34 protein-coding genes, 4 pseudogenes and 1 other annotated feature are annotated in these 42,432 nt (G+C 65.2%); of the genes and pseudogenes, 20 read left to right on the forward strand and 18 right to left on the reverse strand.

Annotation, left to right across the window (positions count from 1 at the left end; translation table 11 throughout):
- Positions 1-602 precede the first annotated feature (602 nt).
- The 6 genes from EV668_RS24420 (at position 603) to EV668_RS24445 (ending at position 5,422) form a co-directional block, all read left to right on the forward strand.
- Positions 603-1,226 carry a hypothetical protein gene (locus tag EV668_RS24420; protein ID WP_133775198.1) on the forward strand — a complete coding sequence of 208 codons (624 nt, stop codon included), beginning with the start codon at positions 603-605 and terminating at the stop codon, positions 1,224-1,226.
- Positions 1,227-1,328: 102 nt separating this feature from the next.
- On the forward strand, positions 1,329-1,772 hold the full coding sequence (locus EV668_RS24425) for a DUF5681 domain-containing protein (protein WP_133775199.1): 444 nt from the start codon (positions 1,329-1,331) through the stop codon (positions 1,770-1,772).
- Entirely contained in the window at positions 1,769-3,181 is a 1,413-nt protein-coding gene (gene terL / locus EV668_RS24430; protein ID WP_133775200.1) for a phage terminase large subunit, read from the forward strand. The genes EV668_RS24425 and terL overlap by 4 nt, the downstream gene beginning before the upstream one ends.
- A 124-nt stretch (positions 3,182-3,305) precedes the next feature.
- Complete coding sequence (locus tag EV668_RS24435) at positions 3,306-4,583, forward strand: site-specific DNA-methyltransferase (protein ID WP_245513444.1); 1,278 nt, start codon at positions 3,306-3,308, stop codon at positions 4,581-4,583.
- Between the two features lie 237 nt (positions 4,584-4,820).
- The gene (locus tag EV668_RS24440; protein WP_133775203.1) at positions 4,821-5,123 is read left to right on the forward strand and encodes a hypothetical protein; all 303 of its coding nucleotides are present in this window, start codon (positions 4,821-4,823) and stop codon (positions 5,121-5,123) included.
- Positions 5,120-5,422 (forward strand): DMT family transporter, encoded by a 303-nt coding sequence (locus EV668_RS24445; protein WP_133775205.1) that lies wholly within the window; start codon positions 5,120-5,122, stop codon positions 5,420-5,422. Before EV668_RS24440 ends, EV668_RS24445 begins: the two co-directional genes overlap by 4 nt.
- Before the next feature lie 69 nt (positions 5,423-5,491).
- Here the strand turns inward: EV668_RS24445 and EV668_RS24450 are convergent, their stop codons facing one another.
- Genes EV668_RS24450 through dsbD form a run of 3 tightly spaced genes read right to left on the reverse strand, consistent with a single transcriptional unit; the run spans position 5,492 to position 8,618 of the window.
- Positions 5,492-6,166, reverse strand: a complete 675-nt coding sequence (locus tag EV668_RS24450; RefSeq protein ID WP_133775207.1) for a L,D-transpeptidase — start codon at positions 6,164-6,166, stop codon at positions 5,492-5,494.
- Positions 6,163-6,789 carry a DsbA family protein gene (locus tag EV668_RS24455; protein WP_133775209.1) on the reverse strand — a complete coding sequence of 209 codons (627 nt, stop codon included), beginning with the start codon at positions 6,787-6,789 and terminating at the stop codon, positions 6,163-6,165. The genes EV668_RS24450 and EV668_RS24455 overlap by 4 nt, the downstream gene beginning before the upstream one ends.
- A 17-nt stretch (positions 6,790-6,806) precedes the next feature.
- Positions 6,807-8,618: a protein-disulfide reductase DsbD gene (gene dsbD, locus EV668_RS24460; RefSeq protein WP_245513446.1), complete on the reverse strand. Its 1,812-nt coding sequence runs from the start codon at positions 8,616-8,618 to the stop codon at positions 6,807-6,809.
- Between the two features lie 75 nt (positions 8,619-8,693).
- Here dsbD and EV668_RS24465 point away from each other — a divergent pair, with 75 nt between their 5' ends.
- The 3 genes and pseudogenes from EV668_RS24465 to EV668_RS25490 form a co-directional block, all read left to right on the forward strand.
- Positions 8,694-9,356 (forward strand): response regulator, encoded by a 663-nt coding sequence (locus EV668_RS24465; protein ID WP_133775211.1) that lies wholly within the window; start codon positions 8,694-8,696, stop codon positions 9,354-9,356.
- Positions 9,353-10,666, forward strand: a complete 1,314-nt coding sequence (locus EV668_RS24470) for an ATP-binding protein (RefSeq protein WP_133775212.1) — start codon at positions 9,353-9,355, stop codon at positions 10,664-10,666. Before EV668_RS24465 ends, EV668_RS24470 begins: the two co-directional genes overlap by 4 nt.
- 19 nt (positions 10,667-10,685) lie before the next feature.
- A pseudogene (locus tag EV668_RS25490) lies at positions 10,686-10,944 on the forward strand (ISL3 family transposase); the annotation flags it as partial.
- Here the strand turns inward: EV668_RS25490 and EV668_RS25790 are convergent.
- Positions 10,864-11,439 (reverse strand): molybdopterin-binding domain-containing protein, encoded by a 576-nt coding sequence (locus EV668_RS25790; protein WP_425359656.1) that lies wholly within the window; start codon positions 11,437-11,439, stop codon positions 10,864-10,866. The pseudogene EV668_RS25490 and the gene EV668_RS25790 overlap by 81 nt on opposite strands.
- Positions 11,440-11,981: 542 nt before the next feature.
- Here EV668_RS25790 and EV668_RS24480 point away from each other — a divergent pair.
- The gene (locus EV668_RS24480; RefSeq protein WP_133775214.1) at positions 11,982-14,339 is read left to right on the forward strand and encodes a phosphoketolase family protein; all 2,358 of its coding nucleotides are present in this window, start codon (positions 11,982-11,984) and stop codon (positions 14,337-14,339) included.
- 102 nt (positions 14,340-14,441) lie between these two features.
- Here EV668_RS24480 and EV668_RS24485 read toward each other — a convergent pair whose 3' ends face one another.
- Positions 14,442-15,386: a GIY-YIG nuclease family protein gene (locus EV668_RS24485; RefSeq protein ID WP_133775216.1), complete on the reverse strand. Its 945-nt coding sequence runs from the start codon at positions 15,384-15,386 to the stop codon at positions 14,442-14,444.
- 163 nt (positions 15,387-15,549) lie between these two features.
- Here EV668_RS24485 and EV668_RS24490 point away from each other — a divergent pair, with 163 nt between their 5' ends.
- Both EV668_RS24490 and EV668_RS24495 read left to right on the forward strand, forming a co-directional pair.
- Entirely contained in the window at positions 15,550-15,807 is a 258-nt protein-coding gene (locus EV668_RS24490; protein WP_133775218.1) for a helix-turn-helix domain-containing protein, read from the forward strand.
- Between the two features lie 57 nt (positions 15,808-15,864).
- Positions 15,865-16,785, forward strand: a complete 921-nt coding sequence (locus EV668_RS24495) for an ADP-ribosylglycohydrolase family protein (protein ID WP_133775220.1) — start codon at positions 15,865-15,867, stop codon at positions 16,783-16,785.
- A gap of 53 nt (positions 16,786-16,838) precedes the next feature.
- Here EV668_RS24495 and EV668_RS24500 read toward each other — a convergent pair whose 3' ends face one another.
- The 4 genes from EV668_RS24500 to EV668_RS24515 all read right to left on the reverse strand — a co-directional run bounded on the left by EV668_RS24500 (position 16,839) and on the right by EV668_RS24515 (position 22,584).
- A complete protein-coding gene (locus EV668_RS24500; RefSeq protein WP_133775222.1) occupies positions 16,839-18,530 on the reverse strand; it encodes a hydantoinase B/oxoprolinase family protein in 1,692 nt (563 codons plus the stop codon).
- Positions 18,527-20,647 (reverse strand): hydantoinase/oxoprolinase family protein, encoded by a 2,121-nt coding sequence (locus EV668_RS24505; protein WP_133775224.1) that lies wholly within the window; start codon positions 20,645-20,647, stop codon positions 18,527-18,529. Before EV668_RS24505 ends, EV668_RS24500 begins: the two co-directional genes overlap by 4 nt.
- Before the next feature lie 29 nt (positions 20,648-20,676).
- Positions 20,677-21,549, reverse strand: coding sequence for a fumarylacetoacetate hydrolase family protein (locus EV668_RS24510; protein WP_133775226.1), 873 nt, complete (start codon positions 21,547-21,549; stop codon positions 20,677-20,679).
- A 159-nt stretch (positions 21,550-21,708) separates the two neighbouring features.
- Complete coding sequence (locus tag EV668_RS24515) at positions 21,709-22,584, reverse strand: tripartite tricarboxylate transporter substrate binding protein (protein ID WP_166652629.1); 876 nt, start codon at positions 22,582-22,584, stop codon at positions 21,709-21,711.
- A gap of 326 nt (positions 22,585-22,910) precedes the next feature.
- Between EV668_RS24515 and EV668_RS24520 the strand changes: the two genes are divergently transcribed.
- On the forward strand, positions 22,911-23,795 hold the full coding sequence (locus tag EV668_RS24520) for a LysR family transcriptional regulator (protein ID WP_133775230.1): 885 nt from the start codon (positions 22,911-22,913) through the stop codon (positions 23,793-23,795).
- Between the two features lie 404 nt (positions 23,796-24,199).
- On the opposite strand, the gene EV668_RS24525 is transcribed toward EV668_RS24520, so the two are convergent.
- The 5 genes from EV668_RS24525 to EV668_RS24545 form a co-directional block, all read right to left on the reverse strand.
- A complete protein-coding gene (locus EV668_RS24525) occupies positions 24,200-27,310 on the reverse strand; it encodes a multidrug efflux RND transporter permease subunit (protein WP_133775232.1) in 3,111 nt (1,036 codons plus the stop codon).
- A 4-nt stretch (positions 27,311-27,314) separates the two neighbouring features.
- The gene (locus EV668_RS24530) at positions 27,315-28,469 is read right to left on the reverse strand and encodes an efflux RND transporter periplasmic adaptor subunit (RefSeq protein WP_133775233.1); all 1,155 of its coding nucleotides are present in this window, start codon (positions 28,467-28,469) and stop codon (positions 27,315-27,317) included.
- 22 nt (positions 28,470-28,491) lie between these two features.
- A complete protein-coding gene (locus tag EV668_RS24535) occupies positions 28,492-29,133 on the reverse strand; it encodes a TetR/AcrR family transcriptional regulator (RefSeq protein ID WP_342636851.1) in 642 nt (213 codons plus the stop codon).
- Positions 29,134-29,787: 654 nt separating this feature from the next.
- On the reverse strand, positions 29,788-30,693 hold the full coding sequence (locus EV668_RS24540) for a LysR family transcriptional regulator (RefSeq protein WP_133775237.1): 906 nt from the start codon (positions 30,691-30,693) through the stop codon (positions 29,788-29,790).
- 148 nt (positions 30,694-30,841) lie between these two features.
- Complete coding sequence (locus EV668_RS24545) at positions 30,842-32,653, reverse strand: flavin-containing monooxygenase (RefSeq protein WP_133775239.1); 1,812 nt, start codon at positions 32,651-32,653, stop codon at positions 30,842-30,844.
- 233 nt (positions 32,654-32,886) lie between these two features.
- Here EV668_RS24545 and EV668_RS24550 point away from each other — a divergent pair, with 233 nt between their 5' ends.
- From EV668_RS24550 to EV668_RS24565, 4 genes and pseudogenes are all read left to right on the forward strand, one after another.
- Positions 32,887-33,288: a carboxymuconolactone decarboxylase family protein gene (locus EV668_RS24550; RefSeq protein ID WP_133775241.1), complete on the forward strand. Its 402-nt coding sequence runs from the start codon at positions 32,887-32,889 to the stop codon at positions 33,286-33,288.
- A 77-nt stretch (positions 33,289-33,365) separates the two neighbouring features.
- Positions 33,366-34,586 (forward strand): ABC transporter substrate-binding protein, encoded by a 1,221-nt coding sequence (locus EV668_RS24555; protein WP_425359657.1) that lies wholly within the window; start codon positions 33,366-33,368, stop codon positions 34,584-34,586.
- A 65-nt stretch (positions 34,587-34,651) separates the two neighbouring features.
- Positions 34,652-35,539 carry an NAD(P)-dependent oxidoreductase gene (locus EV668_RS24560; protein WP_133775255.1) on the forward strand — a complete coding sequence of 296 codons (888 nt, stop codon included), beginning with the start codon at positions 34,652-34,654 and terminating at the stop codon, positions 35,537-35,539.
- Positions 35,506-35,964, forward strand: a pseudogene (locus EV668_RS24565) (transposase); the annotation flags it as partial. The gene EV668_RS24560 and the pseudogene EV668_RS24565, both read left to right, overlap by 34 nt.
- Before the next feature lie 198 nt (positions 35,965-36,162).
- Here EV668_RS24565 and EV668_RS24570 read toward each other — a convergent pair.
- The 3 genes from EV668_RS24570 to EV668_RS24580 are packed head-to-tail and all read right to left on the reverse strand — an operon-like array spanning position 36,163 to position 38,984.
- On the reverse strand, positions 36,163-37,437 hold the full coding sequence (locus EV668_RS24570; RefSeq protein ID WP_133775243.1) for a TRAP transporter large permease: 1,275 nt from the start codon (positions 37,435-37,437) through the stop codon (positions 36,163-36,165).
- The gene (locus tag EV668_RS24575; RefSeq protein ID WP_133775244.1) at positions 37,434-37,943 is read right to left on the reverse strand and encodes a TRAP transporter small permease; all 510 of its coding nucleotides are present in this window, start codon (positions 37,941-37,943) and stop codon (positions 37,434-37,436) included. Before EV668_RS24575 ends, EV668_RS24570 begins: the two co-directional genes overlap by 4 nt.
- Before the next feature lie 39 nt (positions 37,944-37,982).
- On the reverse strand, positions 37,983-38,984 hold the full coding sequence (locus tag EV668_RS24580; protein WP_133775246.1) for a TRAP transporter substrate-binding protein: 1,002 nt from the start codon (positions 38,982-38,984) through the stop codon (positions 37,983-37,985).
- A 420-nt stretch (positions 38,985-39,404) separates the two neighbouring features.
- On the opposite strand from EV668_RS24580, the gene EV668_RS24585 reads away from it, so the two are divergent.
- Positions 39,405-40,199: a polysaccharide deacetylase family protein gene (locus EV668_RS24585; RefSeq protein ID WP_208111625.1), complete on the forward strand. Its 795-nt coding sequence runs from the start codon at positions 39,405-39,407 to the stop codon at positions 40,197-40,199.
- Positions 40,200-40,372: 173 nt separating this feature from the next.
- Positions 40,373-41,311: a LysR family transcriptional regulator gene (locus EV668_RS24590; RefSeq protein WP_133775247.1), complete on the forward strand. Its 939-nt coding sequence runs from the start codon at positions 40,373-40,375 to the stop codon at positions 41,309-41,311.
- A gap of 72 nt (positions 41,312-41,383) precedes the next feature.
- Here EV668_RS24590 and EV668_RS24595 read toward each other — a convergent pair.
- Positions 41,384-41,636: pseudogene (locus tag EV668_RS24595) on the reverse strand (IS3 family transposase); the annotation flags it as partial.
- Positions 41,566-41,680 (reverse strand) — a sequence feature (AL1L pseudoknot). Its footprint overlaps the pseudogene before it by 71 nt.
- A 373-nt stretch (positions 41,681-42,053) precedes the next feature.
- Between EV668_RS24595 and EV668_RS25500 the strand changes: the two are divergent.
- A pseudogene (locus EV668_RS25500) lies at positions 42,054-42,432 on the forward strand (hypothetical protein); the annotation flags it as partial.

Genomic DNA, 42,432 nt, shown 5'->3' on the forward strand with positions numbered 1-42,432 from the left:
CGCCCTCTCCTGGGACGAGCAGCGCCGCCGGTTTGCATCCGCCTGAACCTCCGGCGGCATCCACCAACATCAGCCTTCACAAGATCGGCCATCGGTAGTGCCCGCCGTCCGGGCACGTCGTCCTGTGCAGAGACGAAATCCGGCGCATCCGGACTGCTTGCCCGGCTGGACCGACGGAGACGTCCGTCCTGGCCAAACGGGCCATCAGAGACGGACGGCGAGGAATCTCGGATAGTCGGCCGCAGCGGGTCTCTGCCAGGACGGGCCCAGCAACCGCCTCGGCAAAGCCCCGGAAATCCCGAGGAATTTCTACCGCTAAAAAGACGAAAAGCGCAGCGTCTAAAATAGCTTAAGTCTTGGCGGTGGACGCAGTCCCGGCGAACCGGTCTCCGCTGTCGAAATTCCCTGCTTTGCCGGGAATCTGCAGGGATTTCGGGCTGACTTCGAGCCTGCCCGAGCGTCACCCGGGCCATAACCATCCGAAAATCAATGACTTGGAAAGTGCAGCTTCCGCAATCGAAGCAGGGAATTTTTCGCAGCGAGCAGGGATTGAGCGCGCGGAGCAGCGAATGCATGGTCCCAGTCCGGAATGCGAGATCCCCATGGCCGAAACCCCATCTCCCGATCAAGCTGCCTTGCTCGCTTTGGCCGAACTGAGAGAGCGTTTGCGGACGGTAGAGGATGAGCGGGAAGCCCGAATAGCGGCCGGCATGACCGACGCGGACGCGAGCCTGGAGTCCGCGGTCATCACCCTCGACGCGGTCTCAAGATTCTGCCGCGGCCAGTCAATGGTGACGCGGTCAATCGATGGGGTGCTGTTCGATCTTGCTGCCGTTTCGCAGGGTTGGCGCCATTCCGGGATGCTCAGCTCACGTAGGGCTCGCCAACGGCCTTCCGATCATCCGTTGATCGAAATATTGAAGGGCTATCTTGCCGCTATAATGGAGCACCTCCAAAGAAAAGGCTTTCCGCGTCCGGAAGCTAGCGCGTGGACTCAGAGGAACATTCCTCAGCCCATTGCGAAGGTGCTCAGAAACCCCGCCGCCAAAACGATTGACTCCTGGCTCGGAGCCTGGAGCGATGAGTATGCCTCGCCGAGTGCCGGGCGCTACGGTTACCTTTTCATGAGAGAAACGTTGCTCGCGAACGACCCCTCAGTCTCAGATCTCCCGGCAAGGATGAAGGCCCTCGTTAGCTACCTGCCGCCATCGCAGGAATCTGGTTAACTCCTGTTTTATCCGCCACTGCCGCTGTCACGCTGCTCTCCGCCGAAACGAGAGACCGAGGGGCAATCGCCGCCGGCCGTTCTCGAGGCGGGCGGAGAGGTCATGTCACAGGACGATCAAGAGGAAGGCGCGCACGAGCTTCCGGTCTCGCTGGATCAGGAGACGGCTCTCGCGCAGCGCGCGGATTATGTCGGCTTCAAGCACCCGCCGAAGGCGACGCAGTTCAAGCCGAAGCAGTCGGGAAATCCGAAAGGCCGGAGGCCCGGCTCGAAGAACCATGAGACGATCCTGCGCGAGATCCTCGCGGAGAGGGTGGTGGTCACCGAAGGCAACCGGCGCCGGAAGATCAGCCGGCTCGAGCTTTCGATCCGTCGGCTCGTCGAGAAGGCGATGAAGGGCGACGTCAAGGCGCTCCAGATGATTCTCGCTCTGAGGCAGGCCGGTGAGGCGACGGGGCGCGCGCTCGGCTACCAGCTGACGGAGGTGGACAAGCACATCCTCGAGAGCCTCGCACTCCGGATTGAAGACAAGGAGGGCGGGTCATGAGCCGCGCTGCGACGGTCCTCACCGAATATCTGCAATGGGACTTCCTGACGTTCACGCAGCGCTGCTTTGCGGAGCTGCACGGCGGGGAGCCGCTGCCGGTCTCCTATCATCTCGAGCTGATGGCGGAGCGGTTGCACAACGTTCTGGAGGGCAAAATCCGTCGATCGGTCATCAACGTGCCGCCGCGCCATCTCAAGTCCATCATGGCTTCCGTCGCGTTTCCCGCCTTCTGTTTCGGGTGGCGGCCGACGATCCAGATCATCTGTGTGAGCTACGGCCAGGACATCGCCGACAAGCATGCTCGCGATTGCCGGACCATCATGAACACGAAGTGGTATCGGGATCTGTTCGGCATCACGCTCACGGGTCAAAGAGCCCAGGAGCTGGTCGCTTCGACGGGCGGGGTGAGGTACGCGACGTCGATTGGAGGCACGCTCACGGGGCGCGGCGCCGACATCATCATTATCGACGATCCACACAAGTCGGACGAGGTGCTCTCGGAGCCTTCGCGTCGGTCGGTGATCGATTGGCTTCAGAACACGGCCTATAGCCGCCTCAACGATAAGAAGACGGGCCGGATCGTTCTGGTCATGCAACGCCTTCACGAGGAGGATCTCGCCGGCGCAGCCCTGGCTCAAGGGGGGTGGGATCTGCTGCGCCTACCGGCCATCGCCGAGCAAGACGAAGAGTTCAAGTTGAGCACGTACGTGAACTCAAGGTGCCTCAGGCGCCGCAAGGGCGAAGCGCTCGACCCGATCCGCCAACCCCTCGAAACGCTCGCCAAGCTTCGGGCCGAGACCGGGGAGTACAACTTCGCGAGCCAGTATCAGCAGGCTCCGGTCCCCGCCTCGGGCGGAATGGTCAAGAGGGCATGGTTCCGCACCTACCGGCCGGCCGAGCTGCCCCCACATCTCGAGATCGTCCAGAGCTGGGATACGGCGAGCAAGGCGGGCGAGTTCAACGATTACAGCGTCTGCACGACCTGGGGGATCGCGGGGAACAAGGCCTACCTGATCCATGTCCACCGCGATCGGCACGAGTACCCTTCCTTGAAGCGGGCCGTCCGCGAGCAGCAGCAGATCCATCGCGCGAGCGTCGTCCTGATCGAAGACAAATCCTCGGGCATCCAGCTTGCCCAGGAACTCTTCCACGAGGGTCTCCGTGCCGTGCAGCGATACTCCTCGCAGATCGGCAAGTTCGAACGGATGCATGCCCAGACTGGGGTGATCGAGAACGGCCTCGTTCTCGTGCCGGAATCGGAGCCCTGGCTCGACGCCTACCTCCATGAGCTCACCCTCTTCCCGCGCGGAAAGCATGACGATCAGGTCGATTCGACGTCGCAGTTCCTAGAATGGCTCAAGCAGCGCTCCATGTCGCCGAGGGCGATGTTCGGCTCCTATGGCCGCTGAGCGACCGAGGAAGATTTGCATGTCATCCATCGATCCGAATGCTGATCCTCTGCGCGGTGCGCTTCGATCGAAGAGCCGCGGGCGTCGCGATGCTCTCGCCCGGTCGGCTTCGGCCGAGCGCACGGTGCGGCGGCGCAATGACCTTCTTCCGAAGCTTGACCTCGTCGAGCGTGAGATCGGGACTTTGCGTCCACCGGCGCGCAACGTGCGCACGGTCGATCCGGACCATGTGCGCGAGGTCGCGAACTCGATCGCAACGCTCGGCTTCTGTGCGCCGATCCTGATCGACGCGGACGGCATCGTGATCGACGGCCTCGTCCGGCTAGAAGGCGCGAAGATTGCCGGTCTCACCCGCGTCCCCTGCGTGCTCGTCGGTCACCTCACGAAGAGCGAACTCCGGACGCTCCGCCTCGCCTTGAATCGCCTGCAGGAGAAGGGCGCCTGGGATCTCGGCGAACTGAAGATCGAGCTCGAGGAACTGATCCTCGACGATGCGCCCATCGAGATCGCGGGCTTCAGCGCGATCGAGATCGACCAGATCAGGCTCGACGAGGGCGAGGAGAGCGTCGAACAGGGACCGGTCGAGCCGGAGCCTGCGGCCGAGCCGATCGCAAGGCCGGGCGATGTGTTCGATCTCGGCCCGCATCGGATCGCTTGCGGCGACGCGCGGGACGAGACGCTCCTCGCCCGCCTCCTCGGCGGTGATGAGGTTCGGCTCGTCCTGACGGACGTCCCCTACAACGTGCCGATCAAGGGGCATGTGACGGGAGGCGATCACCGCGAGTTCCCGATGGCAAGCGGGGAGATGACGCCGGAAGCGTTCGAGGCCTTCAACGCGGCCTGGATACGGGCCGCCCTGGCTTATCTCGCCAAGGGCGGGGTGGTCGGGACCTTCATCGACTGGCGCGGCTATCCGACGGTTGATCGCGCGGCGACGGGCTCGGGCCTCGATCCCCTCAACCTGGTCGTCTGGTCGAAGACCAATGCCGGGATGGGAAGCCTCTACCGGAGCGGGCATGAACTCCTCCCGCTCTACAAGAAGGGCACGGCCTCGCATGTGAACAATGTCGAGCTCGGCCGGCATGGACGCTGGCGCTCGAACGTGTGGACTTATCCGGGCGCCTCCTCGATCGGCTCGGATGCCCGCAAGGGCCTGACCTCGCATCCGACCGTCAAGCCGACGGCGATGCTGGAGGATGCGCTTCTCGATCTGACCCACCGCGGCGAGATCGTGCTCGATCCCTTCCTCGGCTCGGGCTCGACGCTGATCGCGGCTGAGAAGGCAGGCCGGATCTGCCGCGGCATCGAGCTCGATCCGCTCTATGTCGATGTCGTCCTCCGCCGCTACGAAGCGATGACGGGGACGCGGGCGGTCCGGATCGAGGCGCCGCCCGAGCCCTGAGGTTCGGTCTCATCCGTCGGTGGTGGTGACGGCCTGAGCGCTGCCTGTCGCGCGGTCCGGCGTTGCCATGAGGAGGATGCAGTTCGCATCGAGGATGCGGGCCTCGACGCTCTTGCCTTTGCGGAATTGCGCCTGGAACCAGTGCGCGATGGTGCTGTTGCGGCCGACGACCCTGACGGCCCCGGTCCGGTTCGTCGATCAGCCAGCCTGCTTTGGCTGACGGTCGGCGAGGCGATCTTGCTCGTGTTCACGATGCCGATCTGGTCGACACTGATCGCGTGGGCCGTGCGCGGCGAGCGCCCGAGCCTGCGGGGGTCTCTCGCCCTGGCTTTCGGAATCGCGGGGATCGTCGTCCTCGTCGGATCGGATGTCGTCTCCCTCGATATGGGAAAGCTGCCGGGCGTAGCCTTCGCCTTCAGCGCCGCGATCTTGTTCGCGACGGGCGCGCTCCTGAACGCCAAGCCGCTCGGCCTGACGCAGCTCGCCGCGATCGCCTGGCAGGTTGGACTGGGTTGTGTGCCGCTTCTGATCCTCGGATGACCCTGGAGCGCCCCGACATCCTCGCCCTCGACCGCTCGGGGTTTTGGGCCATGGTCTACATGGTGCTGGTGCCGATGGGGCTCTGCTTCATCCTCTGGTTCGAGGCGCTTCGGCATCTCCCGCCGGTGGTCGCGTCGACGGGCACGCTTCTCGTGCCAATCGTTGGCGCTCTTCTCGCGGCCATCGTCCTCGGCGAGCCGTTTGGCGCTCGGCAACTCGCCGCGATGGTCCTCACCTTGACGGGCGTAGTGCTCGCCCTGTCGTCGCCGCGGCGCCAGCCGGCCGCCGGTCGGCCCTGACGACCAGGCGGGGTTCGAGAATCGTCGGCAGCGGGTGCGCGGGGCCCCCGATACCCGGCTGTCGCCCTGTTACAGCACGACGACTCGCGAGCCCGCCGGGACGCGTCGATACAAATCGATGACGTCCTGGTTCATCATCCGGATGCAGCCCGACGACACGGCTTGGCCGATCGTGTGAGGCTCGTTCGTGCCGTGGATTCGATAGAGCGTGTCCTTGCCGTTCTTGTGCAGATAGAGGGCTCGCGCTCCGAGCGGGTTGTCCTCGCCACCGCTGACGCCGCCGGCCCATCTCCCATAGCGATCAGGCTCGCGGCGGATCATGTTCGGGGTCGGTGTCCAGCGAGGCCACTGCGCCTTGCGGGCGATGTTCGCCGTGCCTGTAAACGCGAGTCCTTCCTTGCCAACGCCGACGCCGTAACGCATCGCCTGACCGCCCTCCATCACGAGGTAGAGAAACTTGCCATGCGGATCGACCACGATCGTGCCGGGCTTCTCGTTCGTCCTATAGTCGACAAGCTGACGCACATAATCGGGCTTCAGGGTCGTCGGGTCGACGGCCGGCACCGGATGAGGCTCGCCGCCGATCTCACCATACCGGACGACGTCCGCCGCCGATACGTTGACGACCGGAGCGGCGGCGTTGACGCTCGCGGTGCCGGGAGCGGCACTCGCGAGACAGCCGCCGACAGAGAGGCTCGCGCACAAGACGAACGGCAGGCGGGCCGCGCCCCAAACCTGGATCATGACGGTTTACCTGCCCGCGCCGTCGCGATCGCCTTCCGGAAGCCGCCCTCGTCGAGAGCGGACGCGTAGGCATAAGGGCCGATCAGATAGACCGGCGTTCCCCGAAGCCCCATGGAATCGGCCTGATTCATGGTTCGCTGCAGCAGGGCGGAGATCGCGGGACTGTTCTTGTCGAGATCGGCCTGCAGACGCGTCATGTCGACACCGGCGGCGGCGACGGCATCGCGCATCGCCTCGTTGGCGATGCGTCGCCCCGGAATACCCATCAGAGCCTGATAGGCCGTTGTGTAGCGCCCCTGATATTTCGAGCCGAGGGCGATCTGCGCGCCATAGACCGAGGCCGGGGTCAGGATCGGCCAGTCCTTGTAGATCAGCCGGACCCTGCCATCCTGGCGCATCGCCTTGTCCAGATGGGACGCCGATGTTTTGCAGAACGGGCAGTTGTAGTCGAAGAAGGACACGATCGTGACGTCGCCCTTCGCGTTGCCGGATTCCGGCGCGTCGGGATCGTGCAGGATGCCCTTCACGTCCGGGCTCGACCATGCCGGAACGGGTTTGAGGTAGTTGTAGAGGGGCCATGCGCCCAAGGCGGCAGCCCCCAGCAGGATGTCTCTGCGGTTCATCGGTGTCTCCAGTAGGTTCAGGTAGCGGCGCGATCGAGCAGGCGCCGAAATGCATCGACCGAGATTTCGCCGACCGATCGGAGGGCAGCGATCTCGCGCCTGTCGCGCGGATCGACGAAGACGAGCGTCGGGGGGCCGATCACCTCGAAGTGGCGCATGAGAGCGCTCGTCGCTTCTTCGGTCCTGGTGACGTCGGCCAGCACCAGCCGAACCGACCGCAGGCCTTCGCGCACCGTCGGTTCGGCGAAGACCTCGCGCTCCATCGTCTTGCAGGCCGAACACCAGTCTGCGGAGAAGGCGAGGAGGACGGGCCTCGTGTCCCCGGGCGCGGCGTTCAGCGCCGCGTCGAGTTCGGGCAAGCTGCGGATCGTGGTCGCCGGCATCGCAGTGCCGCCGAAAGGTTCGGTGCGACCGACCAAGGCGAGCGGCCTGAGCGGGTCATCCGCACCACCTGCGGCGCCGATGAGGAGGGCCGCCCCATAGAGCGCGGCGAGAAGACCCGCGGTTTTTCTCAGCCGCGGCCCCGATCCGTCCGACGAAGTGAGTGGATCGAACGCGCCCGTGAAGACAGCCGCGCCGATCAGCAGGGCGGCCCAGAGTGCCATCGTCACGGCGGCCGGCACGACCCGACCGAGCAGGACGACGGCGATGGCCAGGAAGACGACGCCGAACAGGCGGTTGGCCATGAGCAGCCAGATGCCGGAGCGTGGCAGGACACGAGTGCCGAACGTGCCCACGGCCACGAGCGGCAAGCCCATCCCAAGGCCGAGGAAGAACAGGGCGAAGGCTCCGCGAAAGAGGTCGCCAGTCTGCGCCACGTAAAGAAGGGCAGCCGCCAAGGGTGGCGTGACGCAGGGGCCGACGATCAGAGCGGACGTGAACCCGAGAGCAGCCGCGCCCGCGAACGCGCCGGATCGTCGCCCGGGTCCGCTCGACAATGCGTCCGTCAGAGCCGACGGCAGGCGGAGATCGAACAGGCCGAAGCTCGCAAGGGCGAGCGCGACGAAGACGGCGGCCATCGCCCCGATCGCGGCGGGAGCCTGAAGCACCATCTGCAGGTTCTGGCCCGACCAGGCAGCGGCGACGCCCAATGTTCCGTATGCTACCGCCATGGCCAGGACGTAGGTCGAAGACAGCGCGAAGCCGCGCCCCGCGCTCAGCCGGCCCGACGAGCGGGATAGAAGGCCCACGAGGATCGGGACCATCGGTAGGACGCAGGGTGTGAAGGCCAGGAGAAGTCCGAAGCCGAAGAAGGCCATCGCGACCGCGAGCATGTTTCCCGACAGGCCGAAAGCCACCTTCGGCTCCGACGCCGCAACCGCTGTATTAGGGTTCCATGACGTGATCGCCGAGCCGCTTCGGCCGCCGGGCGTCGCGCCATGGGTGACGGCAAGGCTGGCGAGATCGACGGTCGCGATACGCGGCGGGTAGCAGATGCCCCGCTCCGAGCAGCCCTGGAACCTCACCGTCAGGGTCGCAGCGCCTGCCAGATCCGCCGCGCCGATCGTTGCGACGACGTCGCGGTGATAGACCTCGGTCGGGCCGAAATTCGGATCGTCCTTGGTCTGTCCCTCCGGAAGAGCGGCGGCGATCGGTCCTCCGGCGCCGCTGATCGCGATCTGCTCCCGGTAGAGATAGTTCCCGGGCGTGATCGACCATGTGAGCCGCAAGGTGCCGTCCGCGTCCCGTTGCGCCGACAGCGTGAACTCGGGCTTCGCGGGACCGACCTCGGCAGACATCGCGCAGTCGAGCGCGAGGCCCAGGGCCGTGATCGAGCTGAAGACCAGGATGGTCAGGTAGCGGAGGAAGGACATCGCAATCGTCGCCATGGCGATCGCCACCCTCGCGCTCCACCTTAAGCCAGGCTTAAGGCAGTGATCCGAGCGGTGTCGCCGGAGGTTTCGATGCGCATCCTTGTGGTGGAGGACGACCCCATTCTCGCCGACGGCTTGCGGGCTGGGCTTGCCCTGAAGGGGAGCGCGACCGACGTCGTCGCGACCTGCGAGGATGCCGAAGCGGCGCTGTCGACCACGCGTTACGCGGCCGTCGTGCTGGATATCATGCTTCCGGACGGCAGCGGGGTGGATCTCCTGCGCCGTCTGCGGCGAAAGCGCGACACGACCCCCGTCCTGCTCCTGACCGCCCGTGATGCGATCGAAGACAAGGTCGGGGGGCTCGACGCAGGTGCGGACGATTACCTGGCCAAACCCTTTGACCTGGACGAGCTTGCGGCCCGTCTCCGCGCCATCACCCGACGCGAGAGCGGGCGAGCCGAGTCCCAGTTCGAGCACGGCAACATCACGCTCCACCCGGTCGATCTCAGCGTCACCGTCGAGGGCCATGCCGTGACCCTGTCCCGACGGGAGTTCGCACTCCTCTCCGCCTTGATGGAACGGCCGAGCCAAGTCCGTTCGCGGGCCGAGCTGGAGGACGTACTCTATGGCTGGCAGGAAGAGGTGGAGAGCAATGCGCTAGAGGTCCACATCCACCACCTCCGCAACAAGATCGGCAGAGACGCCATCGAGACCTTGCGCGGCCTCGGCTACCGGATGAGGGCCGTGCGATGAGATCGCTCAAGCTCAGGCTGTTCGCGGCTCTTCTTCTGGCCACAAGCTTCGTCTGGCTGGCGGCCGTCGCCTGGATTTACGTCAGCAGCCGCCGCGAACTCGAACATGTCCTCGACACCCGGCTCCAGGAGGCTGCCCGAATGGTTGCGTCGCTGGCTTCGGGACTGGATCGCACGGCGGCGGCAGGAAGCGAGGGAACGCTGCCACCGCTCGGCAGCTACGAGCGGCAGCTGTCGTGTCAGATCTGGTCGCTCGACGGGCGGATGATCGCGCGTTCGAGCGGAGCGCCTGCCGCTCAGCTCTCCCAGGACGCGCCCGGCTTTTCCGATCGCCAGATCGATGGCGAGCGGTGGCGCGTGTTCACGGTCGAGGACGGCAGCCGAGGCGTCCGCGTCATGGTCGGCGACCGGGTCGGATTGCGTGAACGTCTGGTGAGCGACCTCATCAAGGGCCTGATGTGGCCCGCCCTCCTGATCGCCCCGCTGCTGGGGGGCGCCATCTGGGCCTGTCTGGGACAGGGGCTGCGGCCGTTGAGACGCATGGCCCGCGATCTCGCGTCGCGGAATGCGGAGGACATGAGCCCCGTGTCGCTCGCGCGCGCCCCGGCCGAGGTTCGGCCGTTGGCCGATGCCCTCAATACGCTGTTCCGCAGGGTCGAGGCCGCACGCCGGCACGAGCGCGAGGTCACGGCTTTCGCAGCGCACGAATTGCGAACGCCTCTGTCGGGCCTCAAGACGCAGGCGCAAGTTGCGCTCGCAACGGAGGACCCTCAGGTGGTTCGGGGGGCTCTTCAGCAGATCGTGGCGGCGGTCGATCGGACCGCGCGTCTCGTACGACAATTGCTGACGATCGCGCGGCTCGATGCCGACCCGGAGCAGGCACCTCGCACCCCCGTGGCGGTCGGACCGCTTCTTGCCGAGATCGTCGCAGACATTCCGAAATCCGATCACGTCCGGGTGACGATCGAGCCGAGTGCGCGGGACCTCGTCCTCGATACCAATGCCGAGTGCCTGCAACTCGCACTCCGCAATCTGCATGAAAATGCGGCCCAGCACACAATCGGGGGGAATATCGTATGGCGGGCCACTGCGGATGGCCTGCTCGTGGAGGACGAGGGTCGAGGAATTCCGCCGGACGAGATCGATAAGGTGGGTACCCGATTCTTTCGGGGACGCCACAGAAGCCACGCGGGAAGCGGGCTCGGATTGGCGATCGTCAAAATCGCCCTGTCCAAGGTCGGAGCGCAACTCCTGATAGGAAATCGACTGGATCGGACAGGGGTTCGATCATATGTCATGTTTCGAAAATGATCGATAGTCGGGGTCGCTGGTTGCAGCCTTCGAGAAGGTTCGTCACCGTCACCTTGCCGGCGAGACGCTCCTGGGCATTGCGCGTGCAACCGGCGTGGCCCGGGGAACAGTGCGCAAATGCGCTCACGCCGAGACGTTCCCGAACGTGCCGTCCGCGGATCGGAGATGAGCCGACTCGATCCGTGCCTGCCTCATGTCTAGAGGCGCATGGCAGATGTGATAACGCGACGGCGCTCTGGCGCGAGGTGCGCGAGCATGGTTTTGAGGACAGCCACCGGTAGGTCCATTCGCGTCCGCGATCCGGGTCGCCTGGGCGAGCCATGCCCGGGCGGGATTGTGCCCACACAAGACGATCGCCTGGGCCTGGTCGTAATCCGGGACGCTGATGCCGTGCCCGAAGGTGTAGGCGTGCGCGTAGTCCTTGTGCCAGCCGCAGACCTCGACGGCATAGATGATGTTGGGCTGCCGAAGCAGCGCACGAAGCGCTCGACCCATTCCGAACTGTCGACCATCGGCGTGCCGCTCGGGGTCGTGACCGCGAAGGCGACGGCCCCGGATTCCCGGCGAACGCCGCCCAGGCGAGAGGCGACCTCGCCGAAGGCTTCGTCCCAGGGGATCTCGACCCAGCCCGGATCGCCCTCCCCCTTGGGCTTGGTCCGGCGCAGCGGAACCGTGTGGGGGCGCGGACTGTGGACGAGTTCCGGCGCGGCCCGCCCCTTGGCGCAGAGCGCGCCGCCGATCGGATGGCCGGGCAGCGGCTCAACGCTGGTCATGCGGCCGTTCTCGACGACCGAGACCGAGCCGCAGCGTGACCGGCAAAGGGTGCAGTAGATCCGACGCGCCGTCGAGGCGGACGACGTGCGGCTCTATCCTGGAGGCGGACCGAGCCTACCACCGCGTCCTCCTGGCGGCGGCCGGGAACACGGTTCTGACGGACACCGTAATGGGGTGCGCGATACGATGCGTCGACACGGCATCCGCTCGCGCGCGGGCCAGCTGCGCCAGATCGAATCGATTCCGGAGCATTACGAGATCGTCGATCTAGCCGAAGCGGGTCAGGCGGACAGGCTCGAGGCCTGCTGCGATGGCATATCCAATCCTGGGAACCCATCTTCGTCGACGCGCTGACCCAGACCGGGACCCAGCTCCCCCGAGCTTGAGCAGGCGGAGCGGGCTCGCACCGATCGCCGTACAAACTTGCAAGCCCCCGACTCAGGCAGGCAAATTCCGCGCGCGCCCATCGGGTCTGGCCGTGAGCGCCTGTTTCTGCGATCCGACGGATTCTGAGAGTCAGCCTATTCGGAGCGATCATGCGATGAGCGACATCGATACGACGCAAATCGACCTCATGCACCGCTACTGGCGCGCGGCGAATTACGTGTCCGTCGGTCAGATCTATTTGATGGACAATCCGCTTCTGCGCGAGCCGCTCGAGCCGGAACACGTCAAGCCGCGGCTGCTCGGGCATTGGGGGACGACGCCGGGCCTGAATTTCGTCTACGTCCACCTCAACCGCATCATCAGGGACCGCGACTGCGCCGTCCTCTATGTCTGCGGGCCCGGGCATGGCGGCCCGGCCATGGTCGCCAACACCTATCTGGAGGGGACCTATTCTGAGATCTATCCGGCGATCCCGCAGAACGAGGACGGGCTGCGCCGGCTCTTCAAGCAATTCTCCTTCCCGGGCGGGGTCCCGAGCCATGTCGCGCCGGAGACGCCCGGCTCGATCCATGAAGGCGGAGAGCTCGGCTACGCGCTCGCCCACGCCTACGGCGCCGCCTTCGACAATCCCGACCTCGTGGTGACCTGCGTCGTCGGCGACGGCGAGGCCGAGACGGGGCCACTGGCGGCGGCCTGGCACTCGAACAAGTTCCTGAACCCGGCCGTCGACGGCGCGGTGCTGCCGATCCTTCACCTCAACGGCTACAAGATCGCCAACCCGACCCTGCTCGCCCGGATGGGTGACGGGGAGTTGCGCAGCCTCTTCGTCGGCTACGGCTACGAGCCGTTCTTCGTCGAAGGCCACGAGCCCGCCACCATGCACCGGGCGATGGCGGACACGCTCGATGCGGTCTTCGACCGGATCCGGGCGATCCAGGCCGAGGCGCGGGCCGGCGCCACGCCAAGCGGCCGCCCGCGCTGGCCGATGATCGTTCTACGGAGCCCCAAGGGCTGGACCGGCCCGAAGGAGGTCGACGGCAAGAAGGTCGAGGATTTCTGGCGCTCCCACCAGGTGCCGGTTTCGAACGCGCGGGGCGACGCGGCGCACCGCAAGATCCTCGAGCACTGGATGCGGAGCTACGGCCCGGAGGAGCTGTTCGACGCCGAGGGCCGGCTCCTACCCGAGATCGCTGCGCTGGCCCCGTCGGGCGAGCGGCGCATGGGCGCCCTCCCCCAGGCCAATGGCGGCCTGCTGAAGCAAGACCTCATCCTGCCGGATTGGCGGAGCCTCGCCGTCGAGGTGGCGCGTCCGGGCGAGACCGTGGCGGAATCCACTCGCGTCATGGGCGCCTATCTGCGGGACGTCCTCCGCCTCAACGCCGAGGCCCGCAACTTCCGCCTGATGGGGCCGGACGAGACCGCCTCCAACCGCCTCGATGCCGTCTTCGAGACGACGGACCGTGTGTGGATGGAACGGATCGAACCCTATGACGTGCATCTCGCGCGCGAGGGGCGGGTGATGGAGGTGCTCTCCGAGCATCTCTGCCAGGGCTGGCTTGAAGGCTATCTTCTTACCGGCCGGCACGGGCTGTTCTCCTGCTACGAGGCCTTCATCCACATCGTCGATTCGATGGTGAACCAGCACGCGAAATGGCTGAAGGTCTCGGCGGAACTGCCCTGGCGAAAGCCCGTCGCCTCGCTGAACTACCTCCTCACCTCCCATGTCTGGCGGCAGGACCATAACGGCTTCAGTCATCAGGATCCCGGCTTCGCCGATTTCGTCGCCAACAAGAAGGCGGAGACCGTCAGGCTCTATTTCCCGCCGGACGCGAACACGCTCCTCTGGGTGACGGAGCATTGCCTCGGCACCTTCAACCGCATCAACGTGATCACGGCCGGCAAGCAGCCCCAGGCGCAATGGCTCAGCGCCGCGGAAGCCGAGGCGCATTGCCGGGCGGGAGCGGGCATCTGGCGCTGGGCCTCATCGGACGAGGGTGAGCCCGACGTGGTGATGGCCTGCGCGGGCGACGTGCCGACCCTGGAGACGCTCGCGGCCGTCGACATCCTGCGGACGGCGCTGCCGGATCTCGCCATCCGCGTCGTGAACGTCGTCGACCTGATGACGCTGCAATCGCGCAGCGAGCATCCCCATGGCTTCACGGACGAGGAATTCGACGCGCTGTTCACGCGGGACCGGCCCGTGATCTTCGCCTATCACGGCTATCCCTATCTCATTCACCGCCTGACCTACCGGCGCGCCAATCACGCAAACCTCCACGTCCACGGCTTCCGGGAAGAGGGCACCACCACGACGCCCTTCGACATGACGGTGATGAACGGGATCGACCGCTACCATCTCGCGCAGGCTGCGCTTCGGCGCCTGCCGGAGCTGGGCGAGCGCGGAGCTCGCCTCATCGGCGAGCTCGACGCCAGGCTCGCCGCGCATGCGGACTATATCCGCGAGCACGGCGAGGACATGCCGGAGATCCGGGACTGGCGCTGGCCGGCCTGATGCGGCCCGAGGGCAGCTTCGCCGGCGGGCGGCCGCAATCAGGCCGTGAAAGGCACACAGGTGGTCCGGATCGAGGCGCCGCCCAAGCCCTGAGGTTCGGTCTCATCCGTCGGTGGTGGTGACGGCCTGAGCGCTGCCTGTCGCGCTGTCCGGCCTTGCCATGAGGAGGATGCGGTTCGCATCGACGATGCGGGCCTCGACGCTCTCGCCTTTGCGGAATTGCGCCTGGAACCAGTGCGCGATGGTGCTGTTGCGGCCGACGACCCTGACGGCCCCGGTCCGGTTCGCCGTCCGGTCGATCCGCGAGACGACCGGTGCTGTCCCGTCCGAGAAGGCGATCTCGATCGGCTCGCCGTCCTGACCCAAGAGCCGACTCGCTTCGACCCCGGGATTGATCAGGCCCTGGCGGTAATAGGCCTCTCCGAGGAGGATCGAGAAGCTCGGCGCATTCGCCGTCTGGGCATTGCGGATCTGATGATGGCTCATCGGACGGCCGTCCGCATCGCGGAACACCACGTCGCCATCCTCCCACGCGAAGCGGTTCGCGGGGCCGAGCGCTTCTTCCGCCTCCTCGCGTTCGACCTCCTCCGAGACCGGCTGCCCCTTCTCGCGCCCGTTCCAGGCGGGATCGAAGGCGGCGATGAGCGCATCCTCGAGCCCGGCTGCGAGGTTGAGGTCGAACAGGCCGTAGCGCAGATGCGAGATCGGATTGAAGACGAAGATCCGGATCTCCTGCCTCGCCGCGAGCGCAGCCTTGATCTTGCCATTGCAGCGCCAGTTCGTGCGCTGTTGGCGGCCGGGATGGCAATAACCGGTGAAGCGCTGGCGGATCGTGCGGGCGGTCTTGCCGATATAGAGCACCTCCTCGTCCCGCACGAAGGCGTAGAGGGCATTTCTCTCGTCGAGACGCAGGTCGTTCGTCTCGGCATGGGCGCCGTCGAGGCTGTAGGTGAGGCTGTTCGTCTCAGAAGCCCAGCCTGCCACATCGACGAATCCGAGGGCGAGAAGGGTCTCGGCGGTCGGTCGATCCGCCTTGGTGTCGGTCATGGTTGTGAGTGCTCCGTGTTCGGGAGGGGCACACAGCCATGGTTCGCGACATTAATCCAGTATCAGGATACCAGTCTGTCGACGATCGACCCCACCGCTCCTCATCCCGTTATGGGATTATCCGAAAAGCGGCTCATGTCCCGCAGCGCTCCGGTCAGGGCGCATGCGCAAGACACTCCGTACCCAAGGTCATTCGAGGCTGATCGCGCTCCTGAAGGAGCAGCGCCTGCGCATGAGGCTGACCCAGCAGCAGGTCGCCGACCAACTCGGGGTGCCGCAATCCTTCGTGGCCAAGTACGAGGGCGGCGAGCGACGGCTCGACGTGCTCGAGTTCATCGAGGCGGCCGAAGCCCTCGGCGCTGATCCGCACGAGCTGTTTGCCGCCGTCGTCGCGCAGGTGAAGATCGAAGGCACAGGGTAAGGTCGCCTCACTATCCCGAAACTGGATACTTGTCCGAAGCGGAGCTATGTCGGGGGTATGAGTTCGACCCCGCCGCCCGACCCCCGCGACCGTGCCCTCGGCGCTCTTCTCGGTCTTGCCGTGGGTGATGCCCTTGGCACGACGCTCGAGTTCTCGGCCCGCGACACGAAGCCTCCCGTCACGGATATGGTGGGGGGCGGCGTCTTCGGGCTCGCACCGGGGCAATGGACCGACGATACCAGCATGGCGCTGTGCCTCGCCGAAGCGCTGATCGCGGGAGGAGGCAAGCTCGACGAGGCCGACCTGATGCGACGCTTCGCCCGCTGGTACCGGGCGGGCGAGAACAGCGTCACCGGCCGCTGCTTCGATATCGGCAACACGGTGCGGGCGGCGATCGAGCGCTTCGAGCGCACGGGGCAAGCCATCCAGGAGAAGCCCGATCCGTCCCAGGCCGGGAATGGCAGCCTGATGCGGCTGGCGCCGGTCGCGATCCTGGCCTCTCCCGATATCGCCCGCGCGGAGGATCTCGCTCATGCTCAGAGCCGCACCACCCACGCCGCCCCGGTCGCCCACGAGGCCTGCCGCCTCTTTGCGACGCTTCTGGTCGAGGCGATCTCGGGACTGAGCCGCGATCAGGTTCTTCGGCCACGCCCCTTCTGCGCAGAGCTCGCCGACATCGCGGCCGGATCCTGGCGCTCCAAGGGGCGTGCGGCCATCTCGTCCTCAGGCTACGTCGTCGCGACGCTGGAAGCGAGCCTGTGGTGCGTCGGCCATAGCCGAAGCTTCCCCGAAGCCGTCCTGCTCGCCGCCAATCTTGGCGACGATGCCGATACCGTCGCCGCGATCACCGGCCAACTCGCCGGCGCCATCTACGGAGCATCAGCCATCCCAGCGAAGTGGCGAGAAACAATCGCGTGGCAGGACCGCATCGAGCGCATCGTCGAGCTCCTCCTTCAAATCACAGCCAGACCAATCTGAACAAGTGTAGTTTAATACAAATCAAACGTCCGTTTCGAGCGCCTCTTGACGCGTTACTTTTCTGCCCCGACGAAGGGCGTGCCGGCCGATACGTATCCGAGACGGATATCCTCCGCGATAGCCTTTCCGTCCCGCTCGCGCGGATCGCCGTAGCCTCCTCCCCCGGCGGTCCGAAAGACCACGCGCGTCCCGGCCGCAAGGCCCAGCTTCGTGACCTTCGTAATCGTCTGGGGCTCACTTCCCGGTCGCTCGACCGTGACGGAGCCCACCGCGCCCGCCTCGCCCCCGGCAAGGCCCCAGGGAGGGCAGGTCGTCCTCTCCCAGGCCGTCGTCAGATGCGCGTCCGCCAGGGTCGTATAGCGCCGCGTTACGCCCATGCCTCCACGATGCCGCCCGGCCCCGGCCGAATCCGTCCTCAGTGACACCTCCTCGACGCGAAGCGGATAGAGCGCTTCGACAATCTCGACCGGGATATCTTTGCAGTCGCCATGCGACATCGTCTTGAACGGCCCGGCTCCATCGCCGGCGGCCGTGGCGCCCCAACCGCCATGGGCGGTGTCGTTGTAGTTCCACAGGCGCCCGTCGCCGCGCGGCCCCGTAAACTGGATCGAGTTCTGGGCAGCGTGATGGGCAGCGGCCACGCTTTGGGGCACGGCTTCGCCGAAGGCCCGAATGAGCCCGTCGATCACCGTCGCCATGATGACGTTGAACCGCGCCATCGGCGCGCCATGCCGGGCCGACAGGATCTTGCCGGGAGGCAGAACGACCTTGAGCGGCCGGAAACAGCCTTCGTCCGAATGCAGGTCCGGGATGACCACGTATTTGTAGGCGACCTTCGCGGCCGTCATGCCGCCGCCGGCGAAACCGGCGTTGTAGGGACCTTTGACCTGGTCCGCGATGTCGGAGAGATCGATCGTGACCTCCTCGCCCTCGACCCGAACCTGGAAATGGAAGGGCAGCCGCCGGTCCATCTCGATGCCGTCATTGTCGAGCCAGCACGACGCATCGTAGGTCCCGTCCGGAATGGCTGAGATGCGGCGGCGCGCAAGCTGCTCGGAGCGGAGCCAGCGCTCGTCGATGGTCGCCCGGATGGTCGGCCATGAATAGCGCTGCATCATGTCCTTCAGGCGCTGCTCGCCGAGACGGCAGGCCGCAAGCTGGGCCTGGAGATCACCGACTGTGATCTCCGGGATCCGACTGTTCCGGGCGATGAGGCGCAGGATCTGCTCGTCGTCCTGCCCGCCATGGCAGAACTTGAGAGCCGGGAACTGCACGCCCTCCTGATAGATGTCAGTCGTCGAAGAGGTCATCATCGAGCCGAACACGATGCCGCCGATATCGGTCCAGTGCGCCCGCACGGTGATGAAGGCGATCAGGTCCCGGTCCCCTTCATCGAAAACGGGTGTGTACATCGTCACGTTGTTCAGATGCTGCCCGCTCGCCTCCGGATCGTTGGTGATGAAGGCGTCCCCCGGCCGGATCGTCTCGATCGGATGCGCCTCCAGCACCGATTTCAGCGGCGCGCCGATATCGGCGAGAAAGATCGGCAGCCCGCCCGTCCCCTGGCAGATGAGTTGCCCGTCCGCCGCCACGATGCCGACCGCGAAATCCTTGTACTCGTAGATCATCAGGCTGAAGGACGTCCGGGTCAGGTTCGTCTCCAGTTCGCTGGCGATGGCGCGGAGGAGGAAATCGACCACCTCGAAGGTGATGGGGTCGACCTTGTGCGGTTCGGTGTTCATCATGCGAGCTCCTCCAGACGCCGTTCAGGACGCGCGGCTTGGACATGCCGGGACGAGACCCTGATCACGATATTGCCGAGGGAATCGACCTCGCCGGCATCGCCGGGCGCAATGACCGTGGTCGAGCCGGTCTCCGTCACGATCACGGGCCCCGTGAGCGCCTGTCCGGCCGCGAGTGCGTCGCGGTGGTAGACTGGACAATCGACCCAGCCAGTCTCCTCGAAGTAGGCTTCGCGCCGCGTGAAGGGTTCGGCCGGACCGGAGACCCGCGACCGGAAGCTCGACAGCCGTGGCTTCTCGACCCTCCCGTCGGCGACGACGCGGAGCGTGACGGCCTGCAGCTTGCCGCGCGGATCGGCGTGGCCGTAGCGCTGCGCGTAGATGTCGAGGAAGGCGCGCTGCAACGTCGCCTTCCAGCCCTCGCCCGTCGCCTCGCCGTCGGCAGGCGTCCGAACCGTGTGCTCCTGGCCGACGTAGCGAAGGTCGGCGAAGCGGGAGAACGACATTTCGCGCAAGCCGGGCGCGGCAGCGAGGAGGCGCCCTTTGGCCTCCTCCTCCATCACACGGAACTGCCGCTCGACCGCTGCGGGATCCGCATCGTCGAGTTCGACCACGAGGGTCTGCGCCGTGTCGAAGCGGATGTCGGCGAGCAGCATGCCCCAGGCCGAGAAGTGGCCGGGAAGCGGTGGGATGAGAACCGTCGGGATCGACAATTCACGGGCGATGGCGCTCGCATGGAGCGGGCCCGCGCCGCCGCTGACGACGAGCACGAAGTCCCGCGGGTCATGGCCGCGCTCGATGCTGATTCGACGGACCGCCGCCGACATCGTCACGACGGCGAGCCGCAGGATGCCGCTCGCGGCCTCCACCTCGGACAGCCCCAGAGGCTCGGCGATCTTCTCGCGGATCGCGTGGCGCGCGCCTTCGACATCGAGCGCCATGTCTCCGCCGAGAAGGCCGCTCGGCGAGAGGCGGCCGAGCGCGACATTGGCGTCGGTGACGGTCGGCTCGGTGCCGCCGCGTCCATAGCTGACGGGGCCGGGCTCCGATCCGGCACTCCTCGGCCCGACCTTGAGCGAGCCGGCCTCGTCGAGATGCGCGATGCTGCCGCCTCCCGCCCCGACCTCGACGATGTCGACGACGGGCACCTGAACGGGATAACCCCGCTCATAGCCGGCGACGTAGTAGATGTCGGCGACCTCGATCTCGCCCTTGTTGACGAGCGTGCACTTCGCCGTCGTCCCGCCCATATCGAAGGAGATCGCCTTGTCGTAGCCGAGTTCGAGCGACAGTGCTGCGGCACCGACCGCTCCCGCCACGGGTCCGGATTCCAGCAGGTAGACCGGGTGCTGAGCGGCGAGTTCGCCGGTCATGACCCCGCCGTTCGATTCCATCAGGAGTAGGTTGCCCTCGAGGCCCTTCTCTCCGAGCCGGGCGCCGAGCGTTTCGAGATAGCGCTCCATGCGCGGGCCGACATAGGCGTTGACGACGGCAGTGGAGGTCCGTTCGTATTCGCGCCATTCGCGCGAGAGGTGATGCGAGAGCGAGACGAAGCGCTTGCCGCACCGTCGAAGGTGCTCACCCACCTGCCGCTCGTGCTCGGGATTGCGGTAGGCGTGGAGCAGGCAGACGGCGACAGCCTCGACGCCAAGCCGGTCGAGCTCGGCCGCGACGGCGTCGAGCTCGACCGGATCGACCGGCGCGATCTCCCGGCCCTGGCCGTTCATGCGTGCACCGATTTCGAAACGGAGATCCCGCGGAACGAGAGGCGGCAGGCGCTTGTAGAAGAGGTCGAAGGCGTCCGGCCGGTTGCCGCGGCCGAGCTCGAGCACGTCCCGGAAGCCGCGAGTCGTGATCAGCGCCGTGCGTGCGCCCGTGCGCTCGAGCGCGGTGTTGATGGCGGTCGTCGTGCCGTGCTTGACGTAGCGCGTCCGCGCGAGCTCGCCCTGAGCCTGGTCGATGGATTTGAAGATCGCCTCGGGGATATCGCGCGGGGTCGTCAGGACCTTTGCCGTGCGGATTTCGTCCCGTATCGCGTCGTAGACGACGAGGTCGGTGAACGTCCCCCCGACATCGACGCCGATCGACAACGGCTGCGCGGACCTGTCGTCGTGAGCCATGGCTCGCCCTTCCTATCGGGACGCGCGGCTCAGAGCCGCTCATCCTCCACCCGGTTGCGGAGCGTGCCGATCCCTTCGATCGCCACTTCGGCGACATCGCCGGGCTTCATGAAAACCTGAGGGTCGCGCGCAAAGCCGACCCCGCCCATCGTTCCCGTCGCGATCACGTCGCCGGGACGGAACGGCGTCCACATGGTGACGTAGGAGATGATCTGCCGAACGGAATGGATCATGAGGCTGGTATTGGCCTTCTGCATGACCTCGCCGTTGAGCCGCATCTCGACCTCGAGACGGTCGGGATCGGGAATTTCGTCGGCTGTCACGAGCCAGGGCCCGGAGGGGCCTGTCTTCTCGAAATTCTTGCCGGGATTGATCTGGCGACTGTGGCGCTGGAAATCGCGCAGCGAGCCGTCGTTGAAGCAAGAATATCCGAAGACATAGTCAAGAGCCGTCTCCTCGGACACGTAGCGGCCCGTATCCTTGCCGATCACGACCAGAAGCTCGGCCTCGAAATCGAACTGGTGCGAGGCCTTCGGGCGAAAAATCGGCTGTTCGTGCCCGGTCATCGATTCCGGCCAGCGGGCGAAGATCATCGGATATTCGAAGCCCGTATCCGTCCGGTTGAGCTGCCGGTTCGCCTCGTGGATGTGGTCGTGATAGTTGAGCCCGACGCAGATGATCTTGCTAGGATTTGGCACGACCGGCAGGAGCTTGAGATCGGAATAGGAGAAGTCTCCGTCCTCCCGAGCGAGGATCTGCTCGGCGATCGGCCTGGCGTCGCCGGCGATGAAGTCGACGATGGTCGGATAGGGGGCGAGGCGGCTGGTCAGGTCGATGACGCGGTCGCTCTTCACGATGCCGTAATGCGTGGCGCCGCGCCGGTCGTAGCAGACGAGCTTCATGGGATCCGTTCCTGACTTTCGCAGATGAAGAGGCGCTCGGGCGCCATTGGGACGATGCAGATCAGAGCGTTCCGCCGTTTCGCGGACACGAAATCATGCGTTAGCTTCACGGTCGAATGCAGTTATCCAAGACCGGATGCCGCGACTCGGCAACGCACCCTAGTCGTTCTTGATGCCGGCGCGCGCGATCACGTCCGCGTATTTTCGGGCCTCGGATATGATCTTGGCCTGCATCTCTTCGGGTCGGTTCGGCGCGACTTCGAAACCTTGGATGTCGTAGGCCCGTCTGACCTCGGGAACGACCAACGCGTCAGCCATGGACTTGTTGATGAACGAGACGATCTCGGCCGGCGTCGCAGCCGGTGCGAGGATCGAACTCCAATTCGTCACCTCGAAGCCGGGCGCGACGCTCTCCGCCAACGTTGGAACGTCGGGAAGACGCGCGCTGCGGTGCAGGCCGGTCACGGCCAAGGCCTTCAGAGAGCCGTCCTCGACCAGTGGCAGGGCCGAGACGTCTCCCAGCACGAAATCCACATGCTGGCCGAGCAGGGCGGTGACCGCGGGGGCCGAACCCTTGAAGGGCACATGGCGCACGTTGATCTTGGTGTCGAAGGCGAGAATCTCTGCCGACAGATGCGGCCCCGCACCCACGCCGGACGTGCCGTAGTTGAGTTCGCCGGGCTTGCGCTTGGCGAGCGCGATCAAGTCCTCGATCGTTTTGACGCCGAGCTTCGGATTGACGAGGACGATGAACGGAGAGGTCGAGATCTGCGACACAGCCGCGAAGCTCTTGGCGGCATCGTAGGAAAGATTCCGGTAGAGGCTGGGCGAGACAGTGTGCGAGGTTCCCGCGAGATATAAGGTGTAGCCATCCGCCGGCGCGGAGGCGACGGTGGCCGCGCCGATGGTCGTCCCGGCGCCGGGCCGGTTCTCGATGATGACCGGCTGCTTCCAGATCTTCGACAGTTGTTCTCCAACCGCACGGGCCTGCAGTTCGGCCGATCCGCCGGGGGCGTAGGGGACAACGATCCGCACCGTCCTCCTCGGGAAATCGAGCGCCGATGCCGGGCCTGCGACGACCGTTGCCGCAGCGGCCGCGAGCACGGCCAAGACCCCCCGTCTGGCATGGGGAACGAACGTCATCGCCATCCTTATTTTCCTCCCGGCAAGATGCGGACGAACGACGCCCGCGTCTTCGATGCCGCAACGGCACCCGCGCGCTGGTTCTGGCCCGGCCGCGCCCTTAGGGCTCTGACCGTCATCGCGACGGGAGAGGAATTAGCGGAACGCTGAGATACCGTCTAATATCGATTTAGACAATTCTAGATACCAAAAAGGTATCGACCCTCGAGGAGGCGACGGTGGATCAGCGCAAGCTGCGATATTTTGTGGCCGTCGCGGAGGAGCTCCATGTCGGCCGTGCCGCCCGAAGACTGAACATGGCCCAGCCGCCACTGACGCGACTGATCCAGCAACTCGAGGCGGATATGGGTTCCGCCCTCTTTGTCCGCACCCGAAAAGGCGTCCAACTGACCAATGCGGGAAGCGTCCTCCTCGACGAGGCTCGGAACCTTCTGCTGCTGGCGTCCCGCGCCAAGGAGCGCACGCGCATGGCGGGGCTCGGGCGTTCGGGCCGCCTCGACATCGGCGTGTTCGGATCGAACATGCTCGTCGTGCCCGATCTGCTGCTGCACTTCACCCGCAGCTATCCCGACGTTGACCTCGCCTTCCATGCCATGAACAAGCAGGAGCAGCTCCAGGCGCTTTACGACCGGCGGACGACCATCGGATTCAACTTCCTCGGGCTCAAGCTCGCCGGCATATCCAACGAAAAGGTCCGATCCGAACCCCTCGTGGTTGCGATGCCGGCGACCGATCCGCTGGCGGATCGTCCCTCCGTGCGTCTGGCGGAAGTCGCGGAACGCCCCTTCGTGGTCCCGGCGAGCGGCCCGAGGCCGAACCTCCTCGATTTCGTTTTCGCGCTTTGCCTCGAGGCGGGATTCAGGCCCCGGATTTCGCAGGAGGTCGCAGATTCCGTCACGGCCGTCGCGCTCGTGGCGGCGGGGTTCGGGGTCTCGCTCGTCCCGCAAGCGACATGGGCGCTGCAGTTGGCGAACGTCGTCTTCAAACCTCTCGACCACGATCGTCCGGCCAGCGTCGACCTCCATTGCATCTATCGGACCGACGACACGTCTCTCGTCCTCAAGGCGTTCCTAGAGACGATCGAGGCCACACGCCAGGATTGACGAGCCCTCGACTCGCGCCCGCATTCCGCCATCGGCGGCGTTCGGCATTGGCGAGTTCAACCTGGAGCAGGCCCTCATCCGGCGCCCTATCGCGCGATAGGCGGATAGTGTCATCCTCGATGCGAAGCCGATTTCCCGGACCTGACGGGTACGGCTCTTCCGCCGATAGCTTGCCAGCCAGGTCGAAGGCTGGCGACAGTTGTGCGGTCGCGAGAGACCAGTTCAGCGCCGGATGGTGTCATGCTCGGCGATCTGTCGCGCGAGCATGGTTCCGGTCGAGCGCATTGGCGGCGTCCGAGTCTGCATGTGGAAGCGGACCTTGCGCGTGCTGCCGATCCCAATTTTTTGCGGGCCTTCGATGAGCCCGATTGTGCAAGGAGGAACTTCGCGACCGATTTCGTGCCTCACTGCTTCGGGCTGACAGGCCCACGCCTCGAGAGGCGGGCGATCAGGACGTACAGCAACGGCGTCACGAACACGGCCAGCACGGTTGCGGTCACCATGCCGCCAAGGACGCCCGTTCCGATGGCACGCTGACTGTTCATACTGGCGCCCGTCGCAATGGCGAGCGGCACGACGCCCAGGATGAAGGCGAGCGACGTCATCACGATGGGCCGGAAACGAAGCTGGCAGGCCTCCAGGGCCGCGTCGCGCACCGACTTTCCGTGCGCGACGAGGTCCTTAGCAACCTCGATGATCAGGATGGCGTTTTTGGCCGTGAGGCCGATCACCGTGATCAGGCCCACCTTGAAGTAGACGTCGTTCGGCATGTCCCGGAGCAGGGTTGCGAACACCGCCCCGACGACCCCCGTGGGCACCACCAGCAAGACCGCAAACGGGATCGACCAGCTTTCGTACAGCGCCGCGAGGCAGAGGAAGACGCAGAAGAGCGCGAGCGCCAGGAGGTAGACCGCCTGACTGCCCGAAAGCTTCTCCTGCAGCGACTGTCCGGTCCAGGCAAAGTCGAAACCCTGCGGGAGCTGCCGGGCGAGCCGTTCCATCTCAGTCATGGCGTCACCGCTCGCGTAGCCGGGTGCCGCCGTGCCGCCGAACTTGATGCTGGGATAGCCATTGAAGCCCACGACCTGGGAGGGCCCTATGGTCCACTGCAGGCGCGAGAACGAGGCCATAGGCACCATTTGCCCCTTACTGTTTCGGACAAAGAGGTCGAGCAGATCCTCCGCCTTCATGCGCCGGCTGGCCTCGGCCTGAACGATCACCCGTTGCATGCGAGATTGGTTCGGAAAATCATTGACATAGGCAGAACCGAGGCTGGTCGTCAGCGTGTCGTTGATGTCCGCGAAGGTGACGCCGAGGGCGTTCGCCTTCTCCCGATCGATCAGGAGCTCGACTTGCGGCGCACTCGGCAATCCCTCGACATAGACGGCCTGAAGGATCGGACTCCTGCCGGCCGCGGCAAGAAGCTGATCACGGGCGGCGGCCAAAGCCGCGTGCCCCAATTGCCCTTTGTCCTGGAGGCGGAAGCTGAACCCGCTGGAGTTGCCGAGAGAGTCGATCGCGGGAGGGGCGAGGGTCATCGCGGTTGCGTCGGCGATGCCCGCCAGTGCGGCGTTCGCCCGCGCGCTGATCGCATCGGCCGATGCGTCCGCGCCGCGCTCCGCCCAGTCCTTCAGAGTCACGAAGGAGAGCGCCGCGTTCTGGCCCTGCCCCGAGAACCCGTATCCGACGAGCATCACACGCTGCGTGACTCCTGGCTCCGCTGCGAAATGCTCCTCGACCTTCTTGACGACGTCGAGCGTGCGGCCAGCCGAGCTTTCAGGCGGCGTCTGGGCGTCGACGATGACGTAGCCTTGGTCCTCGGTCGGCAGGAAACTCGAGGGCATTCGCAGATAACCCCACCCCAGCGCCGCCAAAAGGGCCGCATAGACGACGAGGAAGCGTCCTGGCCGGCCGAGGATGCCCTCGACCCCCGCGACATACCGCCTGGTCGTCCATGCGAAGATCCGGTTGAACCAACCGAAGAAGCCACCCTTGCCGTGGCCGTGGCCGGACTTCATGGGCTTCAGCAGCGTCGCGCAGAGGGCCGGCGTCAGTGACAGGGCGAGGAAGGCCGAGAAGGCGATGGACGTCGCCATGGTGACCGAGAACTGGCGGTAGATCACGCCGACCGAGCCGGGGAAGAAGGCCAGCGGCACGAAGACTGCGATCAGGACCGACGTGATGCCGACGATGGCGCCGGTGATCTGCCCCATCGCCTTGCGTGTGGCGTCGCGCGGAGAGAGGCCCTCCTCGGCCATGATGCGCTCGACATTCTCGACCACCACGATGGCGTCGTCGACCAGGATGCCGATGGCGAGCACCATCGCGAACATCGTCAGGACGTTGATGGAGAAGCCGGCGATGAGAAGCGCGCCGCAGGTCGCGAGCAGTGCGACCGGCACCACGATGGCGGGGATGATCGTGTAGCGGACGTTCTGGAGGAACAGGAACATGACCGCGAAGACCAGTGCCATGGCCTCCGCCAGGGTCATCAGGACCTTCCGGATCGAGACCTCGACGAACGGAGTCGTGTCGTACGGGACCTGCACGACGACGTTGGCCGGCAGACTACGCTGCAGTTCGGCGATCTTGGCACGTACGCCCTTAGCTGCGGCCAGGGCGTTGCCGCCGGGCGCGAGTTGCACGCCGATGCCGGCCGCCGGCCGCCCGTCCAAGCGCGTCTGCATGGCGTAGGTCTGGCCCGCGAGCTCGACCGACGCCACGTCTCGGAGGCGCACCACCGAGCCGTCCGGGTTCGCGCGCAGGACGATCTCTTCGAACTCCCGGACAGTCGTGAGCTGCCCTCGGACCAGCACGTTCGCGGCGATGCGCTGATCATCTGTCGCCGGCTGCGCGCCGACGATGCCTGAGGCGATCTGAGCATTCTGCGCACCGACCGCTGCCGTGACATCCGCCGGCGTCAGGTTGAGGCCGACGAGGCGGGCCGGATCGATCCAGATCCGCATCGCCTTCTCGGACGAGAACAGGGTGGCTCGACCGACGCCGGGCACGCGGCGGAGCTCGCCCAGGATGCGCCGCGCCGCTACGTCGCCGAGATCAGTCTCTGACATCGTGCCGTCCTTCGAGCTGACGGTCGCGAACATGAGGAAGCTGGTGCTCGCCTCTTCGACGATGACGCCCTGCTGGGTGACCGCGCGCGGAAGCCGCGCCTCAATGCGCTTGATGCGGTTCTGGACCGCAACGGTCGCGTCCGAGGCGTTGGAGCCCGGCGCGAAGGACGCGTTGATCTGAGTGGCGCCGGACGAGTCGCTGGTGGACTCGAAGTACATCAGGCCCGGAATGCCGTTCAGTTCCTCCTCGATGATGCGCGTGACGCCGTCGTAGAGACGCTCGGGTGGCGCTCCGGGATAGGTCGCAGTCACCTGGATCGTGACGGGCGCGACATCCGGGTACTGAGAGATCGGCAGCGAGAAGACGGAGATCGCGCCCGCCAGCACCATGAAGATCGAGATCGCCCAGGCAAAGATCGGACGGTCGATGAAGAACGAGGTCATGGTCTCACCGATCAGGGCGGGTGGGCACGGGGCGCTCGGGCGCCGGTTTCCAAGGCACGGGGGCGACGGTCGCGCCGGGCCGGATCTTCTGGAATCCCTCGACGACGACGGTTTCGCCCGGCTCCAGCCCTTCCTCGACGAGCCAGCCGGCCTCGGTCAGCGCGCCCGTTCGGAGCGGGCGCAAGGCGAGCCTGCCGCCCTCCTCAACGACGTAGGCCTGCGCTTCGCCGGCGCTGCTGCGCTGGATAGCCTGCGCCGGCACCAAGACCGCGCCCGACTTCACGCCCCGGGGAACTCGCACGCGGACGTAGGTACCGGGAAGCAACGTGCCCTTCGTGTTTGGGAGGGTCGCGCGCAAGCTAACCTGTCCCGTTCCCGGATCGACCGTGACGTCGCTGAACAACAGACGTCCGGTGTCTCCGAAGGGTTCGCCCAGTATGTCGACCAAGCGGACCTCTGTGGGACCGGAGGCCGTCCGCTCGGCGAGGCCGGGGTCCGAGGCCGGTTGTGCAAAGTCGGCATAGATCGGATCGATCTGCTGCACGGTGGCGAGGTGCGTCGCGTCGTTCTGCCCAACGAGCGCCCCTTCGGTCACCAGCGCCCGTCCGATCCGCCCGTCGATGGGGGCACGCACCGTCGCGTAGTCGAGGTTGATACGGGCCCGGTCGAGTTGGGCTTTCGCCGCGGCGACGTCGGCCTCCGCCTGCCGAAGTGTGGCGACGGCGACGTCGTTCTGGGCAGAACTCGCCACTTGCCGCTCGATCAGCGTGTCCACACGGTCCGCAGCGCGCTTGGCCAGGACACGGGTCGCCTCGGCCCGCGCCAAGGCCGCGGCGCGTGCGTCGAGCTCGGCATTGTAGACGGCCGGATCGATCCGGAACAGGACGTCGCCGCGCTTGACCGTAGCGCCTTCGACGAAAGCTCGCTCCTGCACGATGCCGGCCACCTGCGCGCGGACCTCGGCTACCCGCGTTGAGGCGAGGCGTCCCGGCAAGTCCATCGTCATCGGGACTGTCGCGGCTTGCGCGTTCACGCTCGCGACCTGGATCGGCGGCGTCTCGGCACCCGACTGGTCCTGTGAGGCCGGCTGGCAGCTGGCGAGTGCTAGCGCGAGGCAGGACGCGGCGAGCGGAAGGAAACGGCGGACATGCCGGGACATCAAGGAATTCCTGCGAGGTTGTTCAGATCTTGCGGGTCATCGCGACAAGGCGTTCGCGCAAGGCGGAAAGATCGGGCATCGGACCGCCGTCGTCGCGCAGGAGCGCAGCCAGCCACGCCCCGTCTGCGGCCAGGCGAGCGACTTGGAGGTGGGGCTCGTCGTCGGTCGCGCGATGCCGTTCGATGCTTCTTGCGAGCCACTCACCCGTCATCCTGCGCAGGCTTGGTGCGGCGAGTGTCGAAACGTAGAGCGCCGTCCACTGACTCCCGTGGTTCAGCATGAGATCGTCGAGCACGACTTTGACATAGGCACGAGTGTAGCGACCACGCGGCTCCGGATCGTCGGCCATGGCCGCATCGATGTTGGAGCCCATCTGCTCCATGAGATCACCGACCACGCCCTCGATGAGGGCTTGCTTGTTCGCGAAGTGATGGAAAAGGGCACCCTTCGTGACCCCTGCCGCTTCGCAGACGGCCTGCACTGTAACGGCTGCAAGCCCCTGCTCGAGGGCGAGCTTGGCAGCACAGTCGATGAGTGCGCGCCGGACCAGCTCTGGCTGCTTCTTCCGGCGGGGTGAGGCAAGCACCTTCAGTGCCCCGTCGAGAAGCGAGAGTGCTGCATCGCCACGCCGCCGCCTACGATCATTGAGATGCCGACGGCGCACCAGATCGTGCAGGCGCCTCCGAGAGGCACCACGCGCAGTGCGGCGCATAGGGCGGAGTAGGCGGCTATAGGGCTCATGGGATCGCTAAAGCTGAATATCTTTGCCAAATACCAACCGACCGGTATCTTTCAAGGAGTTTGGTGTGTGCCCCGGCACGTCGCGGTGCATTCGGGCTGCGACGCGGTTGCGCTCCTCATCGAGGCGAAAGGCGCTGACCGCTAAGAGGTGACAGAAGGGGACCGCAGCGATCCGACCGCGCCAATGGCGATCACTCGCAGTTCCCGATTGCAAGGCCGCTTCAGCTTTCGACCGATCCCGCCGAAGGAGTCCGCAGACTCCTGCGGTCGGACCGGCTGCCATGGCGGAGAAGGTCTGGGGATTCTTAGCCCATCTCGGGCCGGGCCATCTCGGGCCGGGGCACCGGGATCAGCTTTGCGAGCTTGCGGAGGTTCTGAGCTGTGGCGGCGATGTGGAATTCCTCGCGGCTCCGTTCGGTGTCAAACGGCGTCGAAAAGTTGCACGCCGTTTGAGAGTAGACGGCAGCAATTGATCCGCAGGGCTCTGTCCGGCCGCAGGAATTGTTGCTTCGCCCTAGGTTGGTCTATTCGCTGGGCCGGAGACCGCGAGCAGAGTGCGGACTAAACGCTCATCACGCTAAGCTCCCGCCGACAACCTAGCATCCCATCGCCCTGAACTCACCATGTCCGATATCTCGGCTTTCACTGCACCGAATAGGGCCTCAGCCGCCGGGGTGATCGGCTTCAGATCGTTCCGGCATAGGGAGACGACCCAGCTCAAGCTCGGTTTTTCGATCCTGAGGACGGACGTGTAGCCGCTCATCGCTTCTAGGCGCGCCGCCGCCATAGGCAGGATGCTGACTCCCCTGCCCGCGTGTGCGAGTTCGATCATCAGGCTAAGCGCATCGACCTCGATGAAGCGCGGCGGATTGAGGCCAGCCTCATGGGCAAGCGTCCGGATGACGTGAGGAGGATGGGGCACGATCAACGGATGTTTCGACAGTTCGGCAATGGTGATCGAACTGCGCCCGATCCAAGAGGGCGGCCCGATCGCGAACAAATCCTCCGTGAGGAGTTCCGTGACCGCGATGATCTTGCTCGGCCGGGGACCGTAGAGGATGGCCAGGTCGATCGTCCCGCTCAGCATCCATTCGTGCAGGAAGGCGCTAAACCCCTCGACGATACGGAGGGAGACGCCTGGATAGGCCTGGGCGAAGCGCTCGAAGAACGGCTCCGCGAAGCGCCAGGCCAAAGGGCTCGGTACGCCTAGTGTCGCTGCGCCCGTCACGCCCGGACGCGCGATCCGATCGCCAACCTCCGTCCGCAACTGTTCGACGTCGCCGAGAAGCCGCTTGAACCGCTCGAACAGAAGGCGCCCGGCATCGGTCATCGACACGCCATGGCCATGCCGGTGGAAGAGCTTCGTGCCGAGCTCCTGTTCCAGCAATCTGATCTGGCGGCTCAGCGCGGGCTGCGTCACGCGCATGACCGCCGCGGCACGGCTGAAGCTCCGCTGGTCCGCCACATGGATCAGCGCCCGCATCTGGCGGAGATCCAAGCTCAGAACCTTCGCCGAGCGACGAGTATCTCCGTCATTGTCTGGTCCATGCGATGCGTCCGACCTCACGCGGTGTTCTTGCGACCGGACGATAGCGCGAGCGCGCGGCCAACGCGAACCGGCAGCCCCCGCGTCAAGCGGGTTCTAGCGTGGGACGGGTGCGGGTCGGCGACGAACCGCTCCGGGATTGTTCCTGCACCTCGTCGATCAGCCCGAGTTCGCAGGCGAGGATCTGAAGCGCGAGATACTTCGAGAAGATGCGGCACTGCGCCAGACTGCCGGCGTTGAACCACAGCCCCGGCTGCGGTGTCCTCTTCCACATATTGCGGAGCTCGCGCTCCTCGCCAAACCCCCAGACCGGTCCGGTCCGGTCAGCGATCTCGTCGCCCAGGAACTCGCGCACGACATCCTGTTGATTCTTGAACCCGGTCGCGGTGACGAGAAGGTCTACAGGTCGGATGCCGCCGTCCTTCATCCGAATGCCGTCGGGGACGAACCGCTCGATGTCCGAATATTGCAGCAGGTCGACCTCACCGCTTACGATCAGATCGGAACAGCCGACGTTGAAATAATAGCCGCCACCGCGTGTCAGGTACTTCATCTGGAAGCCGGTGCCGTCGTCACCGAAATCCAGCCGGAACCCCCGCGCTTCCAAGGCGCCGAGAAGTTCCTTGTCGGCGGCGCGGATGCTCGTCGTCAGCTGCTGGTAGCTCCTGATGAGAACAGGATGCGGGACCGCGATCGACAGCAGATCGGCGTCGTCCAGCGGAAGCCCCTCATTATAGAGGCTGTAGAGCTTCTGCGCTTCCTTCAGGCTGAGCACGGTCGTCGGACTGCGCTGTATCATCGAGACCTTGGCGCCGCTCGCATGAAGATCCTGGGCGACGTCGTGACCGCTGTTGCCGGTGCCGAGAACGACGGCGTTTCGCCCCGCCCACCGATGTCCGCTCCCGTAGGCGCCCGAATGCACCACCTCGCCAGCGAAATCCTCAAGACCGGGCAGCGAAGGCTGGATCGGGATAGCGCTCACTCCCGTCGCAAAGACGACATGGGCGGGCCGGACGATCCGGATCCCGTCCGGCCCGGACACCCTGATGGTCCATTGGCGCGCACGATCGTCGTAGGAGCCGTCGACCAGGGATGTCTTCGTCCAGACATTCAGATCCATCACATCCGCATAGGACCGGAACCAGCTGGCGAGCTTGTCCTTCGGCACGAACCGGGGGAACGTCGCGGGAAAAGGCATGTACGGCAGGTGGTTGCCGTACACCTCGTTGTGCAGCGCAAGCGCGTGGTAGCGGTTTCGCCAGTTGTCGCCGACCTCGTCGTTGCGATCGATGATCAGCGTGTCGATACCGAGCGCTCCCAGCCGAGCACCGATCGTAAGGCCCGCCTGGCCCGCACCGATCACCAGCACGCGAGGATGCCGGTCTAGATAGCGAGAGCGCTCAGTGCGAATGTCGAGCCAGTTCTTGCCGCCGAACTCGCGCTTGAAGGCCTCGTCGTCGGGTGCCTGCGAACCCATGACCTCGGGATGATCGTGTATCTCGTCCAGCGCGGTCAGCAGGATCCAGGCTTTCGCCTCGCTCGGCCTGGCCGGATCGGGCACCAGACGCACAACCCCCGAGCCGCGGCCCACGGAGGTCTCGAAATCGACGAAGGCTTCGACGACGTCGCGCCCGGCTCGCCGAACGAGCCGAGGCGCCGTCCGGGCCTCGGAGAGACGGAACGTGCGGATGGAGATCCCTGCGAGCTTGTCATTGAACGCTGCCTCGATCTCGTCCGGCCCGACCGCTGTGTCGATGTCCCATTCGAAGCCGCAGATGTCGCGCCAGCTTCCATCTTCGAGAAACAGCGACGCAACACCGCCGAGGGCATTGGCCTGGATCGCCTTCCAAAACCCTCCGACCCATGTTTCCGCAAGCGTGTTGGGCCGAACCACCATGTCACTCCCCGAAGCGATTGTTATCCGATCCGCGTGGCGAAGCTGCGCCTAGCCGGCCTGAACAGGGGTTATCCCGCGGCGGAACGATGATGCGAAGGCAGCATGACGGCCCCGGCGGAGTCAAACGGAAAGCACCGATATAACGATCGGTTATTTCGGGTATGCTTGGTTCGGCGTTGAGGATCGGCGGGTCTGCGGCTAGGGTCCTTTAAAATGTTGGGAGGAACCCCGGAATGAAGCGCGACATCGGCCGTCGACTGCTGATGAAAATCATCGGGCAAGAATATTTCACTTGCCGCGACGCCTCCACCAATTCCTTTAATCAAGATCTGAGGCGTCTGTCGGAGGAATATTGCTTCGGCGAAATTTGGTCGCGCCCCGGATTGCCGCCCTCGACCCGAAGCCTCCTCTGCATCGGAATGCTTGCGGCTCTCGGCAAGACCTCGGAACTGCGTCTCCACGTCGGAGGCGCGCTGAACAACGGCTGCAGCGTCGACGAGATCAAGGAAATTCTGCTGCAAGCGACGATCTATTGTGGGCTTCCGACGGGCGTCGAGGCGACCCGCATCGCCGAAGAAGTCTTGAAGGAGCGCGGCATCACGTTCGACGCGGTGGCGGTCCCACAAGGCGCATAAGGCATCTTCTGACGCCGGATTGCCGAACACATCAGACAACCAGTCGAACTAACAAAAACAATCAGAGGGAGGAAGCGATGATTCGATCCGCTGCCATCGGGATTGGCGCCGCGCTGTGGACCGCAATGTCGGTAATACCGGCTAATTCTCAGGCCACGCCGTCCGAGCCGATCCGGATCGGCGTGCTCGACGACATGTCGGGCATGTTCGCCGATCAGCAGGGAATGGGAGATGCGGTCGCGGCGAGAATGGCAGTCTCCGATTTCGGCGGCAAGCTGCTCGGGCGGCCGATCGAGGTGATCCACGCCGATCACCTGAACAAGACCGATGTCGGAGCGCAGATCGCGCGAGGCTGGTTCGATCAGCAGAACGTTCAGATGATCACGGGTCTCGGCAATTCGGCTGTCGCTCTGGCTGTCCAGAGCATCTCGCGCGACAAGAACCGGATCCAGATGACGACGTCGGGCGGGACGGCCGAACTGACCGGAAAATCATGCTCCCCGAACGGCACCCACTGGGTCTTCGACACCTTCGCGCTTGCAAAGGTGACGGGGAGCGAGGCCGTCCGGCGGGGCGCGAACAGCTGGTATTTCATCACCGCCGATTACGCGTTCGGCCACGCGCTCGAACAGGACACGGCGAAGATCGTCAAGGAGGCCGGCGGTACGGTCGCCGGCGTCAGCCGCTATCCTGGCGGGTCGTCCGATTTCGCGTCCTACTTGCTGCGAGCGCAATCCTCGCGCGCAAAAGTCATCGGGCTCGCAAATTCCGGCAGCGACATGGTCAACGCCGTGAAGCAGGCCAACGAATTCGGCAACGTGGCGGGTGGTCAGCAACTCGTGGCCCTGCTCGCGTTCACGACGAACCTCAAGGAGGCTGGCCTCGCTGCGACGAAGGGGCTGATCTTCACCGAGGCCTTCTACTGGGACCAAACGGAGGAGACCCGTGCTTTTTCGAAGCGCTTCGCGGCCCTTCACCACAACCGTCCACCGACGAGCCTGCAGGCCGGGACCTACAGCGCGACGCTGCACTATCTCAAAGCGGTCGCAGCCGCGGGGACGCTCGACGCGGCCACGGTGATGCGGAAGATGCGCGAACTGCCCGTCAATGACTTTATGACCAAGAACGGACGGCTCCGCCAGGACGGCCGCCTGATTCGGGACATGTACCTACTTCAGGCGAAATCGCCCGAGGAATCCAAAGGCGAATGGGATCTCGCCAAGGTCATCGCGACCGTGCCGGGCGAGCAGGCCTTCCGGCCGATGAACGAGGGAGAGTGTCCGCTCGTGAAGCAGTAACGCCGACACGTTTTGACCGTCGGCGATCCGACGGGCTCAGTTGATGGGGCATCGTTCATATCATGATGACAATCGGTTTCATCGGGCTCGGCGCCATGGGCTCGCGCATTGCGGCCCGCCTGACGAAAACAGAGCATGCGCTCGTCGTCTGCGACATCGATCCCGAGCGGACCGCGCCCCTGCGCGCCCTCGGAGCGACGGTCGCGGCGTCTCCCCGTGACGTTGCGACGGCGGCGGATCTGGTCTTCACGAGCCTTCCGACGCCGGCCGTCTATCTCGACGTCCTTGTCGGCCCAGGGGGGGTGATCGAAGGCGGCCGGGCGAGGATCGTCGTCGACCTCTCGACGATCGGAGCGAGTGCCGCGGCGCGCGCGGGCGAGGCCCTTGCTGCGCGCTCGATCAAACTCATCGACGCGCCGGTCAGCGGTGGCGCACACGGCGCCGAGCACGGTACGCTCACCATCATGGTCTCCGGCGACAAGCCCGCCTTTGAAACGGTGCGGCCCGTCCTGGCGCATATCGGGCCGAAGACCTTCTATCTCGGCGACAAGCCGGGGCTCGCGCAGAGCATGAAGCTCGTCAACAACATGCTCGCGGCGGTCGGAGCTGTCGCCAGTTTCGAGACGCTGGTGATGGGGCATCGGGCCGGGCTTGGCGCGCAGGAGATGCTCGATGTCGTCAACGTCTCCAGTGGCCGCAACTTCGCGACCCTCGAGAAGATTCCGAGGTCTGTCCTGTCAGGGGCCTTCCCGCCCGGCTTTTCGACGGAACTGCTGCTCAAGGACGTCACTCTCGGGATCGCGGAGGCCGAGAAGCTCGGGGTTCCCCTCTGGATGACCCATGCGGCTCGGGACTTCCTCGCTTTCGCCGTCACTCAGGGCGACGGCCCAAAAGACTACGCGGCGACGATCCAGCATTTCGAAGGATGGGCCGGGACAGAGCTGAGATCCTAGAGGGACCTCCCAGCCCCTCAAAGACGACGACCTTCGTTGCCGGGCTGCGCCGAGACGGGATCGTGGCTCCCTTCGTCATCGACGGACCCATCAATCGCGATGCGTTCGAGGCCTATGTGGACCGAGTGCTCGTCCCGGAAGGTTCGACCTAGCGCAGTCGTGATCGTGGATAACCTGTCCAGCCACAAAGGGCCGCGCGTGCGTGAGATGATCAAAGCTGCGGGTGCGAGCTTACGCTACCTCCCGCCCTACTCGCCCACTTCAATCCCATCGAGAACGCCTTGGCCAAGATCAAGACACTCCTGCGAAAGGCCGCAGAGCAGACCGTCGGCGCGCTCTGGGACAAGATCGGTCTGTTGATCGATGCCTTCACACCAGCCGAATGTGTCAACTACTTCACAGCCGCTGGATACGATGCCACGTGAACGGGTTCCGCCCTAAATGGCGAGCTCCGCTCCACTCGGAACGGATCGTCAGGGTCGCGCCCGCTTTCGTGAGGACAACACGGGCAAGGTCAGCTCGCTGACAGTCAGCCGCAAAAGGCTGATTAAATGAAACCCATTGTGCCAACGAGGGGAGCCGATCAACGCCCCCTTCTTGTGAGGAGCTCTGCGCAGCCTGTCTCAGCGAGAAACGAGCAAGAGGGAGAATTGCGGAACGTAGGTGGTCAGGAAGAGCACAAACAGCATTACCAGGATCTGAGGCCAAATCGCACGTGCGATGCGGGCGAGGCTCAGTCCCGATATCGCCATGCCGACGAAGAGGCAGTAGCCGATGGGGGGCGCCGCCATTCCGATCGCGACGTTCGTCACGATCATCGCGCCGAAATGGATGGGATCGACCCCGAACTTCGTCGCTATCGCCATCAGCATCGGCCCGAGGATGACCATGATGGCGATCTCGTCCATCACCGCCGCAAGGAGGAAGAAGGCGATGTTGAGGGCGGCCAGTGCCATCCACTTCTCGGAGATCTGAGAGGCAAGCCAGCTCGCGAAGTTCGTCGCCAGCTGCTCCTGGGCAATCAGCACACCGAACCCCGCCGAGACGGCGATGATGGCCGTGACGATCGCACTGGTGCGGACCGCACGCAGCGTGATGGCGGGGATGTCGGGCAGTTTGATGCGGCGCTCGACGAACATGCCGATTAGGAGCGCGTAGGCACACGAAATGCCGGCGGCTTCCGTCGGTGTAAAGATGCCGCCATAGATTCCGCCGATCACGATAAACGGCGAAAGAAGCGCCCATTTTCCGCTCGCGAACGCCTCGCGGCGTTCCTGCCAGGTCGCCTTCGGCTGCTTCGGCACCCGATGGCGCTTCGCGTGGACATAGCAGACGACGAGCAAGCCTAATGCGATTGCGAGTCCCGGCATGATGCCCGACAGGAACAGCTTGCCGATCGATTGCTCGGCGATCGTGCCCCAGATGACGAAGGCGATCGAAGGCGGAATCAGCGGTCCGAGTACGCCCGCGCTGACGGCGATCGAGGCCGCGAAAGCCTTGTCGTAGCCTTGCTTGGCCATCGCGGGAATGAGGATCGCTCCGATGGCGGCGGTGGTCGCCGGCGCCGAGCCCGATATCGCGGCGAAGATCAACGCCGCGACGACCGTGACCATCGCCAGGCCGCCGGTGCGATGGCGGACCAGTACGGAGGCCACATTGACCAGCCGCTGCGACAGCCCCCCGGCGGTCATCAATTCACCGGCGAGCATGAAGAGCGGAATGGCAAGAAGGCTGAAGGACTGAGAGCCCGCAATCAGTTGTTGCGCGAGAAAGGCCGGCTCGATGTCGGCGACGACAAGCACGAGCATCACGACCGCGCCGATGGCAACGGCGAAAGGCACGCCAAAACAGACGAGCGCGGCGAAACCCAGTGTCAGGAGGAGCGTGGTCGCGCTCATGCCGCCAACTCGGGGACGTCTTCGTCAGCGGAGCCCGCAATCAGACGCTGGATGGCGAACAGGCAGATCATGCCGCCGGCGATCGGAGCCAGAACGTGGAGGAACTCGATCGGGTAGCCGATCGCCGCCGAAACGGAGCCTCCGGTCATGTCGTAGAAGCGCGTGCCCGACCAGAGGAGGAAGGCACCAAACGAGGCCGTCAGAAGCTCGACGGCGCGCTCGGCCCAGCCGCGCGCGCCGTCGGGCAGGTTGCCGATCAGGAGATCCAGTCGGACGTGAAAGCCTTCTCGAACACCGAGCGCCAGGCCGCCGAGCGTCGCCCAGGCGAACATCAGGACGGCAAGCTCTTCCGACCACGACAGCGTCTTGCCGACCACATAGCGCATCACGACCTGCAAGACGATGCAAGCGAGCATCACGACGACCGCGACGACGAGGCTGGCGCACAGAATTGCCGCCACCCAAGCGGTCAGGCGATCGATTGCGCGCGCGATGAAGCCGAACATGAGAGAAGCCAGCCTTGCGTCGCCTTCACCGCGAAGAGATCACTTCACCGCGGCGAGCGCTTCCTGCAGCAAATCGGCGCCGATCGACGGCTTGAACTGCTCGTAGACGCCCGCGACGGCGGCACGGAACGGCGCCATGTCGGCAATACGGTTGACCTTCATGCCTGACTTCTCGAGCTTGGCAACGATCTCCTTTGCGTGCGCTGCGGCGACCTCCCGTTGTTTGGCCGTGGCGGTCACGCCAGCGTCGGTGACGGCTTTCTGAAGATCGGGCGACAGGCGATCGAAGAAGCGCTTACTGACCATCAGAATGTTTGCTGAATAGGTATGATTTGTGAGCGAGAGGTACTTCGCGACCTCGAAATACTTGCTCTGCTCAATGACAGCGAGCGGAATCTCAAGCCCGTCGATGGTACCCTGCTGCACCGCCGTAAACGTCTCGCCCCAGGCCATCGGCACGGCATTGCCGCCGAGGGACGAGAACATGGCGATGAAGACCGGGTTCTGCATGACGCGGTACTTCACGCCCTTGACGTCCTCCGGCGTCGCGACGGGCCGAACGTTGTTGATCATATTGCGGAAGCCGCCTTCCGTGTAGCCGAGGACCTTGATCCCCTTGCTTTCGAGCTTGGTGGCGAGCTTCTTGCCGATCGGGCCGTCGAGCACACGCTGGGCCTGCCCCTCATCGGCATAGAGGAACGGAAGATCGTTCAACTGGAAGGCGGGCTCGATCTGAGCCACGACGGCGTTGGTGATGATGCCGGCATCGACCGTGCCGAGCCGCATGCCCTCGACCATCGGCTTTTCGTCGCCAAGCTGTCGGTTCGGGAACAGGCGGACCTCAATGCGGCCCTTGGAATTGGCTTCGACCGCCTCTTTGAAGGCGCGGGCACCCACGGCATACGGATCGGCCGGGCCGTCCGACGCCGTCCAGCCGAGTTTGATGATCGTCTTGCCCTGAGCGAGCGCCGGCAGGACCGAGCCCGCCAGACCCAGTACAAGCGCACTGGCAGCCACGCTGCGTACGATCGCGCGGATCATCTCAAGTCTCCTCCCTTATCGGACGCAAGCCAGCCGACGACGTTCCGATCCAGCGCTAGTCGAGCCTGGAGGGATCGCCGCAAACCGTGATCCGCGAGCCGTTCGTTTCCTACCATTTGATGCGCCGCAATTGGCTGTCGGAGCACCGATTGGGAACTATCTGACATGCAGGCGCCCCTAATCTCCATCAAAAAGTGACATGCATTTTTCTCAAATGACGCAACTCATCGTGAATCCTGTGCATTCCGTGGAATGCAGGACGTGCATTTGAGGTTGCCCACTATTCATTGTCCTGCATGCCATCATTCGAGCTAACCACGCCCGGCAGAAGCGAGCCGGGAGGATGTCATGGCAACCAAGAGGAATGCGCCCGAGAGAAGGCGTGCACCGGCCGGCATGCGCTGGCCGGGCGATCGCAACGTGGCCGTCGTCTTCAACGTCGCCTACGAGGCATGGTCGGACGGCGCTGCATCCGGCCTCGGCCCGATGGGCAATCCGCTTCCGGGCGGAGCCTTTGACCCCAACGCCGATAGCTATGGCCGCTACGGCGCCAATGCGGGGATCCGACGCCTCATGGGTGTGCTGGCCGACGCCGGCGTGTCCGCCAACATCTTCACATCCGGCATCCTCGCCGAGCGCGACCCGGAACAGGTCAAGGCTGTCGCCGCAGCCGGCCACGAGATCATGGGCCACGGCTACGCCCAGAACCTCATTCCCGCGACCCTCTCCGAAGAGGACGATGAGAGCTCGATCCGCCGGACGACCGAGTTGCTCCAGGACGCGACAGGCAAGCGCCCCACGGGCTGGGTGAGCCCTCGCGCGACTGCCGACGGCAGCACGATGCGGCGGCTCATCCGTCACGGATACAAGTGGCAGGCCGACGTGGTGGATGACGACCTGCCCTATCTCGAGCGCTACGAGGAGGGGGATCTCGTCGCCGTGCCTCTTTGCATCGACTTCAACGATCTCTCTCACTCCATGCGCTTCGGCCGCACGCCCCGCCAGTTCGTCGAGATCTTTCAGGATACGCTCGAGCAAGCGCTCGCGGCTTCTCGCGACACCGTCATCCTGGATATCCTTGTCCACACACATTGCTACGGCCGCCCCGCCGGCGCCTGGGCGTATGGGGCACTCGCCAAGATGTGCGCTGACCGAAAGGATATCTGGCTCACGACCCGCGGCCGCATCGCGGAGCACTTCCTGAGCGAGCTCTGACGATCGGTCGCTAGGACGGCAGCCTTTCGGCACCGGGATACGGGCTTCCCGATCCCGGCGCCGGACAAGGCGGATTTCCGCCCCGGTCCCGCCAGGTTTTCTTATCGCGGGAAGTGCCGCACAGTCCCCCGCGTATGGCGGCCGTAGGGGCCTCAAGGACGCAGCGCGTTCCAATGAACCTGCGAAAGTTCGACCTGAACCTGCTCGTCATCTTCCAGACGATCATCGCGACGAGATCGGTCGTGGCGGCAGCCGACCAGATCGGGCTGTCGCCTTCTGCCGTCAGCCACGCGCTGGCGCGGCTTCGCGTGATGTTCAATGACGAGTTATTCCGTCGCTCGTCCCGCGGCCTCGAGCCGACGGACCGTGCGCTCGGGCTCGCCAGCGAAATCGAGATCGGGCTCGCTCACATCGGTCACGCGATCGAAGGGCAGCACAACTTCGATCCCGCCAGCGCCGAGCGGCGCTTCACCATGCAGATCGCCGACTACATCAGCGGCATTCTGCTCGCGCCCCTGGCGAAGCGCCTGCAGGCGGAGGCTCCCGGCGTGTCGGTCGAGGTTCTTCCGTTCTCGACGGGTTCGGAGGTCGAGCGCATCGCGGCCGATGTCCAGCTCCGCTTCACGCCCGGCCAGAAGGCGCCGGCCGCGCTCCGCGTCGAGAGGCTGATCACGGACAAGTTCATGGTCGTGATGCGGCGCGACCATCCGGCGGTGGGAACGAAGCTGACGCCCGAAATCTATGCGAGCCTAAGCCACGTCCGGCTGTCGCCGTCCGCGATCGGAACGATGATGGTGGACGAGGCTCTGATGCGGCGCGGCCTGAAGCGACGCATTGTCATGTCGGTGCCGAGTTGGTTCGATGTTCCCCAGATCGTCGAGAACTCGGACCTCGTCGCCATCGTGCCGAGCCGCCTCTCGCGCAGCAATAGGCGTTTAGCGGGGCTGCACGCGGCGGAGTTGCCGCTATCCGAGGTGAAGTTTGCGATCGACCTTTCCTGGGATGCGCGACGCGATCGCGATCCGGCTCAACGATGGTTTCGAGCATTGCTTAAAGCTGTCCTTCGGCGACCAGACCCTATCAGAGACGGCCAGAAAGCTTGCGACGACTAAATAGTACGCGATAATATTGTGCAATATCGCCCATTATGCATAGTTCATTCAATCGAATTCAAGATACGCACGAGTGCAACGGGCAACGTCGAGCCCTCGCGCAACATCTGCCGCCAGACCTTGCGCGCGCCATAGACCTCGAAGCTCTCCCCGAACACCCGCTCGATCTGAGGCTCCAGCCACAGATACCGCCTCGCCCGAGCTGACAGCTTCCCCGGATCGATCCGTTTGGCGACGTGCTCATGATAGGTTGACGCGGCGATCGGCGGCACCTTGCAGATCGGCTCGACCCCATACGCCCCGCGATGTCGTCAATGAAGGCGATCTTGACCGATGTAGGGGTCGAGCTCTGCCTTGGCAGAATACGCCGATGCCTTACGTAAAAATCTCGTTCGCCTGCCACAACTCCGGTTCTCGCGTTCGAGAGGCCGCCGTCGCAGCCGACCTCGCTCGGTCAATCGGCATCCTGACGATACCCGGAAGCAGCTTCGGAGCCGGGCAGGACGGGCACGTCCGGTTGTCCTTCCCAAGCCTCACGCCGGAGCGCGCCGCCAAGCTCGACCGCCGTTTGACGTCCTTCGTCGCGCGGGACAGGCCGGCAGCCTCCGACGGGTTAGCCGACCCCGCGAGGGAAGCGTCGCGAAAATCGCCAAGCGTCCCAGCGCGACGACGAAGATCCTCGCGGACCCGGACGGAACGGATCGGAACAGCCGCATTTGGATTGAGGCATTCGGAATCGGTCATGAGATCACGCATTGGCAACCTAGGTCCCGTCGTCGCTGTGGGCGTCGCGGCTGTTCTGGCGATCATTATCCGGGGCATCTCCGGTCTAGTGAGCGACAGTCACGAGGGTCGCAAAGGCGCCGCCCAGCCGGCAGAAGCCAAGCAGTCCGCCGGAAACCCCCAAGCCGCGGCGAAGCAGCCGGGGCGTGGAAGAGATGCTGAAACGCCCGCCGACATCCCTGCGACCGGCTGGAAGGACATCGCATGGCGCGTTTACGAAGAGATTGGCCGTGATCGCGTGACCGCCGTCGCCGCGGGCGTTACCTTCTATCTGCTGCTGGCAGCGTTTCCGGCGGTCGCTGCATTCGTGTCGCTCTACGGCCTGATTGCCGACCCTG

Origin of the sequence: Enterovirga rhinocerotis, from assembly GCF_004363955.1 — a bacterium.
In the GTDB taxonomy this organism is placed as follows: domain Bacteria; phylum Pseudomonadota; class Alphaproteobacteria; order Rhizobiales; family Beijerinckiaceae; genus Enterovirga; species Enterovirga rhinocerotis.

Coding starts and splice junctions, on each gene's coding strand:
- EV668_RS24540 (WP_133775237.1), bottom strand. CDS start 30,693: ATGCGGGCGCTGATCCATGTGGCGGACCAGCGGAGCTTCAGCCGTGCC.
- EV668_RS24485 (WP_133775216.1), bottom strand. CDS start 15,386: ATGACCGACACCAAGGCGGATCGACCGACCGCCGAGACCCTTCTCGCC.
- EV668_RS24480 (WP_133775214.1), top strand. CDS start 11,982: ATGAGCGACATCGATACGACGCAAATCGACCTCATGCACCGCTACTGG.
- EV668_RS24555 (WP_425359657.1), top strand. CDS start 33,366: ATGATTCGATCCGCTGCCATCGGGATTGGCGCCGCGCTGTGGACCGCA.
- EV668_RS24580 (WP_133775246.1), bottom strand. CDS start 38,984: ATGATCCGCGCGATCGTACGCAGCGTGGCTGCCAGTGCGCTTGTACTG.
- EV668_RS24505 (WP_133775224.1), bottom strand. CDS start 20,647: ATGGCTCACGACGACAGGTCCGCGCAGCCGTTGTCGATCGGCGTCGAT.
- EV668_RS25790 (WP_425359656.1), bottom strand. CDS start 11,439: ATGACCAGCGTTGAGCCGCTGCCCGGCCATCCGATCGGCGGCGCGCTC.
- EV668_RS24510 (WP_133775226.1), bottom strand. CDS start 21,549: ATGAAGCTCGTCTGCTACGACCGGCGCGGCGCCACGCATTACGGCATC.
- EV668_RS24450 (WP_133775207.1), bottom strand. CDS start 6,166: ATGATCCAGGTTTGGGGCGCGGCCCGCCTGCCGTTCGTCTTGTGCGCG.
- EV668_RS24490 (WP_133775218.1), top strand. CDS start 15,550: ATGCGCAAGACACTCCGTACCCAAGGTCATTCGAGGCTGATCGCGCTC.
- EV668_RS24445 (WP_133775205.1), top strand. CDS start 5,120: ATGACCCTGGAGCGCCCCGACATCCTCGCCCTCGACCGCTCGGGGTTT.
- EV668_RS24560 (WP_133775255.1), top strand. CDS start 34,652: ATGACAATCGGTTTCATCGGGCTCGGCGCCATGGGCTCGCGCATTGCG.
- EV668_RS24525 (WP_133775232.1), bottom strand. CDS start 27,310: ATGACCTCGTTCTTCATCGACCGTCCGATCTTTGCCTGGGCGATCTCG.
- EV668_RS24425 (WP_133775199.1), top strand. CDS start 1,329: ATGTCACAGGACGATCAAGAGGAAGGCGCGCACGAGCTTCCGGTCTCG.
- EV668_RS24495 (WP_133775220.1), top strand. CDS start 15,865: ATGAGTTCGACCCCGCCGCCCGACCCCCGCGACCGTGCCCTCGGCGCT.
- dsbD (WP_245513446.1), bottom strand. CDS start 8,618: ATGGCGACGATTGCGATGTCCTTCCTCCGCTACCTGACCATCCTGGTC.
- EV668_RS24575 (WP_133775244.1), bottom strand. CDS start 37,943: ATGTTCGGCTTCATCGCGCGCGCAATCGATCGCCTGACCGCTTGGGTG.
- EV668_RS24530 (WP_133775233.1), bottom strand. CDS start 28,469: ATGTCCCGGCATGTCCGCCGTTTCCTTCCGCTCGCCGCGTCCTGCCTC.
- EV668_RS24550 (WP_133775241.1), top strand. CDS start 32,887: ATGAAGCGCGACATCGGCCGTCGACTGCTGATGAAAATCATCGGGCAA.
- EV668_RS24545 (WP_133775239.1), bottom strand. CDS start 32,653: ATGGTGGTTCGGCCCAACACGCTTGCGGAAACATGGGTCGGAGGGTTT.
- terL (WP_133775200.1), top strand. CDS start 1,769: ATGAGCCGCGCTGCGACGGTCCTCACCGAATATCTGCAATGGGACTTC.
- EV668_RS24500 (WP_133775222.1), bottom strand. CDS start 18,530: ATGATGAACACCGAACCGCACAAGGTCGACCCCATCACCTTCGAGGTG.
- EV668_RS24455 (WP_133775209.1), bottom strand. CDS start 6,789: ATGAACCGCAGAGACATCCTGCTGGGGGCTGCCGCCTTGGGCGCATGG.
- EV668_RS24465 (WP_133775211.1), top strand. CDS start 8,694: ATGCGCATCCTTGTGGTGGAGGACGACCCCATTCTCGCCGACGGCTTG.
- EV668_RS24590 (WP_133775247.1), top strand. CDS start 40,373: ATGAACCTGCGAAAGTTCGACCTGAACCTGCTCGTCATCTTCCAGACG.
- EV668_RS24470 (WP_133775212.1), top strand. CDS start 9,353: ATGAGATCGCTCAAGCTCAGGCTGTTCGCGGCTCTTCTTCTGGCCACA.
- EV668_RS24420 (WP_133775198.1), top strand. CDS start 603: ATGGCCGAAACCCCATCTCCCGATCAAGCTGCCTTGCTCGCTTTGGCC.
- EV668_RS24570 (WP_133775243.1), bottom strand. CDS start 37,437: ATGAGCGCGACCACGCTCCTCCTGACACTGGGTTTCGCCGCGCTCGTC.